Source organism: Kitasatospora sp. NPDC088160 (genome assembly GCF_044741445.1).
GTDB lineage: Bacteria > Actinomycetota > Actinomycetes > Streptomycetales > Streptomycetaceae > Kitasatospora.
On record NZ_JBIUSS010000027.1, the window covers coordinates 56,627 to 111,152 of the forward strand.

A 54,526-nucleotide genomic window follows, 5' to 3' on the forward strand; every position below is an offset into this window, starting at 1 on the left:
TCGCCGACGCGGACGGGGACGAGCTGGCGCCGGGTGCCGGCGGGGTCGGAGTTGACCACGGACTCCCACAGCGCCCGGGCCTGCGGGGAGCGCTGGTAGGCGGGCGAGAGCACGGCGACGGTCCGGTAGGCGGCGTCGATGCCGCGTTCGGTCTCCTCGCGCGTGTCGGTGCCGGCGCTGAGGTCGCGGGGCAGCACCCGGAAGCCGGCCCGGGTGAGCACGGACTCGATCCAGTCCGCCCACATCCGGTCCTCGGGGACGTAGGAGAGGTAGAGGTCGGCGGGGACGGACGGGCGGCGGCGGGTGAACGCGTCCACGTAGCGCAGCCGTAGTTCCTCGTCCATGACCGGCAGGGAGGTGACCTTGCGCCGGGTGATCATCGCGGTGAGCCGCTCGCAGGCGGCGAGCATCGAGGTGGGGGTGCCGGTCTGGTCGCCGAAGGTGGCGAGGATCTCCTCGTAGGCGTAGAACGGCCGGTACGGGATCTCCACCGAGCCCCAGTAGGAGGCGAGTTCCTCGCCGTTGAGGCCGGCCGGCAGCCCGTCGAAGCGGACCCGGGCGAGGGAGCGGCCGGCGTCGGCCTTCTCCTTCTCGCCCTCGTCGATGCGCATCGGGACGGGCAGGATGCGGATGCCGCGCTCGCGGTAGCGGTCGTGGATGTGCTGGGCGATCCGGGAGGCACCGTCGATGGACTGGTCGCTCAGGGTGAAGCAGACCACCAGGTCGTCGGGCATCTGGACGGTGCAGATCTCGGCGATGTCGGACAGTCCGGTGCGCGAGTCGATGAGCACGTAGTCGTACCGCTTGCTCATGTCGGCCTTGAGGGCGTCGAAGAACTGCCCGCCGTCGAAGCGGTCGTAGAAGATGTCCCAGTCCAGGTGGGTGACGGCCTCGGAGTAGTCCCGGTTGAACTGGCCGGCGGACAGGAAGTCCAGGCTGCCCCCGGTCGGGAACAGCGGCCAGGACAGCGACAGCGCGTGCGGGTGCACCCTGGCGAAGTCCAGGTGCCAGCCCTCGGCGTGCTCGACCGGGCGCAGGGCCTCCTCGCGGTACTCGGCGATCAGGTCCATCATCCCGGTCGTGCCGGCCAGCGAGGCCGGGTCGAGGAAGGGGTGGAAGAACTTGGCCAGGCCCGGCGCCTCCAGGTCCCAGTCCACGGTGAGCACCCGGTAGCCGTTGGCGGCCAGGATCCAGGCCGTGTTGGCGAGCGCCATGGTGCGCCCGGTGCCGCCCTTGTAGGAGTAGAAGGTGATGATCCGGCCGTTGCGGTCCTGCTCCACGGACCGTCGCTCGGCCTCCCGCTGGGCGGCCAGTTCGGCCACGGTGAGGCCCCCGACGCGGAAGTTCCTGGTGGGGTTCTCGCTCATCTGGGTCGTCCTCCCAAGGGCGCCATCCCGTCATCGGGGTCATCGCCGTCGTCACGGTCTGGGTGGTCGTCGGGTCCGGAGCCGTCCTGCCCGAAGGGGGCGTCGCGGCCGAACGGGGCCGCGCCCGGGCCGCGCCGGAAGGCGTCCCGCAGGTTCGGGCGGGGCGGCGGCGGATCCTCCGGCTCGGCCCTGGTGCGGCCCTCGAAGGCGTACTTGGCCTTCATGGCGGCCCGGGGCAGCGCGTCGTCGAAGTCCTCCAGGGTGTTCAGCCCGGTCGGGCCGGTCACGCCGAGGAAGCTGGGGCGGCTCGCCCGCCGGGTGATGCGCAGCGCCTGGTCGCTCAACTCTCCGAGGTCGCCGCCGCGTTCCTCGCACTCGGGGTCCTCGGTGTTCCACGGCTCCAGGACGCTCACCCAGGTGGCGTCCGAGCGGTCGAAGCGGCGGACGAGCTCCCGGCGGTCCGGGTCGCGCAGCGCCCACCGGTCGAGCAGGAGCAGGCCGGGGGCTGCCGCCTCCCCCTCGATGATGGACTCGACCTCGTCGTCGAACTCGTGCACGGTCGGCTGGAACCCCAACTGCCGGGCCAGCCGCACCGCGTGCTGGGCGATCGGCGAGCCGGCCGGGCGATAGGGGTGCCAGTCGGTGCGCCGGGTGCCGTAGAAGTCGGGATTGCGGTCGGGCGGCAACTCGCCCTGATGGTAGGAGAGTACGGAGATCCGCAGCTGCTTGGTCGGCGCGCTCACGTCGAAGGCACTGGGCAGGCCGTTGAAGTCCAGCCGCCGCCCGACCGGGATCACCGTCTCCTCCGCCACCTGCACGATCCGCGCCGCCAGCCGGTGCACGGCCAGCTCGTAGGCGGAGCGGAAGTAGGTGAGCTTCATCAGCGCGTACAGGCCCTCGGTGGCGTAGTCCGGCCCGAAACTGGCGTGGTTGAACTGGAGTTCACTGGCCACCTTGGGCAGCCGGTAGCGACTCATCGGCGCCCACAGCACCGGCACGATGCCACTGGTGCGCTCCGCGTCGATCGTCGCCGGGTACACCGGGCGGCGGGTGAAGGCGTGCCACTCCTGCCCGCACGGGACGCTGTTGAAGTACCGGGGCGAGTACAGCGGTACGAACACCCGGCAGGTCGCCAGCTCCTCCGACAGCCGCTCCGCCCACAACTCCCCCTGGTGCATGGACTCGTCCATGAAGCCGACCGGCACCCCGGCCGGGACCGTGGTCAGTTGCAGCACCGCCTCGCACAGGTCCCGGTACAGCTGGCGGACCCAGTGGTTCGGATCACCGGCGCCGCGCGTGCCGGCCTTCGGGGTGTGCGCGTAGGAGAGGAAGAAGTACGGCCGGGCATCGTCCTCGTCCCAGCCACGGTCGTTCACACGCGCCTCCCCCGGGCCCGTCGGCAACCTGGTTCCCGCAGCCCCCGTGCGGCGGGGTCTCAGTGTAGGAACGACTGAGGACCCAAGGGAATAGCACAACGAGTCGTACGAATTGACATGACCGAAACGACGCGGCTGTGCGCCCGCTTATCGTGGCTCCAGCACGTCCGCCACGGAGTACAAGGAAGGTAGCCATGGAGCACCTCAACTGGCAGCAGCCGAGCTTCAGCGGGGAGGAAGCCAACTGCATCGAGATCGCTTCCGACGGCGACTTCGTCTACCTCCGCGAGTCCGACAACCCCACCCACATCGTCACCACCACCCGCACCAAGCTCAACGCCTGGCTCCTCGGCGCCAAGGCCGGCGAGTTCGACCACTTCATCGCCTGACCTCCACGGACCGGCGGCCCCCGCGAACCTCACGGGAGCCGCCGACTGTTGCAGAATGTCCGGTTCTGCGCCTACTGCTTCGGCGTGTACCAGCTGAATTCGAGAACGGTGTCGTTGTAGTCGGAGTCGTCGCCGTTCTCCGCGACGATCACCATCAGGTTGTAGGCGCCGATCTCGTACGGGCCACCACTGTTGAGGTTGCTCGGCTTGAGGACACCCTCGCTCTCGCCGTACTCGAAGGTGGCAACGAGCTGGCTCACGCCGGTGAGGGCGGTCTGCCCAATGGTGTTGCGCTCCCCCGTGCCGGTGAAGAGCTGATCCACCTGGCCGTCCTTGCTGGTGAGCTTCACGCTCTGGAGGAGCTTCGAGTTGGTCTTCACCTTGACGGCGACCTGCGCGCCGGCGGGGAGCGCGATCTCGGCCTGGTTGCCCTTGATAAAGGTGTATGCGCTGGTCACTGACGGCTCCTTCGTTCGGAGGACACGGAGACGGGGTCCATGACTCCGAGTCCCTGGTTGATATCGCAAAGTGATGCGGCATCAGCGTAGGCAAGCCGGCCACTGGAAGATCAAAGTCGCGGGAACACGGGACAGGGGCGGTGCGCCGGTGCTAGGCCACAGGGCCGCCGCAACGCCCGACATGGCGCGGGCCCACCTCGGCGAGGCGGGCCCGCGTGCCATGCATGGCACCTATGTCCGATCCCGTCGATCCCGCAGCCGCTCGGACCGGGCCTGACACACACCGCCGACGGCGGCGGCCATCAGGATCAGGACCAGCATGCCCGTCACGCCCGGCCCCGCCGGCGCTTGAACTCGCGCAGCAGAGCCAGCAGGTTGATCAAGGTGCTGGCCGGGATGTTGCCGATGGAGACCAGGGCGCGGCCGTTCAGATCGGCCTCGCCGGACTGGGCGGACGGCCAGAGGAGGCCGAACTCCCGCCCCTCTGTACGGAGATCGACGATCAGTTCGGTGATCTGCCGCCCGGTGAGCTGCCGCAGGGCCGGGTCGGCGGGGTGGATCGGGTGGTGGGCGATCACGCGGCGCCGTCCAGCTCGAACCAGACGCGCTTGCCGAGCTTCTGCGGCTCCGCACCCCAGCGGTGCATGAGCCCCTCCACCAGCATCAACCCCCGCCCGGACTGGGCGAATGGGTCGGGCTTCCGCTGCTCGGGCAGCACGGGACTGCGGTCCGCGACGGTGACGCGGAGCGTCCCGTGGACGACGGCGACCAGGACGACGGGCGCGGCGGTCAACCCGTGCCGCCAGGCGTTCACCACCAGCTCCACGAGCGCGAGTTCGGCATCCCCGATGGAGGAGTTGGGGTACCCGGCGCGCGCCATGGTGTCGCGCAACGCCTCGCGAGAGACGGTGAGGGAGGGGGAGTTGAGGTTGGGGTCACACATGGGGAATCTCCCAGCGGTGCAGAGGGGCTACGCACAGACGCAACTGACGACCCGCCTGGCGAGCAGTGCGCAAAGACTGTAACCACCACAAGACCAGTTTTGCAACACACCCTGCGCACGCGCCTACACTGTGCGTAGCAGTCGCACCGTCCATCCGAGAAGGGACTGCCATGGGACTCAGGGTCTACATCACCGAACGCCAGCGCCGGTTCGGTGAGGAACTTCGCCGTCTACGCGAGGGTGCCGGAATGTCCGGCCCTGAGATTGGCGAGTTGCTCGGCATGAAGGGCCCCGCCGTGAGCCACACCGAGGCTGGAAGGCTGAGCCTCAACCTCGAACGGTTGCACGTTTGGCTCGACGTGTGCGGTTCGGATGACCCCAACTATCGCGCCGGGCTCATCAGTTTGTGCCAGAGCAGCGGCAAGGGTTGGTGGGACGCTTACAAGCCGTACGTCGTGACCCCAGCGCTCGACCTGGCCGAGTTCGAGGCCGCCGCCACCGCCCTGGACACGTACGAAACCCTCCTGATCCCCGGGCTCCTCCAGACCAAGGGATACATGGAGATCATCCTCGAATACGCCGAGAAGAAGGTCGAGTTCCGCCGCAAGCGCCAACAGATCCTGAGCATCGATAACGGGGTGCCATTCCATGCCGTGATCCACGAAGCGGCACTACGCACGATGTACGGCGGGCCTACCGTCATGCGCGACCAGCTGAACCACCTGATGGAGGTAGGCACGCTGCCTCACGTGACGATCCAGATCCTCCCGTTCGACTGCCCCGTCTTCGCTTCGACCGATACGTCGTTCATGACGCTCCATGGCCCTCACGCCAAGCTGAACACGGTCCTGCTGGAGACGCCACAAGGCGCGTCCTTCCTGGGAGAACCCGAAGCAGTAGCTTCATTCCGGCGCAAGTTCGACCGACTCAAGGGCCTTGCACTCCCTCCTCTGGAGGCCAAATCTGTCGGACCTTCACCCGCCTATCGTGACTCCTGGGGCCTGCTCCAGCACGTCCGCTACGGAGTACAAGGAAGGTAGCCATGCAAGAACTCACGTGGCAGAAGTCGAGCTTCAGCGGGGAGGAAGCCAACTGCGTCGAGATCGCCTCCGACAGCAACCTCGTCTACATCCGCGAGTCCGACGACCCCGCCCACATCGTCACCACCACCCGCACCAAGCTCAACGCCTGGCTCCTCGGCGCCAAGGCCGGCGAGTTCGACCACTTCACCGCCTGACCCACACAGCGCAGAAGGGCGGCTCCCGCGAACTCGCGGGAGCCGCCGCCTACCGATCGGCGCTGAGCGCGGTATCGAGATACTCCTGCACCGGCTCGAACAGCCCGTACGGCACGTACTCGGGGATCTCGGCGAGAGCCACCCACGCGAGCTGGTCCAGCTCCTCCGTGTCGACCACCTCGGCGGTGCCGCTGACGACGTCACAGGCCGTGTACGACATCAGTCGGCCGGTCTTCGGGTGCACGCGCTCACCCAGGAGCTTGATCGCGGCCACACCGAGCCCGGTCTCCTCCGCCGTCTCTCGGACAGCCGCCAGCTCGGGCGACTCGCCGGACTCGATCTCACCAGCCGGGAACTGCCACGAGAGCTGGCCCTCGCTGACCCACCGCCGGACCATCAGGACGCGGCCTTCGTGGGCCACGATCGCGGCGGCGATTCCCGGGCGTTCCTCGGCAGTCTGCTGTGTCACGTCTGCTCCTCCAGCGCGGCCAGGACGGGTGGAAAGATCGTATCGGCGCGATGAAGCGGGTCACCTTCTCTCGCCGACACCAGTGCCGAGACGATCTTCTCCAAGCGCTTTCTGGAGCACATCAGCTCCAGGGCTCGGCCGGGCCTCTGATGATGACGGACTTCAGCCGGACCAGCGGTTGCCCCTCGCAAGGAGCCGCCGGTCAACAGCTCCCCGGAGCGTCAGAGCGGGAGACCCCCGGCAAGATTCTTATTCCAGATCAGGAATATGCCCGATACGGCTTGGACAGGCGCCGCAGCCGGCCTTAGCGTCGTTGATGGGTTGGGAGGCACTCGACCTGGAAGGGGTCAGCATGGCTGAGTACCCGCAACTGCTGCGTCTTACCGGCAAGTTCAACGGCCCGAACTGCGACGATGACGACTGCCCGAACGTGTACGCCACCGACCGAGGGACGTTCGTGGTCCAGGGCGACCACTTCACGGCCCTGAAGGTGCCCACCGGGGAGTCCGCCGTCGAGATTCCCCGACACGTCCTGGAGGAGGCCATCCGTGTTCTTGGATGGTGACCAGTGGCGCGCCCACTTCGACAGCTACCAGCACGAAGCGTTCCGGTTCGAGGCGCAGCCCGCCTACACCATGCCCAGGGAAGCAGAGAGCCTGGCCCGCTTTCTGCGCGGCGAGCCGAAGCCGGTCGATCACAACGCGGCGTGGCACCGGAGGGTGCACGGCTTCGTCTCCTCGGGGCGGACGATCGGCCGCGTCCGGGTGGTGCGCCGCCCCCTCACGGACTACCAGCGGTACCAGTTCGCCTGGGGCATCCCCGGCAACATCGCCGCCGGGGAAGACATTCGAATCCTGGACGCCACTGAAGGGAACTTCGGTATCCCCGACCAGGACTGGTGGCTGTTCGATGACACCTCGGCGGTCCACCTGAACTTCCGACCTGACGGCACCCAGATCAACCGGGAGCTGGTCAGCGGCGACATGCGCCGCCACCGCGAGTGGAAAAGAATCGCCCTGGCTCACTCCGTGCCGTTTTCCGAATATCTGAAAGAGCTCGGGTGACGCTCGATCCAGATCAGCTCGGCCGGTCGAAGTCCGATCTGGCCGAAACGCTCAGAAGGCTCCGCCTGGAAGCCGGTCTCACAGGAGACCGGCTTTCGGTGCGTTGTGGCATCTCCCAGAGCAAGATCAGTAAGATCGAGACCGGAAAACTGACCCCGACCCTCGTCGATGTGGAGCGCATCCTCAGGGCTCTTGGGGCTCCGGCCGCCCTCGTCCGGGAAGTATCCTCGCTGGCTCGTACGGCCAATACCGAGTGGCAGGACAAGCGAACCTCATGGCGCCGGGGCATCGAAAAGCGACAGGCGGAGCTGGCGTCGCTGGAGTCGGACGCGACAGAGCTGCGATATTTCCTGCCGGCAATGATCACAGGCCTCCTGGCCACGCCCGAGTACATTCGGGCCAGCTTGAGCCACTCCCCCGGCGACAGGGCGATCATCGTGGGCCGCAAGCTGGAACGCCAGGTGGCTCTCTACGACGAATCAAAGTCATTCACGTTCCTGCTCACGGAGCAGGCGGTGAATTGGGCACTGCTTCCTCCTCAGGCAATGGCCGTCCAGATTGACCGCCTTGCATCGCTCACCCATCTGCCGTCCGTTTCGAATCGGCGTGATTCCATATGGGACACTTATTACTCGCGGACCAATGAACACGTTCACGGTGTACGACGACCGCCTCGCCACTGTGGAGTCGTTCACCGGCCGTCTCGCATTTCGCGATCACCGGGACATCCAGCGCTATCGTGAAATTTTCTCGATATTCGAAGAATCCGCCCTCTTCGGCGACGAGGCCAGGGGGCGGCTCAGCGAATGGTCGATGATTTACCGTGGGTGATATTTATTCACTGACGGGAATATCGTTGTCCGGCCTGCTCGAACCCTCCTAGTCTGGACGCCTGCGCTACGGCGACTCGGTACGGCAGAAGGACGGGCCGATGAACACCTGGGAGTTCGTGAAGGACCGGACCGCCACCCGGGGTGCGGTCTGGAGATCGGCTGACGGCTCGCTCTACAAGCGGACCGGCGGAGAGGACTTGCGGGCGGAAGTCGAGTTCCAGCAGCTGGCCGCCGGACTTGGATACCCCGTACCTGCGATTGTCGACAGCGGATTCGAAGGCGGAAGTTACTTCGCCATCGAACGCACCATCGGCAACAGCTCACTGCACGAGGACGCCCTGGCCGACACTCAGCGGGCCGGACAGGTCGGCGACCACGTGATCAGCACCGCGGCCGCCGTCGCCTCGAAGCTCCTACAGGCCCAGGCGAGGCACCCTCTGCCCTCGACCCCGTGGTTCGAGAAGGCGGCCTTCGCAGCGGCCGTCTTCGAGGAGAACCCGGACTTCGACACGCCGCGGGTCCACCAGGCCGTCGAGCACGCCCTCGACCGGCTGTCCCGACTCCCCATCGTGCACGGGCACTTGGACTACGGTCTGCCCAACATCCTCACGGCCGGGATCATCGACTGGCAGCACCACGGACCGATCCCGTTCGGCTACGACGTGTACCCGGCGCTCGACATCGTGGCCTTCAAAGGTGGAGGCAAGGGCTACACCATCACCTCGGAGCAGCGCGCCACGTACACCGTCGCACTCGACCGGACCAGCACGTCCCTGATCGGCCGGCGGGTGAGCGATCACCTGGGCGACTTCCTGCTCGTCAAGTGCTTCTTCTTCCTCGCCCTCATGCGGCCCACTCACCCCGCAGGGCATGACAAGCACATCAAGTGGCAGTACCGCCGCGCCCTCTTCTCGATGGGACTTGAGCAGTATGAGTCGTCCACCACGATCGACACCGGAGCCTTCCCCGCTCTGGAGCAGTTCGCCGCTGAACACCGGTAGGCCGGTCCCCATCGTCCGCGACCGTGACTACCTGATGGATCACCACGGCGTCGTCTTCAAGGTCATCGGGGACAGCCACCCCGGCAGCCACTACCTGGGCTACGTCAAGTACCACCCGGACGAGAAGGGGGACCGGCGGGTGTTCGGCCGGACCTACCGGCAGAACAGTGTCGTGTCGAAATCCTTCGGCATCCTTGCCGACCGACCGGAGTGCTACGTCTACTCCGACGCCCTCGGCTGCGTCATCACGGGCATTCCGCGCGAGGACGTCGCCGTCCACTACTCGTGCCGCCAGGCCCTCTCTGCCATCCATGAGGAACCCGGATCGGTCGCCGACAATCCGGCAGGCAAGGACCTCCTGGCGATCACCGAGTGGGTCGCCACGAACGGCGCCCGGGATCTCCTGGGTGTCACCGGGTCCTTTCTCGTCGGCTGTTTCAACGAACGCTCGGACATCGACCTCGTCTGCTACGGGCCGGAGGGCTACGAGGCCGCCCAGGACCTGTTCCAGCAGACCGCTCTGATCAAGCCCTACGACGGAGACGACCTGACCCGGCTGTACATCCGCCGGGCCAAGTACATGGAGGGCAGCTCCTTCGAGGCCCTCATCAAGCAGGAACGCCGAAAGCTCCAGGGGCTCACCTCCAGCTCCGGCGCGCACATCAACTGCGAACCCATCCGCTCCGACCGCGACAGACCCTTCTCCCGCATCTCCTCCAAGGAGATCGGAGAGATCTCCCTCCTCGCGAGAATCACCGACCACGCCGAAGGCCTCACCACCCCGGCGCTCTATGGGATCAAGGTCAGGACCATCCTGAGCTCGACCATCGACGAGCCCGACTCCTTCGCCCGCCGGATCACCCACATGCGTTCCTACCTCGGCGCCTACACCGGCGCGTTCCGATCCGGAGACACCGTGCACCTGTCCGGCAAACTCGTCCACTCCCAGGACGGCGACCGCAGCAGCTTCGGCATCGAGCTCACCCCCTGGACCGTCAGCGGCTCCTACGTCGCCAACCTCGCCGCGTAGGCGCCGCGCGGTGGCCCTGCTCGTCATCCGGCACGCCGAGTCCGTCGAGAACGCCGACAAGTACCACGGCTTCTACCAGGACCCGCGCCCCTGCACCGGAGCCGTCGCCCACACCATCTCCCGCACGATCGTCGGCCTCACCCCGCACGGTTTCCGGCAGGCCCAGTGGCTCGCCGGCATCCTGCCGAAGCTCGCCGGCCCCACGCCACGCGTCTACACGTCGACCTACCGCAGGACGATCGACACCGCCGCGATCGCCCTGCCCGACATCCCCGACGGCTGGCCCCAGCAGACCACGCTCCTCGACGAGCAGCACTACGGCGACGCCACCTACATGACCAAGCGTGAGCTGAACGACAGCTACCCCGAACTCGCCGAGGACCGCCGCCTGCGCAAGCACCTCTGGACCGCACCGGGTGGCGGCGAGTCGCTCGCCGAAGGCGTACTCAACCGGGCCACCGAGTTCGCCGCCCTCGCCCAGGCCGAACTCCAGGAATCGAGCACCATCGTCGCCTTCACCCACCAGACCGCCGCAGTGGCACTCCGCTCCCTACTCGAAGCCTGCACCCTGCCCGAGATCCTCGCCGAGGAGCGGAAGGGCAAGATGCCCAACGCCGCGATCCTCCACTACGAACTGCGAGACGGCCGGTTCACCCGGACGCGAACCACGACCCCGCCGATCTAGGAGGAGTCCGTGCGACACCTGTTCCTCAACGGCCCTGTCCAGAACGGGACCTTCATCTTCGGCACCCGCCCCGGCAAGGCCGTCGGCATCCGCCTCGCCGCCGCCCTCAACGCCATCCTCGGCTCACCGCCCGCACCCCACCTGTGGAACACCGCCACCCTCGCCGGAGACCTCCGCCACCGCGAGGCTGAGGGGCCGAAGATCCCCCGTCAGCGCTTTGAGGCCGACCTCATCGCGAGCAAGTACGCGCCGGGGCAGTCTCCGGCAGGCGGCATCATGACCGACACCGACACTGAGGTCGCAAGCCTCGCCCTGGAGATGATCGAGAACAACCTCCGCGCCGGCACCCTGACCATCAGCCGTGAGACCGTTCCCACCTGCCGGGCCTGCGGCCACATGACCGGTACCGGTGGCCGCCCCTGCAACGCCTGCGGCAGCACCGACACCCGGGACCGCACAAGCCTTCACCTTGTCGCCGAACTCGCCAAGGACCGCCCCATCCTCGACCGCTCGGACATCCACGCCAGTCACCGACAGCAGCCCAGACACCTTCAGGGCACCGTCGGCAAGGTTCCAGGGCGCCTGATCCTCTCCCGTACCCGCGACCACGGCATCGACCTGTCGCCAGTCGGTCTCGACCGCCTCGTGCTCGACCCGCGCGCCGGCATCCATGCCACCGTCCTCGCCGCAGCCCGAAGGCACCGGGCGGAGGTGGCCGTCATGGCCACCACCCAGAATGCCGCCAACCACATCGCCGCCCACGGCCTGCACTTCCGCGAACACGACGGCATCCGCCTCCGCTATGCCCTCCACGGACACCTGCCCTACAACCACACGGCAGATCTTCAACCGCTCCACGACGCATACCGAGCCACCCCGGCGATCAAGGAGAGCTTCGAAGCCTGGTTCCTCCCCCTCTTCTCCCTGCAGGCCAAGGCCGCAACCCGGCCCGAGCAGTTGCCGGCAATCTTCAGGCACTACATGCGGGCGCACCTGGCCAGACCGGCTGCAGCCGACGAAGAGATGATCGAGGCCCTACGGTGCTCAGTCGAAGCCGGCAATACGGAATGGATCACTCGGAAACGCGTGCTGGCCGCCGCGATGACAGCTTGTGAGGCCACTGTGTAGAAGCATCCGGCCCTGCATAGGAAGTCGGGCCCACCGACTTCCTATGCACAGGGAGGCTCGACAGGAACGTCGCCGCCTTCGACGGAAGGGCGGCTCCCGCGAACTCGCGGGAGCCGCCCTTCCCCCAGGTGCCGCCGTCACTCTGCGGTGGGCCTCGGGACGATCCAGAGCTCGGCCGGGCCGCTGATGATGACGGACTCCAGGCGGGCCGGCGTCGGGCTGGCCGGGTCCAGGACACTGCCGGGGTAGGCGCCGAAGAGGCCGCCCAGGGCCACTTCGGCCTCCAGCCGGGCCAGGGGTGCGCCGAGGCAGAAGTGCGGGCCGTAGCCGAAGGACAGGTGCTCCTTGTCGGGGCGGGTCGGGTCGAAGTCGTCCGGCCGGTCCGGGTGGACCTCCGGGTCCCGGCCGGCCGCGCCGAATCCGAGCAGGATCGGCTCGCCCTGCCGGATGACCACGCCCTCGCCGAGGTCGATGTCCTCCAGCGGGTAGCGGAGCGGGATGTGCATCACCGGGCTCTCGTGGCGCAGGGTCTCCTCGATGACGTCCTCCCACGCGAGGGTGCCCTCGCGGACCTGGGCCAGGTAGTGGGGGTGGGTGAGGAGCGCCTGGACGGCGCTGGTGATGAGGTTGACGGCGGTCTCGTACCCGGCGCCGAGCATCAGGAAGAGCTCGTCGCGGGACTCCTCCTCGGCGCGGCCCGTGTCGCCGCCGGTGCTGACGGCGGCCACGTCGCTGGCGAGGTCGGGCCCGGGGTCGCGCCGTTTGAGCTCCAGCAGTTCGACCAGCACCACGTTGATCTCCGCCCGCGCGAGCGTCATCTGCTCGGTCGTCGCCGTCGTCGTCAGCAGGGTGTCCATCGACCGGCCGATCTGCGGCCGCATGTCGGCGGGTACGCCGAAGAGGTCGCAGATCACCGTCATGGTGAGCGGGAGCGAGAGGGCCCGGCGGATGTCCACGGCCTCGCCGGGGGCGAGGTCACGGAACGCGCCGACCAGGGCGGTGGTCGTCGCCTCGATCCCGGGCCGCAGCGCGGACACCCGGCGGGGCGAGAACGAGGGCGCCATCCGTCGTCGTGCCGAGCGGTGTTCGTCGCCGTAGCGGTTGAAGAAGTTCTGCTGGAACGCGATCGGGCCCATCGGCCACCCCTCGGGCACCGCGGCCAGGCCGGGCCAGTGCTTGCGCGGGTCGCGGGAGACCCGCGGATCGCCGGTCAGAGCGCGGATCACCGAGCTGCGGGTCACGGACCAGGCGATGATGCCGCCGGGGAGTTCGACCCGCACGGCGGGCCCGGCGGCGCGGAGCTCCGCGTTCTGCTGGTGCAGGGCCCGGGCGGTCATGTCCAGCACCGGGCAGCCGTTGTCGTCTGGAGCCATGGCATTGCTCCTCAGGATCTCTCGGGGGTGCCCCGGCAGTCCGTGCCGCGACACGTCCTGCCGTGTCCGGGGCCTGTGCTCCGTTCTAGAGCGGCGCGGAGCGGTCGTCAACGGGCCGGGACGGTGTTACCAGGATCATCCAGTCAGACGGACTGTGCACCGTCTACACCGACGGTCACGCCGAACCGGCCCAGGTCCGGCCTCCCCTCCTCCCCCACCACCAGGCCGGCTCGCTTGCGCAGCTCTCGCAGCTTCTTCCCCAGCTCGGACTTGGACTGTCCGAGCCGTTCCGGATCCAGAGACACTCAGCCGCTTGCTCTCACGTACTCCGAGAAAGGAACCGACTCGGATACGGCCAAGCGCTTCCACTCGACGAATCGGATCGGGTCGCCGTCGAACACCTCGCGACTGATCTGCGTCCCGTCCGGGCGGTAGTTCATCGGGACCACCCTGGACTCGTCGAACATCCAGAAATCCTGATCCGGTAAGCCCGGATTCTCGCGGCCGGTCAGGTCGAGAATCCGGATGTCCTCGCCGGCCGCGACGTTGTGGACATAGTGCGCGAACTCGAAACGGAGGTAGTCCGTCAGGGGCCGGGTGATCACGTGATCGCGCCGAACAGCTCCGTCGCCACCGAACCTGCTGCGAGGGTCGCACAAGAAGTCGGCCCCACCGACTTCTTGCGCAACACCGCATCCGTCGGCCCGCGTCCCAGGTGTCCTGGGACGCGGGCCGACGTCATGACCGGGCCGGGCCTGTGCGGAGAGCGCAGCCCAGCCCCCTCCACAGGTAGGCGCGTCCTTGTGCGTAGGAAGTCGGTGAGGCCGACTTCCTACGCACAAGAGACCTGGACAGGACCGTCGCCGCTTCGGCGGGGCCGAAGCGGCGACGGGAGCAACCGAACTGGAGGAGGGGTGGGGGACGCGCGGGGGCTCAGGGGCGGAGGAGGTGTTCGGCGAGGTCGACGGCTTCGCGGACGGGGACGAGGCGGCAGTCGGTGGTGCCGAGGTGGATGGTGGTGATGCCGGTGGCGGCGGCGAGGACCTGGGTGCCGAGGTCGGCGAAGTGGAGGTCGTCGAGCTCGGGGGCCCGGAAGGTGAGCCAGCCGTCGGGGCCGACGCAGCGGTACTCACGCAGGGGGACGTCGGGCATGCGCTGGTCGGCGAGGTGGAAGGCGGTGAAGCGGGCCATCGGGACGCCGAGCATCAGCACCCTGGCGTCGAGGTCGTAGAGGCGTCCGAGCGGGGACTCGGGGCCGAGGTGGGAGGTGAGGGGGTGGTGGGCGGTGATCTCGCGGGCGTGCCGGCCGAGGGCCGTCCAGGAGGTCTGGGGGTGGCGGCTGCGCAGGGCGCCGGGGCGGGTGCGGATCTCCTCGGAGAGGGCGCCCATGGTCGGCGAGCAGGGGGTGTTCGCCGGGTCGAACCGCGGCATCCGGGCCCGGTAGGCGGCGGTCTCGGCCGGGGTGAGGCCGGCGGTGGCGGTCTGGTGGATGCGCGAGGTGGCGGAGTTCTCGGGGGTGGCGGTGTAGGCGACCAGGGTGCCGCCGGGGCCGAGGACGTGGAGCAGCGCGTCGGCGACGGTGGCGGCGCCGCCGTCCACCGGGCCGAGGGCGCGCAGGGAGGCCTCGACGTGCACCACCATGCCTGGGCGGACGCCGAGTTGGGCGAACCCGGCGGCCAAACCCCCAGCGGTGAGGGCGGTATCGGTGAGGGCGGTGCCGGTGAGAGCAGTGACGGTGCGCATGGCCGCTCCTCTGGGTCAGACCTCGGCGGGGCGGGCGTGGCCGCGCTCGTGGCGGGCCCGTTCGGCGGCCCGTTCGGCGGCGGCGGGCAACGGCACGGCGAGCCACGGAGCGACGCTCTCACGCATGCCGTCGGCGAAGCGCAAGCCGAGCGCCGTGAGGGCGCCGGATCCGGCCAGCCGGTCGACGGCTTCGGCGGTGTACCGGCGCCAGAGCGCGAACTGGGTGCGCGCCCGGTCGGCGGCCTCGCCCGGCAGCCCGTCGTAGGCGAACGCACGGGTGCCCCAGTACTCGGTGACGGCGAGGTGCGCGTAGGTGCCCTGGAGCAGGCCTTCGAGCGGGCGCGGGTCGGGCCGCCAGGGCGCGAGGTACAGCTGGTCGTCGGCCGGGTCGTGGAGGTCGAACAGGTCGAGTACGGCGCCGAGTTTGACGTGCTGGAACTCGTGCGCGAGCAGCAGTGCGAGCGTCGGCGCGGTCGCGGGCCGGGCGATGCCGACCGCGCCGTGGGCCTGCCGGGCGGCCGAGCTGACGTCCCGCCCGGCGGGGCCCGGCCGTAGCGGGGTGATGGTGGTGAGGCCGGCCCGGAGGCCTTCCGCGTACGCGGGCAGGTCGTGCCCGAGCAGTTCCCAGGCTTCGCGCAACGCGCCCGTCCAGTCGAGCAGTTCGCCGTCGGAGAGCCGGCCGGCCACGGCGTGGTCGTGGCTGTCGCGCAGCGGGTCGACGTCCTCCAGGGTGACCGTCCACCCTCCGGCCAGCCGGACCCGCCGCAGCGGCTCGTCCAGGGCGGCGGACACCGATCCGTCGGACGCCCGCACGCTGAACCCGTCGGCCAGGCCGGTGACGACCGCCTCCCCGTCCGGGGCGGCGGTCCGCCCGAGGGTCGGCAGGTGCAGCCACCCGCCGCGCACCGGCACCGCGACCGCGTCCCCCCGCCCGGCGCGGACGGCGGCGGCGGCGGCCAGGGCGGCCAGCGGGCCGAGCCCGACGGTGAGGTCCCCGGCGAGCCGGCGGGCGGCCCAGGCGCGGGCGTACGGGTGGGCGAGGACGGTGTCGACGGCGGCGGGTGCGCTCGCGTCGAGTTCGGACAGCAACGCCCACGCGGCCGATCCGGGCTGCCCGGAGGCGTCCCAGGCGGCGGCCAGCATGGCCCGGGTGAGGGCGAGTTGGGCGCGGGACAGGGCCCGTACGGTGTCCTGGTCCCCGTACCCGCGGGCGAGCTGGTCGAGCTGCCGCTCGGTGAGGGTGGCCGGCACCACCGGCTCCCCGGCCTGGGCGGGGACAGAAGGACCCGCCGCGACAGCGGAAGCGGCGGCGGAACCGGCAGCGGAACCAGAGGCGGAACCGGCGGCGTCGCCGGCGAGTTCGTTGATGAGCTTCATGAGGTCACCGCAGTAGACGGAGGGATTGTCGAAGCCCGTGTCGGCCCGGTACCGGTGGGCGTACAGGCCGCCGCCGCAGCTGCGGACGACCGGGCAGGCCCGGCAGGCGGCGCTCAGCCCGGCCAGCCCCGACTGGCGGGCGGTCATGCCGGGGTGCAGCGCGACCTGGTCGAGGCTGTGCGTGAAGACGTCGTACCCCGTCTCCGGCGCGCCGTCGTAGGCGGTCTTGAGGCTGTCGGCCTGTTCGAAGCTGCCGTCCGTCTCCAGGACGACGAGGTCGGACGGTTCCAGGCCGAGCGATTCGGTGAGGCTGGAGAGCCCGCGCAACGTCCGGTGGACGGATTCGAAGGTGCGGACGGCGAACGGGCGGCCGTCGGCGTCCCATCTCCGGTACACGGCCAACAGCCAGTCCGCGTACGGCGTTCGCGCACCGTCGACGGCCGGTTTCGGCCGGTCCTCCCAGGTGGCGTGCGGCAGCAGGAAGTCGACGGCGGGGGGGTCGAGTTCGGCCAGGGCGCGGTAGACGGCGTCCGGGTCGTTCTCGATGTCGACGGTGCAGAGCAGCCCGGCGTAGAGGTGCCGGTAGGCGGGCCGGCGCAGCCGCTCGACCGCCCGCAGGACGTGCGGGTGGCTGCTGCGGCCGTCGGCGAAGCGGCGGTGGCGGTCGTTGGCGGCGCGGTCGCCGTCGAGCGAGACGCCGACCCTCATGCCGACTTCGGCGAAGAGTTCGCAGTAGGCGTCGTCGAGTTGGACGCCGTTGGTGTGGATGCGCAGGTCGAGTGCGCAGCCGGGCGGCAGGGCCGCCCGGAGCGCCTTGGCCGCGTGGCGTAACCGGTCCGGGCCGGCGAGCAGGGGCTCTCCCCCGTGCAGGACGACCCGGACGGCGGGCAGCCGGTGTGCGGCCGCGTGGTCGCCGATCCGCTCGGCGATCCTGTTCAGGACTTCGTCACCGATGACCTTGGGGCGTCGACGCCAACTGGTGTCGGCGTGCTCGTACACGTAGCAGTGATCGCAGGCGAGATCACACCGGCTGTGCACTTTCACGACGAACTGGGTGAAAGGCAGCGGAGTTGGCGTCATGGTCGATCGGATTCAGCCGGAGCCGATGGTCAGTCGGCCGATCAGATGGAGGAGTTGAAGGCCGCGACCGGCACCGCACCCGCACCGGTGTCGGGCAGGGCTCGTCGGATCCTGGTGGAGAGCTCCTCGGCGCCGAGCTGGGCGAGGTCGGCCAGTGAAGGCCGGGTTTCGCCCTGAGGCTCCGTCAGTTCAGTGCGGGGCATGGTGTCCAGTGCGGGTGTCATGTTCGATTCTCTTCCACGATGGGGGTTAGAGAGAAGCAGGGCCGGGTATATAGGTCGGCCTAGTCGACCAGGGTACTGCCAGCACGTGGGCTGCGCCGTGCTCTTGCGCGCCCCTAACAGCCCACTACCCCCTTCACGCAGCGAAGTCTCGCCAAAAGTTCACCCACTCGGCGGTCGCGTGAAGGCACCTGACCGGCGCACAGGGGACCGGCGTCGCGCCGCCGAACCCACCCTGGCGGCGCCCCTCCGCCGACGTACGGCCGCCGCCCCGGCCCGACCCGCTCCCCCGGCGCGGCCGGAGCCCGCTCCCCCGGCGCTCGCGCCCCATCCGAACCACCGGTCGGCGAAGGCCGGTTGGCGCGATTCGACAGCGCCCCGCACCCCCGCCACCGCACGACAGCCAGCCCGACGAGCCCGATGGCGGACCCGACGAGCCCGACGAGCCCGACGAGCCCGACGAGCCCGATGGCGGACCCGACGAGCCCGACGAGCCCGACGGCGAACCCACCGACGGACGCGCCGGTATTCGAACGCCTCGCAGACCCGCCCGCTACGGGCAGAGCCGCTCCACCCGCCACCCGCCCGCTCCGGCCGGATCGGCGAAGTAGCGCAGCCGGTCGTGCAGCCGGTTCTCCCGCCCCTGCCAGAACTCCACGCTCTCCGGGATCACCCGGTACCCGCCCCAGAACGGCGGCACGGGCACGCCCTCGCCCTCCGGGTAGCGGCGCTCCAGTTCGGCGTAGCGCTGTTCGAGGACGTCGCGCCCGCCGACCGGACTGGACTGCTCGCTGGCCCAGGCGCCGAGCTGCGAACCGTGCGGCCGGGTGCGGAAGTAGGCGGCGGTCTCGTCCCGGCCGACCTTCTCCACCCGCCCCTGGACGATCACCTGGCGGGCCAGCGCGATCCACGGGAACAGCAGCGCGGCGTACGGGTTGGCGGCGAGCTCGGAGCCCTTGCGGGAGCCGTAGTTGGTGAAGAAGACGAAGCCGCGCGCGTCGTAGCCCTTGAGCAGGACGGTGCGCGAGCTGGGCCGCCCCTGGGCGTCGGCGGTGGAGAGCACCATCGCGTTGGGCTCGACCACCCCGGCGTCGTCCGCCTCGTGGAACCAGCGGGTGAACTGGGCGATCGGCTCGGGCGCGAGCTGTTCCTCGACCAGGCCCTCGTGGGTGTAGTGCTTGCGCATCACGGTGAGGTCCGGTCCGGGCCGGGCATCGTCGGCCAGGATCCGGGTGGCGGGGCTCAGGGGCGTCGACTGGGCGCGTTCCGGGGTCTGCACGTCAACATCATCCCGTACGACAAGCAACCGGCACCGCTACCTCCGGACAAACCCCGGTGGGAGATAAGGTGTCCCGCCACCGCTCGACCGCCCCCCGTACGGTGAATTGTCCCGAACCAGGCGTTTGGTTCCGGAGATTCCCGGGCACGACCGACCCTCGGCGGAAAAGTCAAGCGGGCCCAAGCGCAACATCACCATGGTGGTGTATGGCGCAATGCACCCGGTGCCTGTCACTCTGGCACCGAGTGCCAACCACCATTCGGTCACTGGCGCGCCGCCCCACCACGGCGCAGCGCCGATCGCAGAACTGAAGGAGCCGTCGTATGTCCGACTTCGTACCCGGGCTTGAGGGAGTCGTCGCGTTCGAGAGCGAGATCGCCGAACCCGACCGTGAAGGCGGCGCGCTGCGGTACCGCGGTGTCGACATCGACGACCTGGTGGGCCACGTCTCCTTCGGCCACGTCTGGGGCCTGCTGGTGGACGGCAAGTTCAACCCCGGCCTGCCGGCCGCCGAGCCGTTCCCGATCCCGGTGCACTCCGGTGACATCCGGGTCGACGTGCAGTCCGCGCTCGCCATGCTCGCCCCGGTCTGGGGCCTCAAGCCGCTGCTCGACATCTCCGCCGAGCAGGCCCGCGACGACCTCGCCCGCGCCGCCGTGATGGCGCTGTCCTACGTGGCCCAGTCGGCCCGCGGCCAGGGCCTGCCGATGGTCCCGCAGAGCGAGATCGACAAGGCCGAGACGGTCGTCGAGCGGTTCATGATCCGCTGGCGCGGCGAGCCGGACCCGAAGCACGTCAAGGCCATCGACGCCTACTGGACCTCCGCCGCCGAGCACGGCATGAACGCCTCCACCTTCACCGCCCGCGTCATCGCCTCCACCGGCGCCGACGTGGCGGCCGCGCTCTCCGGCGCGGTCGGCGCGATGTCCGGCCCGCTGCACGGCGGTGCGCCGTCCCGCGTGCTCGGCATGATCGAGGAGATCGAGCGCACCGGCGACGCCACCACCTGGGTCAAGAACGCGCTGGACCGCGGCGAGCGCCTGATGGGCTTCGGCCACCGCGTCTACCGCGCCGAGGACCCGCGCGCCCGCGTGCTGCGCCGCACCGCCAAGGAGCTCGGCGCCCCGCGCTTCGAGGTCGCCGAGGCGCTGGAGAAGGCCGCGCTGGAGGAGCTGCACAACCGCCGCCCCGACCGCGTGCTGGCCACCAACGTCGAGTTCTGGGCCGCGATCATGCTGGACTTCGCCGAGGTGCCGGCGCACATGTTCACCTCGATGTTCACCTGTGCGCGCACCGCGGGCTGGTCGGCGCACATCCTGGAGCAGAAGCGCACCGGCCGGCTCGTGCGCCCCGCCGCGCGCTACATCGGCCCCGGCCCGCGCCGCCCCGAGGAGATCGAGGGCTGGGACGCCATCGGCCACTGAGCCCGCCGAGCGCCCCCGAGCGCCCGCCGAACGCCCCCCGAGCGCCCCGGGCGCCCCGCGTCCGCACCACCCCTGAGCAGCGGGTCCGACCTCCGTCGGGCCCGCTGTTTCCGCAGCTGGGAGCCGTGAAGATCACAGTCTCAGCGGGCGGACGACCGTACCCCGGGCGGCTCCCCGGCCGGTAGGCTGCGCGCGTGGCTCAGATCCAGATCCCCGCTGACATCAAGCCCGCAGACGGCCGTTTCGGCTGCGGACCGTCCAAGGTGCGCCCCGAGGCCCTGAGTGCCCTCGCCGCCACCCAGACCTCCCTGCTCGGCACCTCACACCGCCAGGCCCCGGTCAAGAACCTGGTCAAGCGCGTACGCGAGGGCGTGAGCAGCCTCTTCTCGCTCCCCGAGGGCTACCAGGTCGTCCTCGGCAACGGCGGCTCCACCGCCTTCTGGGACATCGCCGCGTTCGGCCTGGTGCGGGAGAAGTCCCAGCACCTGGACTTCGGCGAGTTCTCCTCCAAGTTCGCCTCCTCGGTCAAGGCCGCGCCGTGGCTCGCCGAGCCGAGCGTCATCAAGACCGCCCCGGGCACCCACCCGCTGCCGGTCGCCGAGGCCGGCGTCGACGTCTACGGGCTCACCCACAACGAGACCTCGACCGGCGTCGCGATGCCGATCAAGCGCCCGGTGGGCGCGGACGAGGGCTCGCTGGTCCTGGTGGACGCCACCTCGGGCGCCGGCGGCCTGCCGGTGGACATCACCGAGACCGACGTCTACTACTTCGCCCCGCAGAAGTCCTTCGCCTCCGAGGGCGGCCTGTGGCTGGCCGCGTTCTCCCCGGCCGCCCTGGAGCGCGCCGCCGAGATCGCCGGCTCCGGCCGGTACGTCCCGCCGTTCTTCGACCTGCCGACGGCCATCGACAACTCGTCGAAGGACCAGACGTACAACACCCCGGCGATCTCCACCCTGTTCCTGCTGGCCGACCAGCTGGAATGGCTGAACGGCAACGGCGGGCTCGACTGGGCCGTCGCCCGTACGGCTGATTCCTCGTCCCGGCTGTACGCGTGGGCCGAGAAGTCCTCCTACGCCAGCCCGTTCGTGGCGAACCCGGCCGAGCGCTCCCAGGTGGTCGGCACCATCGACTTCGACGAGTCGGTGGACGCCGCCGCCGTCGCCAAGGCACTGCGTGCCAACGGCATCGTGGACACCGAGCCGTACCGCAAGCTGGGCCGCAACCAGCTGCGCGTCGCGATGTTCCCGGCGATCGACCCGGCGGACGTCGAGGCGCTCACCCACTGCATCGACTACGTGGTCGAGCAGCTCTGAGCGATCCCGTGCACGGCTGAGGGCCACCGCCTCCGGGCGGTGGCCCTCAGCCGTTGCGGCGGGGTCGACCCACCGGGCCGGGTAGGCGTGCCCGCCGGCCCGGCTACCCGCCGACCATCGAGCTGATCAGCACGACGACCAGCAGCAGCACCAGGGTGCCGGTCACGATACGCATACGAGTCTTGGGATCCACGGTCAACGAGCGTACCTCCGGACCATCCGCCGACGGATCGGAGCCCCGGGCCCAACGGCCACCCCGGGCCCAACGGCCATCCCGGACCCCCCCGCCCCGGACCCGGGCGCGCCCCGGCTCAGCTCCAGTCGGCGAGCGGCCAGGCGCGCAGCGAGGAGTAGTGGGCGAAGCCGCCGTCCAGGTCGCTCTGCATCAGGTGCAGCTCGGCGGCCTCCCACTCGGGCCCCCGGTAGCCGGCCAGCGCGGCCGCCAGGGTGTCCAGCTCGGCCGCCGCGAGCCGCTGGACGGCCCGCCGGTGGCCGCGCGAGGAGCCGGCCCGGGCGAGGGTGAGGTGCGGGTGGAAGGTGAAGGCGTCGACCTCCCCGGTCACCCCGGCGGCGGCCTCGGACACGGCCTCGGCGAGCCTGCGCAGCGCCCAGGTCTGCCCCTCCACCCCGGCCCAGAGCACCCGGTCGCCGAACCGCCCGGCGCCGGACAGCCGCAGCCGGTGCACCGGATGCACCTCGGCGACGGCGGCCAGGCCCGCCTCCAGCTCCGGCAGTTCCTCGGCCGGCACCTCGCCGAGGAAGGCCAGGGTCAGGTGCCAGCCCTCGACGGTGGTCCAGCGCAGCCGGTCCGCCCCGGGCAGCCCGCGCACCGGCGCCACCGCGTCCGACAGCCCCTGGAGCGCGTTGACCGGCGGCAGGACCGCCACGAAGAGCCTCATGGGGACATCTTCCCGCGCGAGGCCGTTTGGGCTAGAACCTTTCGTATGAAGATCCGCACCGGGGGACCGGACGACATTCCCGACATCCTCGCCCTGCTCGACGGCGCCGTGGGCTGGCTGGCCGGCCAGGGCCGCACCGGCCAGTGGGGGGACCAGCCCTTCAGCACCATCCCGGCCCGGGTCGAGCAGGTCGCCGGGTACGCCGCCGAACCGTTCCTGATCCGCCTCGCCGAGGACGCCGAGGGCCGCGCCATCGGCTGCTGCGTGCTGTCCGAGCAGCGGGGGAAGTACATCCCCCCGGTGGACGAGCCCGAGCTGTTCGTCCGCATCCTGGTCACCGACCGCAGCCGCAAGGGCTCGGGGATCGGCGCCGCGCTGATCGCCGACGCGGTCGAGGAGACCCGCCGGCGCGGCCTCGGCCTGCTGCGGGTGGACTGCTACGCGGGCGCCGACCGCAGGCTGGTCGGCCAGTACCGGGCACTCGGGTTCACCGAGACCGAGTCCTTCGAGGTCGAGCAGCCGGACGGCGTCTGGCCCGGTCAGGTCCTCGCGATCCGGCTCTGACCCTCGACCCTGCACCGAAGCCCCGGGGCGGACCACCGCCCCGGGGCATGACGCCTCGTCAGCAGGCGGGCGCCAGCTCCGACTTGTTGGCGGTGACGGTCCGCGGCACGAAGGCCACCACCCGGCCGCCACGGCCGGGGTGCAGGTCGAACCGCACCCGCAGGTCCGCGCTGCGGGCCAGCACCAGGCCCACCACGCCGGCCGCCAGCGCGGACACCAGTCCGCAGGCCAGCAGGCCGAGCCGGGGCCCGTACGAGGCGGTCACCCAGCCGACGATCGGGGCGCCGATCGGCGTGCCGCCGGTGAAGACCAGCACCAGCAGGCCCATCACGCGACCGCGCATCGCGGGGTCAGTGGCCAGCTGCAGCGTGGAGTTGACTGAGGTGTTGAAGCTGAGTCCGAACACCCCGATCAGCGTCAGCAGCACCGCGAAGGTCCAGTAGTCGGGCGCGAACGCGGCCACCACCTCCAGCGAGCCGAAGGCCAGCGCCGCCGCCACCAGCCGGCGCAGCCTGGGCACGCCCCGGCGGGCGGCGAGCAGCGCGCCGGCCAGCGAGCCGACCGCCATCGCGGTGTTCAGCAGGCCGTACTGGCCGGCGCCGACCTTGAAGGTGTCGTAGGCGAAGCCGGAGAGCAGCGTCGGGAAGTTGAAGCCGAAGGTGCCGATGAACCCGGCCAGGACCATCGGCCAGAGCAGTTCGGGCCGCTCCTTGACGTAGCGCAGGCCCTCCCGCAGCTGGCCCTTCTCGCGGGCGATCGGCTCGGTCGGGCGCAGTTCGCTCTCCCGCATGGCGAGCAGCCCGCCGATCACGGCGGCGAAGGACAGCGCGTTGACGGCGAACGCCCAGCCACTGCCGACCACGGCGATCAGCAGGCCCGCGACGGCGGGGCCGACCAGCCGGGCGGTCTGGAAGTTGGCGGCGTTCAGGCTGACCGCGTTGGCGAGGTCCTTGGGCCCGACCATCTCGGACACGAAGGCCTGCCGGGTCGGGTTGTCGACCACGGTGACCAGGCCGAGCAGCAGCGCGAAGGCGTACACGTAGTACGGCGTCACGACGCCGCCGATGGTCAGGACGGCCAGGCCGGCGGCCAGCAGGCCCATGGCGCCCTGGGTGTAGATCAGCAGCCGGCGCTTGGGCATCCGGTCGGCGAGCACGCCGCCGAACAGGCCGAGCAGCAGCATCGGCAGGAACTGCATGGCGGTGGTGATGCCGACCGCGAGGGGACTGCCGGTGAGGCTGAGGACCAGCCAGTCCTGGGCGATCCGCTGCATCCAGGTACCGGTGTTGGACACCACCTGGCCGGCGAAGTAGTAGCGGTAGTTGCGAACGCGAAGGGAGGAGAACATCCCCCCGGGCCTCGTGAAGCGGGCACCTGCGGGAGACGTGGACGCGTGGGTGCGTCCGGGAGCGGCGGGGTCGTCCGCCGCGGTGCGTTCGTCGGGGTCGTCGTCGCCGCTGCCGGGCAGCCCCGTGGGGGCGGGCGCCTGGAGGTCGGCGGCCGCGGCGCCTGCCGCGGCGGGGTCGGTGGTCTGGTCGTCGGTGCGGATGGCGGCGGCGCTGGCTGCGGCCGGCGGTGTCACGGTGGTCTCCCCTCGCGGCGCGGCGGCCCGAACTGCGGCCGTCGTGCTCCTGGTTTCGGTGGTCGGTCCTGCGGTGATGCGGTGCTCCTTCTTCTCCCGGCCGGCGGGCCGGGGTCGGCGTGCCTAGAGGTGTGCGAGCTTGTAGAGCACGGGCGCGGCCTCCCGGAGGACGGCCCACTCCTCCTCGTCGAGCCCCTCGGCGAGCTCGGCGAGCCAGACGTTGCGGCGACGGCGGCTCTCGGCGAGGATCGCCTCGGCCTGCTCGGTGCTGCTGACGACGACCTGGCGGCGGTCCTCGGGGTGCGGCTCGCGCCGCACCAGCCCCTTCTCCTCCAGCATCGCGACGATCCTGGTCATGGAGGGCGGCTGCACGTGCTCCTTCCGGGCGAGCTCACCCGGTGTCGCCTTTCCGCATCTGGCGAGGGTGCCGAGCACCCCCATCTCGGTGGGGCTCAGCGACTCCTCGACCCGCTGGTGTTTGAGTCGACGGGAGAGGCGCATCGTGGACGATCGCAGCTGATTGATCGCTGCGAGGTCCTGCTCGGACATCTCGGGCATGTTCTTTAGCTTACGTCATTACTCTCGCTAAGGAAAATGCGTTCCCAGTCCACCCCGCCGGCCCCGTCCGTTCACCGCGCGCCGGAAGATCGGCCCGGTGCGATGCTGGTGCTGGGTCTCGAATGATCTCGACTGGAAGGGCCGACCAGACATGTCCGACCTCGCCGCCGACCCCGCCTCCGGCCTCGCCGCCGAGCCGGACGACACCGGCTTCGCCCGCCTCGCCATGGTCACCATCGACTGCGCCGACCCGATCGCGCTGGCCGGGTTCTACGGCGAGCTGCTGGGCTGGGAGAGCCGCCACCTGGACGAGCAGTTCGCGATCCTGGACAACCCGGAGGGCGGCAGCCCGCTGGGCTTCGGCCGGGTCTCGGGCTACCGGCCGGAGCCGTGGACGGAGCCGGACGGCGGCAAGCACTTCCACCTGGACTTCTACGTGGACGACCTGGACGAGGCGATCGCGAAGGCGCTCGCGCTCGGCGCGACCGAGCCGACGTACCAGCACGGCCGGACGCTCAAGGTGCTGATCGACCCGGCCGGCCACCCGTTCGGGCTAGCCCCGCTGGAGTGACCAACCCGGAGTGACGAACCCGGAGTAACGGACGAACCGCCCGGCGGCCGTGCGCAGGCGGTGTCAGGAGTTGGTGCCAAGATCATGCAGACCGCGTAAAGGTCCATCCTGACCAGGGACTTCACGAAAAGCGCGAACCTTGTGCGACCGTCCGGTAGTGGTTACTGTCCCCCGTTGTCAGGGGCACCACACGCCAGGTCTCCCTTCGGCGGCGCCGTTCCCGCGCCCGTTGCCGCGTTCCCTCCCGACCACCCGTGTCCGCCCGAGGCCTGGCGCCCTTCCTCCCCCGCATCCGTCCTGGGAGCTCTCTTGGGTGAGATCCATCATGCCGACCACGGCTGGGTGACACCGGCGGTCTCGTACTTCGTCGCCTGCCTCGGCGCCTTCGTCGCCCTGCGCAGCGCCCGCTGGGCACTCGTCTCGCAGGGCCGCACCCGGGTGCTCTGGCTGCTCTTCGCCTCGACCTCGCTCGGCGCCGGGATCTGGTCCATGCACTTCATCGCGATGCTCGGCTTCTCCGTCACCGGGGTCGACATCAGCTACCGGCCCGGACTGACCGTGCTCAGCCTGCTGGTCGCCATCGCCGTCGTCGGCATCGGCCTGTTCACCGTCGGGTACAGCCGCCGGCCTGTCCTGTCCCTGCTGGCCGGCGGGCTGACCACCGGCCTCGGGGTCGCGGCGATGCACTACCTCGGAATGGCCGCGATGGTCCTGCCCGGCCACCTCGGCTACGACCGGCTCACGGTCGGACTGTCCGTCGCCATCGCCGTGTTCGCGGCCACGGCCGCGCTGTGGGCCACCCTGAACATCCGCGGCACGCTCGCCGTCCTGGCGGCCGCGCCGGTCATGGGCGTGGCAGTGTGCGCGATGCACTACACCGGCATGGCGGCGCTCTCGGTGCGGCTCGACTTCTCGCACTCCACCCAGGGCGGAGTGATGGCGCTGCAGTTCATCTTCCCGCTCGGGGTCGGGCTCGGCTGCTACGTCTTCTTCGGCTCGCTGGCCTTCGCGGTCTCGCCGAGCCGCGGCACCACGCAGCCGCTCCTGCTCGGCCCGGCGGCCCCGTTGGTCCCGCGCCAGCCGCGGCGGCGGGACGAGGCCGGCGTCAGGCGCTGAGCCGGGCGGGCCCCACCCCCCAAGCCCCGAGGGCGTCCGACCGGGTCCCCCACCCCGGCCGGGCGCCCTCGGCTCACTTTCGGCGACCGCCCCCGCCTCGCTCCCGCGACCACCCCTGCCTCACTCCGGCCGCCCCAGCAGCCCGGTCAGGTGCGCGGGCGTGGCCACCGGGCAGACCTTGTGCACGAAGTCCCGCCGCAGCGCGTGGTAGGGCTCGCCCGCCCGGTAGAAGTTGGCGTGCATCCGCCGCAGTTCCTCCGCCCGGTACTCGGCCAGCGGCTTCGCCTCCTCGTCGGCGGACCGGCGGCGCTTCTTGTCGACCAGCCGCCCGGTGAGTTCGGGCGAGGCTCCGAGCGCGGCGGCCTCCCGGACCACCCAGCGCCGGAAGGCCGCCGCGTCCCCGCCGCAGGTGCGGTCCACCAGGCCGATCCGGCGGGCGTGTTCGGCGCCGACCGGCAGCGCCTCGGTGGTCAGCCGCGCGGCCTGCTCGTCGCCGACCCGGCGCGGCAGGGTGTACGTCCAGTACTCGGAGCCGTAGAGGCCCATCAGCCGGTAGTGCGGGTTGAGCACCGCCGACTCCCGGCACCACACCTCGTCGGCGGCGAGGGCCGCCATCAGGCCGCCGGCCGCCGCGTTCCCGGCCAGGGCGGCGACGGTGAGCTTGTCGGTCGTGGTGAGGACCGCGTGGACCAGGTCGTCCATCGCGTTGATGTTCTCCCAGGACTCCAGTGCCGGGAACGCCGCACCCTCGATGACGTTGAGGTGGATCCCGTTGGAGTAGAAGTCCCGGGGCGCCCCGAGCACCAGCACCGAGGTGGGCCGGCCGGCGGCCTCGCGGTAGGCGGCGAGCAGCCGGCGGCACTGCCCGGTGCTCATCGCCCCGCCCGCGTAGGCGAATTCGAGGTAGCCGACGTCGCCCTCCTCGCGGTAGCGCAGCTCCGACCAGGTGTCCCGGTGGGCCGCCGAGGTCGGCGTCACCGGGACTTCGCGGACCCGGTGCAGGCGGCCGGCGAGCACCGTCGCGGCCGGCTGCTTGAAGGTGGCGGGCCCGCCCGGGGTGCGGCGCGGGCGCAGCTGGGGGATCCAGACCGCGCCGTCCACGGTGGCACGGCAGATCGCGCCGTCGCGGGTGGCGAGCACGGCGCCGGGCACCGGGCCGCGCAGCTCGTCCTCGGGGTGGCCGCCGTGCAGGAAGTACTCGCGTCCGAACAGCTCGTCGAGCACGCCGGGTTGGGAGTCGGCGGCGCGGAGCTTGCGCAGCACGGTGGCGGTGTCGTCGGCGGCCCAGTCGATCCGGCGCGCGTCCTGCCGCAGCAGGGGCCGCAGCCTGCCGTGGACGTCCGGCCGGTCGTAGTCGAGCGGTTCGGGGGTGAACAGCCCGCCCTCGAAGCGCTGGACGGCGAGCAGGACGGCCTCGACGGCGGCGTCGGCGACCTCGCCCCGGTACAGCTCGCTCTTGCCGCAGTCGGTGACGGGGAACTCGACGGACGCCCAGATGTCACCGGCGTCCATCTCCTCGACGGCCTGGAGGACGGTCACGCCCCAGCGGTCCGCCCCCTCGGTGATCGCCCAGTCGAGCGAGGAGGGGCCGCGGTCGCCCTGGGGCCCGGGGTGCACGATCAGGACGGTCCGGGTGGACCAGATGTCCTGCGGGACGGCCTTGGTGAGCATCGGACAGATGATCAGCTCGGGGTCGGTACGGTCCACCGCCGTCCTCATCGCCTCGTCGCCGAGGGCGAGTTGGACGGCGACCTGGTGGCCGCGCCCGCGCAGCTCGGTGTGGACGCGCTGGGTCAGGCTGTTGAACGCGCTGGCGATCAGGAGAATGCGCAAGAGGGCCTCCGGACAGGGACTGGGGTCGCGCGCAGGCGATGAAACCAGGGCATGGACACGTAATGATTACGTTCTACGCCTTCCCGCCCGACCCTCACGCACTCCGCACACCTGTGCCCTCGGCGTGGCGTCCGCTTCGCCGGATCTCCCCAGCCCCTCCCCTGAGTTGACGGCAGCGACAGACCCGGCCGATCCCCGGCGTCGACGGCCCCGGCCGTTACCTCGGAAACGCCCGGCGGGCCCGCCAGGTGGTGTGCTCGCGGGACACCGCGTCCTCCGCCTCGGCGGCCATCCGGGCCCAGCGCGCCTCGGCGTCCGGCGTCTTGAGGTCGAGGTCGGAGAGCTGGTTGCCGACGTTCTCCAGTTCGCGCGCGGCCAGCTGGTAGGCGGCGGCCAGCGGGCGCAGCTGCTTGAGCTGGGTCCAGGCGATGACGGCGGCGGCCGCGGCCGAGCTGGCGCCGAAGACGTGCACCTGGAGGGCGCCGGTGGCCTGGGCGACGGCCGCCGCCGCGCCGATGATGATCAGCGCCGCGATGCCGAGCCCCCAGGACACCGCCTGCGTCTCGCAGGCCTCGGCCCGGGCGCGGTACCAGGTGCGCTGGCCCTCGACCCGGGTGCGCAGGTAGAGCATGCGGCGGGCGGTCAGGCTGTCGGCCCGCATCCGCCGCATCTCCGGGGTGATCTCGGGGACGGTGCCGGGCGGCACGATCTCCGGGTCCTCGAAGGCCCGCAGCACGTCCTCGACCTGGAGCAGGTAGCCGCGGTCCACGTCCGCGGACTCCGCCTCACCGTCGAACGGCCGGGCCCGGACGGTGTACTTCCAGGCCAGCGTCTTGACCGACTCGGCCGCCGCCCGGGCCTCGTACCAGCGGCCCTGCGGGTTGCTGCGGCGCAGCCGGGACCAGAAGTAGCCGGCGATCAGGAAGGCGCCCACCGAGTACAGCGGCACACTGTCGAAGGAGCCGCGGTCCTTCGGCCCGGGGAACGAGCCGATCACGGCGGCGATCACCAGCATGGCGATCAGTCCGCGGTACCAGCGCAGCGTCTCGCGCTGGCCGTCCAGCGAGGCCTTGTCCGCCGTCCAGAACAGCTCCGGCAGCAGCTTCGCCTCGTCTCCCCCGGGCGGATCCTGTTGCACCATCGGTCGAGCCCCCTCCCCGTGTCCGTCCAGGCAGTATTCCCTCCGTCAACTTCGCTACACAGGCCCCTTTTTGACATTCTTCCCGGCGGCGATCGCTCCGCCCCCTCGAAACCGGTACGACCGGTTGCAGCTCTGCGTCCACCGACGGCCGACCCCAGGGCCACCGGCCCCGGGATCGAAGGCGCCCCCGGGAACGGCAGCGGCCCCGCCCTTCCCCCAGGGGGAGAGGACGGGGCCGCCGGTGGAGCGGTACGGCGTCAGAGCAGGCCGAGGGCCGGCATCAGGTAGTAGAAGGCGAACACCGCCGCCACCGCGTACAGCGGGACGGGCACGCTGCGTCCGCGCCCGGCGGCCAGGCGCAGGACGCAGAAGGCGATGAAGCCGAAGCCGATGCCGTTGGTGATGCTGTAGGTGAACGGCATCATCACGATCGTCAGGAAGGCCGGGATCGCGATGGTGTGGTCCGACCAGTCGATCTCCTTGATCGAGCCCGCCAGGATCAGGAAGCCGACGGTGACCAGGGCCGGGGTCGCGGCCTGGGCCGGGACCATGGTGGCGAGCGGCGTGAGGAAGAGCGCGACCACGAAGAGCAGGCCGGTGACGATCGAGGCGAAGCCGGTCCGGGCGCCCTCGCCGACACCGGCGGTGGACTCCACGAAGCAGGTGTTCGCGGAGGCGGAGGTGGCGCCGCCGGCCGCGGTGGCGATGCCGTCGACCATCAGGATCTTGTTGATGCCCGGCAGGTCGCCGTTCTCATCGAGCAGGTGGGCCTCGTCGGCGACGCCGAGGATGGTGCCCATCGCGTCGAAGAAGCAGGACATCAGCACGGTGAAGACGAACAGCACGCCGGTCAGCACGCCGACCTTCTCGAAGCCTCCGAACAGGCTGACCTTGCCGACCAGGCCGAAGTCGGGGGCGGCGACCGGGTTGCCCGGCCAGGCCGGGACGGTCAGGCCCCACTTGAGCGCCGGGACGTCGACGAGCTTGTCGATCACCACGGCGAGCGCGGTGCTGACCACGATGCTGATCAGGATGGCGCCGGGCACCTTGCGGATCAGCAGGACGAGGGTGAGCAGCAGGCCGAACACGAAGATCAGCACCGGCCAGCCGAGCAGGTGCCCGCTGCCGCCGAGTTGCAGCGGGACGGTGGTGTGCGCGGCGTCCGGCATGCGGCTGACGAAGCCGGAGTCGACCAGGCCGACGAGGCTGATGAACAGGCCGATACCGATCGCGATGGCCTTGCGCAGCCCGAGCGGCACGGCGTTCATGACCCGCTCGCGCAGGCCGGTGGCGACCAGCAGCATGATCGCGAAGCCGGCCAGCACGACCATGCCCATGGCGTCCGGCCAGGTCATCTTGGGGGCGAGCTGGAGCGCCACGATGGTGTTGACGCCGAGGCCGGCGGCCAGGCCGATCGGGACGTTGCCGATCACGCCCATCAGCAGGGTGGTGAGACCCGCGGTGAGGGCGGTGGCGGTGACCAGTTGGGCGCTGTCCAGGTGGGCCCCGGTCATGTCCGTGGCGCTGGCCAGGATGATCGGGTTGAGCACCAGGATGTACGCCATGGTGAAGAAGGTGGCGACGCCGCCGCGGATCTCGCGCGGCAGGGTGGAGCCGCGCTCGCTGATCCGGAAGTAGCGGTCCAGGGCGCCGGCGGGGGGCTTGGGGGCGCTGGAGGCGGGTTCGGGCGACTCGGTGGTCGGCTGGACCACAGGCATGCGTGCGTCCTCTGTGGGGGAGCTGAGGAGGGGGGACGCCCGGGGCGACGGTGGCCGGGCGGGGAGTTTTCAGTATGGTTTCCCGATCGCACACGCGCTATCTTCGCGCGTAGAAGCCCGAGGGCCCCTGAGGGCCGGCCGCCGCACCGTACGCTAGGCCCCATGCCCAAGAAGCCGCTGCACCCCTCGCCCCCTCCGCTGGAGGCCAACGACGTCGCCATCGTCGGCGGCGGCACGGTGCTGTGGTTCGTCGCCTTCCTGGCGCTGCTCCCCTTCCAGGGCACCCTCTCCGACCACGGCCACGGCACCTGGCCGTGGATCTGCCTCTCCGGCGGCCTGCTCGGCCTGATCGGCCTCTGGTACTGCCGCGCCCGACGGGACGCCATCGCCCGCGACCGCGCCGCCGAGGCCGCGAACCGGGCGGCCGGAAACGACGGCCAGGACCCGGCCACCCGGTCGGACTGAATAGTCCTTTAGTAGCACGCACCGGACATAAGGCACCCGTAGAGTCGGTGCCATGACGCAGCCTGCCCACCCCGCGGAAGAGCAGCCCGGCGACGCCGACCGCCCCGACGGTGCGCACCCCCTCGGGCTGCTGCCCGGCCGGCGCGGCGGACTGACCTCCGCCGAGGTGGCCGAACGCGTCGCGCGCGGACAGGTCAACGACGTCCCCGTACGGTCCAGCCGCTCCGCCAAGGAGATCGTCCGGGCCAACGTCTTCACCCGCTTCAACGCGATCATCGGCGTGATGTTCGGGATCATCCTGATCGTCGGTCCGATCCAGGACGGCCTGTTCGGCCTGGTCATCGTCGCCAACACGGCGATCGGCATCATCCAGGAGCTGCGCGCCAAGAAGACCCTGGACAGCCTGGCCCTGATCGGCGAGGCCCGCCCCGAGGTCCGCCGGGACGGCACCGTCGAACAGATCGCCGTCGCCGAGATCGTGCTCGACGACACGGTGCTGCTCGGCATCGGCGACAAGGTGATCGTCGACGGCGAGGTCACCGAGGCGGACGGCCTGGAGATCGACGAGTCGCTGCTCACCGGCGAGCCCGACCCCGTCCTCAAGCAGCCCGGCGACCAGGTCATGTCCGGCAGCTTCGTGGTGGCCGGCGCGGGCGCGTTCACCGCCACCAGGGTCGGCCGCGAGGCGTACGCGGCGCAGCTCGCCGAGGAGGCCAGCCGGTTCACCCTGGTGAAGTCGGAGCTGCGCAGCGGCATCAACAGCATCCTTCGCTTCATCACCTACCTGCTGATCCCCACGGCCATCGGCCTGATCATCAGCCAGCTGGCCGTCGAGGGCCGCGACTGGCGCGAGGCCGTGCGCCGGATGGTGGCCGGGATCGTACCGATGGTCCCCGAGGGGCTGGTCCTGCTGACCTCGGTCGCCTTCGCGATCGGTGTGATCCGGCTGGGCCGAAAGCAGTGCCTGGTCCAGGAGCTCCCGGCCATCGAGGGCCTGGCCCGGGTCGACACCGTCTGCCTGGACAAGACCGGCACCCTCACCGAGGGCGGCATGGACGTCGTCGACCTGCGGGTCCTCTCCGACGGCGAGCCCGGCGCCCTCGACCCGGACACCATCAAGCACGCGCTCGGCGTGATGGCCGGCGCCGACGCCCGCCCCAACCCCTCCATGCAGGCGGTCATCGACGCCTACGGGCGCGGCGACGGCGGCGCCCCGGGGGCCGGCGGCGCCCCGGCCGCCGACGGCTGGCGGGTGATCGAGGCGATGCCGTTCTCCTCCGCCCGCAAGTGGAGCGGCGTGCAGTTGCTGGAGCCGCAGGGCGGCGAGGCCAGCTGGCTGCTCGGCGCCCCCGACGTGCTGCTACCCGCCGGGCACCCGGCGCTCACCGAGGTCGACGAGCTGGGCGCCAAGGGCCTGCGGGTGCTGCTGCTCGGCCGCACCCCCACCCCGCTGGACTCCCCCGACCCGGCCGCCGGGCTCGCCCCGCTCGCCCTGGTGGTGCTCCAGCAGCGGCTGCGCCACGACGCCGCCGAGACCCTGCGCTACTTCGAGGGCCAGCAGGTGCAGGCCAAGGTCATCTCCGGCGACGCCGCGGTCTCGGTCGGCGCGGTCGCCGGCCACCTCGGCCTGCCCGGCGCCGACCACCCGCTGGACGCCCGGACGCTGCCCGCCGAACCGGACGCCCTCGCCGACACGGCCGAACGGACCACGGTCTTCGGCCGGGTCACCCCGCAGCAGAAGCGCCAGCTGGTCGCCGCACTGCAGTCCCGCGGACACACCGTGGCGATGACCGGCGACGGCGTCAACGACGTGCTCGCGCTCAAGGACGCCGACATCGGCGTGGCGATGGGCACCGGCAGCGACGCCACCAAGGCGGTCGCCCAGATCGTGCTGCTCAACGACTCGTTCGCCACCCTGCCCTCGGTGGTCGCCGAGGGCCGCCGGGTGATCGGCAACATCGAGCGGGTCGCGGGCCTGTTCCTGGTGAAGACGGTCTACTCGGTCCTGCTGGCTCTGCTGGTGATCTTCACCCACTCGCCGTACCCGTTCCTGCCCCGGCACTCCACCGTGCTCTCCACCCTCACCATCGGCGTGCCGGCCTTCTTCCTCGCCCTCGCCCCCAACAACGAGCGGGCCCGCACCGGCTTCGTGAAGCGCGTCCTGCGGCTCGCCGTGCCGGGCGGCGTCATCGCCGGCACCGGCACCTTCGTCGCCTACGCGCTGGCCCGCGCCGACCACGCGACCGACCTCAAGGCCGACACCAGCGTGGCCACCCTGACGCTCTTCCTGATCGCCATCTGGGTGCTCGCCATCGTCGCCCGCCCCTACAGCTGGTGGCGCCTGCTGCTGATCGGCACCATGGGCGGCGCCTTCGCTCTGGTCCTGCTGGTGCCCTGGCTGGCGGAGTTCTTCCAGCTCTCGCTGGTCGGCACCCGCGACCCCCTGGTCGGCGTCGGCATCGCGGTGGTCTGCGGCCTGGCCCTGGAGATCGCCTGGCGCTTCATGAAGCGCCGCGGGATGGAGTGAGGCCCTGGCACCCCCAGCCCGCAGCCTGGATGATGGATCACGGAAGGGGGTGCCGACATGGCCCGCACAGGTGGGGAAACCGAGCGCGAGACCGGGCAGGTGGAGGCGTTCGCCGCCTTCCTGGCCGGCCTGCTGGCCGCCGGACTGACGGTCCTGGCCCTGATGGGCGGCCGCTGGCTGACGAACGCCGGCGAGGTGACCGCCCCGGCGCTGCCGTGGGTGCCGACAGCCGTGAAGGCCCTGGTGGCGGCCGTCTGGCTGGCCACCACCACCGCCGTCTACCTGCGGTTCAAGCGCCGCGGGCGGGCCCGCTGAACTCTCAGCCCTCGAAGTCCCGCGCCGCGGACAGCTCGTACGCCCGGTCCGGATCGGTGAGCGCGGCCAGCACCTCGAACCGCCGGTGCCACTGCCCGACCGACCAGGCGAGCCCGGCCGCCAAGCCCTCCGGGGTGGCCGCGTGCAGCAGCCCGGGCACCGGCGGGAGCTCGAACTCGTCGTCCTCGTCGGCGGCCTCGGCCGCGTCCGGGTCGTAGGGCGCCTCAGGGGCGTCCGCCTCGACGTCCCAACGCCAGTCCACGGCGGCGTCGTTGCCGTCCGGGCCGACCACCAGCAGCTCCTCGTGCTCCTCGTAGGCGACCGGGCAGCCGGGCAGCAGCTCCCGCACCACGGCGGGGACCCGGTGCAGCACGCCCTCGGAGAGCACCCGCCCGCCCGCCACCTCGCTGGCGAGCGAGACGTGCAGCCGCTCGGCGAGGTCGGCGGCGAGCGCCGGGGCGACCGGCACCAGCGGGTACGGGTGCAGGAGCTGGACGAGGTCGGGCGCGTCGGCGACGACCGCCCTGGAGGCGTCGACGATCACCGTGTGGGCCGGCCGGCGGCCGGTGTCCGGGTCGAGCGGCGGCAGCGCCCGCACCACGTCGACCGGTTCGATCCGCTCGATCTCGACCCGCGCCAACGCGCTGTGCAGGCCGTGCAGTTGGCGGTGGCCGACATCGGAGGCCTGATCGGTGAGCCGGTCCAGCACCTCGTCCGGGCCGTGCGGTTCGGCGAGCAGCGCGGCCAGCGTGGTGCGTACCCCGAGCGCGTGCAGGAACTGCTCGTCCAGGGTCGTCCGGGCCTCGTCGTAGAGGCCGCGCAGCAGCGGGTCGGCACCGGCCGCGCGCAGCCCGGCGGGCTCCCGGCCGTCCAGCACCGGGTGGTCGCGCAGCCACCAGGCGGTGTACGGCGGCAGGTCGGTGTAGGAGCCGTCCGGCAGCAGGGTGCGGACGGGGTTGACCACGGCGTCCCGGTACGGCGGGCGGGAGAGCGCGGCGAGCGCCTCGGGCCAGGCGTCGTCGTCGACCAGGTCGAGGTCACGGACGGCCAGCAGTTCGGCGGCCACCGGCGGGACGCCCACGACGTCGTCGGCCTGCAAGGCTTCGAGGGCGTCCTCGGCCCAGTCGGCGAGGCCGTCGGGCGCCTCGTCGAGCAGCCCGGTGGGGTGGCCGCCGGCCGCGCGGTCGGCGGGCGCGGTGGGGTCGAGCCGTTCCAGGTCGTCCGGGTCGAGCACCACGTCCTCGGCGCGGACGAGGACGAAGTCGGCGAGCACGCCGACGGCGGTGAGCACCTCCGGGCCCCAGCGCTCCAGCAGCTCGTCGTCCACCCAGCCGGCGTCCTCCTCGCGGGCGAGGGCCGCGAACGGGCTGCCGGGCAGGACGAGTTCACCGGCGCGGGCGGGCTCGCCCTCGTCGTCGAGCAGGGCCAGCCGGGCCAGCCAGGGGTGCTCGCCGGCGGTCGGGCCGGCGACCTTGACCAGCGCCAGGACGGCGTCGGCCAGTTCGAGCGCGGCCTCGACGTCGTCCTCGGCCACCTGGTAGGAGCGGGCGACGGCGGCCCGCACCTCGGGGGTGTCGAGCACCCCGGCCGGGGTGGCGGTGCCGGCGCCGAGCTTGGCGAGCAGCGGGTGGGCGGCCTCGGGGTGGGCGAGCCGCAGGTCGAGGGCGGCGAGCGCGTCGGCCAGCGACTCGGGGTAGCCGGGGAAGGCCGCCCAGTCTGCGTCCTCGGAGGGCAGCAGGACGCGCCGGGGCCCGGTGATGGTCCGGCCGTCGGCGAGTGGGACGGGCAGCGCGCCGAGCGCCTCCGGGTCGGCGGCGCCGAGCGCCGCGTACAGGTTGCGCCACCAGGCGGGCTCGCGGTCCAGACCGCCGAGCTGGTCGACCACGTCGGCCAGCGGCACCCGGCGCACGTTCAGCACCCGCAGCTCGGTGCGGCGCTCCAGCCCGGCCGGCAGCAGCCCGGGGAAGATCGGCGCCAACGCCTCGACCACCGAGCCGTCCGCACCCTCCAGCAGGGTGGCGTCCCGGGGGCGCAGCGCGGGCGTGCCCGCCTCGACCGGCGCCGGGTGCGGCAGGAACGGCGTGCCGGGCAGCCGGGAGAGGACGGCCCCGCGGAGCGCGTTGTCGAGCGCGCCCTGGCCGAGCGGCCCGGGGACGAGACCGAGCGAGCCGAGGTCGGCGCCGCGGGCGCGCAGCAGGTCGGCGTAGCTGTCGGCGGCGCGCTCGGTGAGGAAGTCGGCGAGCGCGCCGGGGGCGACGTGCCGGCGGGTGGAGTCCAGCGGGTAGGAGGCGATGAGCAGCGCGGGCAGGCCGATCGGCTCGTCGCTGGGGGTGGGCGCGTGCAGCACCGGCGCGATGCCGGGCGCCTGCGGGGTCCCGTCGGCGGCGACCGGAACGGCCCAGGTGACCGTCCAGTACGGGCGGGCGCGCTCCTCGGTGGGACGGTCGGCGAGCAGCTCGGCGGCCAGGGTGCCGGTGGCGCCGGCGGTCTGCCAGCGGGTCCGCCGCGGCCGGCCGTCCGCGTCGTCGGTCACGGTGACCTCGGTGACGCCGTCCGGGCGGGGCTCGGCGGCGGCGCGGGTGAGCGTCCGGGTGCCCTCCGGGGTCTCCACCACGACCTCGGCGAGGCCGGGCAGGGTGAGCAGCAGCGCGTCGTCGATGCCGGCGAGCAGACGGCGGGTCAGGTCCTCGGCGGCGGCGTCCCGCAGCGGCAGCACGACCACCGTGTCGTAGCCCTCGGGGGCCGGGCCCTCGGCGGCGAACGGCAACCGCAGCAGCGGCACGTGGCCGTCCCGGCGGCGCAGTTCCTCGGCCAGCGCGGGCTGCGCCTGGGCCAGCGAGCGGGCCTCGCCGAGCGACCAGCGCACCCCACCGGCGGCGCCGAGCACGGCGGGCTCGTCAGTGACGGCGAGCACGGCGGCGAAACCGACGCCGAACCGGCCGACGGCGGGCGTCTCACCGCGCTTGGAGGAGGCGCGCAGGGTGGACAGCGACTCGACGGCGGCCGCGTCCAGCGGGGCCCCGGTGTTGGCTGCGGCGAGCACGCCGTCGGCGAGGGTGAGCCGCAGCCGGCCGGGCCCGTGCCCGGCCCGGACCGCCGCGTCGGCCGCGTTCTGCGCCAACTCGACGACCAGGCGGTCGCGGTAGCCGCCGAGCGCGAGTTCCTCCTCGGCGTTGGCGTCCTCCCGGAACCGGGCCGGCGAGGCGGCCCAGGCGTCCAGCACCCGCCGGCGCAGCGCGGCGCTCCCGAAGGGGTCCGCGAGGTGCTCGTCCGTGCCGCTGCCGATGATCCGAGGTTCCACTGGACCTGCCGCCTTCCGCCGCCCTGTACTTCGTACGGGGGGCATTCTCCCCCGCCCCGGCCGCTGCTCCGGACCGCGCCCCCGCCGCCGGGCGCCCGCAGGGCCCCCACCCGCACGAACGCCGCGGCCCGCCCCACCGGTTCGGTGGAGCGGGCCGGAGCACACATCGTCAGGAGTGCCCGAGCTCCTCCGCCGGGGCGTCCGGCTCGACCGAGCCGGAGGTGCGGTCCGGGTGCAGCTGCATCGGCTCGACCACCAGCTCGTCCAGGATCAGCTCGGACGGCGCCGGCGGGGCCGGGATGACGGCCGCCTCGGAGTGCCCGCCGCAGCCGTACGCGAAGGAGACGATCTGCCCGTCCGCCGGCCCGAACTCGTTGCCGCACACGCCGAAGGCCTGTCCGAGCGAGCCGCCGATCGGGATCAGGAAGCCGCAGCTGCCGCACGCGGCGGGCGCGGCCTGCGCCATCGGCGTCTGCGCGCCGTGCGCCTTCTCCCAGCGGTCGGCGGCCAGGTGCAGGCCGAGCCGGGAGAGCACCCGGCTGCGGCCCATGCCGAGCTCCTCGGCGACGGCGTTGATCCGGGCCCGGGCCGGGGCGGGCTGGATGCCCGGGTCGGTGACGACCACGTCCTCCTCGGCCGCGAGGGCGACCGCGGAGTTCGGGGCGGGCTCGTCCTCGCCGCTCCAGCCGGGTTCCAGGCGCGCGTCGTCGGCGCCGGTGGGCAGCAAATCACCCGGGCCCATGTCGCCGGGGCGCAGCCGCTCGCTCCACGGCACCCACTGGGGGGCGAGGACGGCGTCGGCACCGGGCAGCAGGACGACCTCGTCGAGGGTGACGTTCTTGGCGCGCGGGGCACGGGCGACGGTGACCGCCCAGTGCCAGCCACGGTAGGCGGCGTCCAGGCACTCGAAGGTGTGGGTGACGACGCGGTCGGCGTCCGCCTGGGCGCCGAGATGTGGTCCGACGGTCTCCGGGCCGACGGCCTCCTCGGCCGCCTTCCGGGCGAGTTCGACGGCCTCGGCACAGAGCCGATCGGGGGTACGGCTTCGCATCGCAGCACTCACGGCGTCGATTCTCTCCCAGTTCTTCTGTCGCCCACGGCGTGTTGCCTGTTCCGTCGCGGCTCGATAGTCCCTTGTCCATTCTGCGCGACCAGGGGCCGCCGCGGATACCGGCCGCGCCGCTCGTCCGGGCCTGCCGGCGCCCCGGCGCTCGGCGCGCGGCCCTTGGGCAGGCTACCCGCCGGTCGGCGCCCCGGCACAGTCCGGGGCGGTGGCGGCCGTTCCGGGGCCGCGCCGAGGGGGGTGGATTCCCGCGTCACTGCGGCGATTCTGGGGCAGGATGGGCATGTGGCGGACGAGGACCCGTCGCAGCACGCACTGCACGCCTCGCAGGCCGGCAGCCCCGACCAGGCGGACGCCGTGCCGCGACAGCAGTCTCCGGCCCCCGCTGCGGGCGAACCGCAGCCGGGGGGCGATTTCGAGTCGCCCGCCGCCCCCGTGAGCCTCGTCAAGACCGGCGCCGCGATCGCCACCCTGACCGACACCGGCCCAGACCCGGCCGTCCACGCCCGGCGGCTCGCCGCCCTGGACGGGGACCCTGGCGAAGAGGATCCCGAGCCTAGCCGCAACCTCCTGGTCCGGACCGCCTCCGCCGCCGGCGCCCGCACCGGCCGGGTGGTGCACGGCACCGGCCGCCGGATCCGCAAGGCCACCTCCGCGGAGGGCGCGGGCGAATCCGGCCTGGCGAAGCTGATCGAACTGCACGCGCTGAACTCCTTCGGCGACATGCTGATCACCGTCGCGCTGGCCTCGACCATCTTCTTCTCCGTGCCCACCGGCGAGGCCCGCGGCCGGGTGTCGCTGTACCTGCTGATCACGATGGCCCCGTTCGCCCTGCTGGCCCCGGTGATCGGCCCGCTGCTGGACCGGCTGCCGCACGGCCGCCGGGCGGCGATGGCGATGTCGATGCTGGCCCGGGCGGTGCTGGCCTGGACGATGGCCGGGGTGATCACCGGCGGCGGCCTGGCGCTGTACCCGGAGGCGCTGGGCGTGCTGGTGGCGTCCAAGGCGTACGGGGTGGTGCGCAGCGTGGTGGTGCCGCGGCTGCTGCCGAGTCGGCTGTCGCTGGTGAAGGCGAACTCCCGGGTCACCCTGGCCGGGCTGCTGGCCACCGGGGTGGCGGCCGGGGTGGGCGGCCTGCTGCACCTGATCGGGCCGGGCTGGCCGCTGCGCGGCGCGTTCCTGGTCTTCGTGATCGGCACTCTGATGGCCTTCCACCTGCCGCACGCGGTGGACTCCGCCAAGGGCGAGCAGCGCGCCCTCCTGCACTCCGAGATGCACGCCGAGGTGCACGGCGAGGTGCACGCCGAGGTGCACGGCGGTGTGCACGGCGCGCGGGCGCTGGAGGACGCCCGGGCCCCGAAGGCCTCGCTGCGCACCGTCGGCCCGTCGGTGATCCTGGCGCTGCGGGCGATGTCGGCGCTGCGCTGGCTGGTCGGCTTCCTGGTGATGTTCCTGGCGTTCCTGCTCCGCGACGAGCCGATCGGGGGCCTGCGGCCGACGCTGGCGCTGGGCCTGGTGGCGCTGGCGGCGGGGACGGGCAACGCGCTGGGTTCGGTGCTGGGCTCCTGGCTGCGCACCCGGGGCTCGGAGGCGACGGTCACCGCGATGCTGCTGCTGGCGACCGGCGCGACGGCGGCGGCCGCGCTCTGGTACGGCGTGGTGACGGTGGTCCTGGTCGCCGGCGTGGCCGGGGTGGCGGCCTCGCTGGGCAAGCTGGCGCTGGACGCGCTGATCCAGCGGGACGTCCCGGAGGCGGTGCGGACCTCGGCGTTCGCGCGGTCGGAGACGCTGCTCCAGCTGTCCTGGGTGGCCGGCGGCGCGGTCGGCATCCTGCTGCCGCTGAACGGCGTGCTGGGTCTGTCGGTGGCCGCCGGGGTGGTGGGTCTGATGCTGCTGTGGACGGTCCGCACGCTGTTCCGGGTGGGCCTGCGGCGGCGCCCGACGGCGCCCAGGGTGGCCTGAACCGGCCACGGGCAACACGCGGTGGCCGACCCCCGCGTAGCGTGATCGGCGAAGCCCGGTAGATTCTGACGCATGAGCCTCAATACCCGTGCCATCGCCGCCCTCGGCGCCGTCGTCGTGGTCGGTGCTGCCACGGTCGGCACGTCCGTCGCCATCGCGAGCGGCCAGACCGAGCACAGCTCCCACCGCGCGACCCTCACGGTCGGCAACTCCTCGATCGTCGCGGACCCGCTGTGCTTCAACGGCGGCAGCCCGATCACGGAGGACCTGCAGCAGGAGTGCCAGCAGAAGGCCACCCAGGCCCTCGCGGAGGGCACCCTCCCGACCTCCGACGTCGTGGTGAGCGACCGGGTCGGCGTCGGCGTCTCCCCGAACGTGGCCGACAAGGGCTGGTGGGCCTTCAGCAACGGCGGCTCGCAGGGCCAGGGCGGGCGCTACAGCCTGTTCTCCTACGCCAAGGGCCCGACCTTCTCCGGCTCCCAGCCGGCGAGCCAGGTGCTGAACGCCTCCGGCAAGACCCTGGTCACCGTGGTCGAGGGCGACAAGAACTCGGACAACCCGGTCGCCGTCTGGTACTTCCAGCTGAACACCCAGGACAGCTGACGCTCCCGCGATGACCGCACACGCCGTCACGGACGAGCGCGACGAGCAGCCGGGCCCCGACCGGGCCCGGCTGCTCGTCGTCGTCGCGGTGCCCGCCGAGGCCGAGGCCGTCCTGCGCGGCCTGCCCGGCCCGGCCGCCGTGCTGCCGTTGCCCGGCGGTGCGCTGCACCGGGCCGCGGGCGCCCCGGTGGACGTCCTGGCGGGCGGGGTCGGCCCGGCCGCCGCCGCGGCCGCCGCCGCCGCCGCACTGGGGGCGCGGGCGGCCTCGGGGGGCCGCTACGGCCTGGTCGTCTCGGCCGGGATCGCCGGCGGGTTCGCCCCGCACGCCCCGGTCGGCACCACCGTGCTGGCCGACGCGATCGTCACCGCCGACCTCGGCGCCGAGACCCCCGAGGGCTTCGCCGACGTCACCGAACTGGGCTTCGGCACCGTCCGGCACACCCCTCCCCCGGCCGCCGTCGCACTGGCCGCCCGGGCCCTGGGCGCCGCCACCGGCCCGGTGCTGACCGTCTCCACCGTCACCGGCAGCGCCGAGCGGGCCGCCGCGCTGGCCGCCCGCCACCCGGGCGCCCTGGCCGAGGCGATGGAGGGCTTCGGCGTGGCCGAGGCCGCCGCCCGGTACGGCGTGCCGGTGCTCGAACTGCGGACCGTCTCCAACCCGGTCGGCCCGCGCGACCGGGCCGCCTGGCGGATCGGCGAGGCGCTGGCCGCCCTGGAGCGGGCCTTCGCCGCACTGCCCGTCCACGAACTGATCGAGGAGGCCGGCCGTGGCTGAACGGCTGAGCATCGCGTACTCGCCCTGCCCGAACGACACCTTCGTCTTCCACGCCTGGGCGCACGGCCTGGTGCCCGGGGCGGACGCCCCCGAGGTGACCTTCGCGGACATCGACGTCACCAACGGCCTGGCCGAGCGCGGCGAACTGGACGTCCTGAAGATCAGCTACGGCGCGCTGCCCTGGGTCCTGGACGAGTACACCCTGCTGCCCTGCGGCGGCGCGCTCGGGCGCGGCTGCGGCCCGCTGGTGCTCACCCGGCCGGGCACGGACGCCCCCGCGGACCTCACCGGGAAGACGGTGGCGGTGCCGTCCGAACGCTCCACCGCCTACCTGCTGTTCCGGCTCTGGGCCGCGAAGGCGGTGCCGGGCGGCTTCGGCGAGATCGTCGTCCTGCCGTTCCACGAGATCATGCCCGCCGTCCGGGACGGCCGGGTGGACGCCGGCCTGGTGATCCACGAGGCCCGGTTCACGTACCGGCAGTACGGCCTGCACAGCCTGGCCGACATGGGCGAGGCCTGGGAGCAGGAGACCGGCCTGCCGATCCCGCTCGGCGCGATCGTCGCCCGGCGCTCGCTCGGTGCCGAACGGCTGCGCGCGCTCGCCGACGCCGTCCGCGCCTCCGTCCGGCAGGCCTGGGCAGACCCGAGCGCCAGCCGGGAGTACGTGCTGGCGCACGCCCAGGAGATGGACCCGGCCGTCGCCGACCAGCACATCGCCCTGTACGTGAACGAGTTCACCGCGGACCTCGGCGAGGAGGGCTACGCGGCCGTCCGCGCGCTGCTCACCCGGGCCGCCGCGGAGGGGCTGGTGCCGCCGCTCGACCCGGGTGCGCTGGCGTTCTGATCCCCCCGGTCAGACGTCGAACTGGTCGGCCACCGCGCGCAGCAGGCCGGCCAGCTTCTGGCCGGTCGCCTTGGCCGGGTAGCGGCCGTGCTGGAGGCCCGGCAGCACCGCGTCCAGCGTGGTAATCAGGTCCTGGACGATCGGCGCCATGTCGTCGGCGCTCTTGCGCTGGGCGGCGGCCACCGACGGCAGTGCGTCCAGCAGCTGCACGGCCATCGCCTGGTCGCCGCGGTGGCCGGCGACCACGCCGAACTCGACCCGCTGGCCCGGCTTCAGCACGGTGACACCGGCGGGCAGCGCCTTGGTGTGGACGAAGACGTCGCCGCCGTCGTCGCGCGACAGGAAGCCGAAGCCCTTCGTCTCGTTGAACCACTTGACCTGGCCGGTGGGCATCTCGACAGTCCTCGAATGGGTGTGAGGGATCCCGGCCCTGGCCGGGGATCACTGGGTGGTGGGGAAGGCAGCCGACCTCGGCTCGGCGCCCGCGGGCGCTCATGGTCAGCACGCTGTCAGGAGCAGACTAACGGTCCGTCACTGCCTCATCCGCGTTCCGCGAAAGATCCGCGTTCCAAGGCCCGTTGGGGGCGGTACGGGCGCGGCGGTCTCGCGATCACGGGCGACCCGGTACTGGCACGGCCGGGGCGCGGCTCAGCACGGTCCATCGGCTCACACCCCCGGGTCTGAGGAAACGGGGCGCACCTGTCGCACCCCTCGGCACCCCCTGCATACCCCCGCCCAGCAGGGATCAAAACGTTCAGCTTCCGAGAAACTGCGCAACGTGACCGGGCCGCTCCGGTGGCGGGGGCCGGCGGCCGCTCTGCCAGACTGGACCGACCGCCCGACCAGCCCCGAGGAGCGAGCAGACGTGAGCAGCCAGAGCGCCGACCCCGGCGACGTGTACGTCAAGGCCGGAACGATCGTCTTCGGTCTGGGCGCGCTCGCCACCCTGGTCACCTTCGTCCCGCTGTTCCTGCACCTGACGCCGCTGCCGACGGCCGCGTACTGGCTGAGCATGCTGATGCCGGCGGGCTTCCTGGCCGCGCTGACCGGGCTGCTCCTGAACGCGCGGGCCCAGCGGCGCCGGGTGGAGTCCGCGGGCGCGTCCTAGGCCCCGGTCCCGGGACGTGGCTCCGGGCGTGCCCCGGGGCCGGGGCTCAGTCGGCCAGGTGGGCGTCGAGCCAGGCCGGGAAGCCGGTGAGGTCCGCCAGCACCACGTCCGCCCCGGCCGCGCGCAGTTCGTCCGCGCTGTACGGGCCGGTGGCCACGCACACCGCGACGGCGTCCGCGTGCCGGGCGCCCCGGATGTCGCCGAGGTGGTCGCCGACGTAGACGCTCGCGCCGTGCTCGCGCAGCGCCTCGCCCTTGGTCTCCGCCCAGAGGTCGCCGACCAGCGCGTCCGCGTGCAGCCCGGCGTGCTCCAGGTGGAGGCGGGCGTTCGGCTCGTATTTGCCGGTGATCACCGCGACCCGGCCGCCGTGGTCGCGGACCGCCTCGACGGCGGCGTGCGCGCCGGGGAGGGCGACGGTCGGGGCGAAGGCGAGGTCGCGGTAGAGCTCGCGGTAGCGGGTGACGGCGTGCTCCACCTCGTCCTCCGGGAACCAGTTGCGGATCTCGTCCAGCAGCGGCGGGCCGAGCCGGGTGACCACCAGGTCGGCGTCGATGCGGGCGCCGGTCTCGGCCGCGAGCGCCAGGTAGGTGGCGTGGATCCCCGGCCGGGTGTCCAGCAGCGTCATGTCGAGGTCGAAGCCGACGGTGAGCGGGGCGGTGCGGGTCTCGGGCATGCCGCCAGGCTATCCAACGGGCGGTTCGGGGGGACGAGGCAATTTGCCCCGGCTTCCGACGGGAACTTAGGTTTACCTGAGTTGTCTGCGGAGAGGGCCCATGACCGACACCACCGCGCCACCCGGCGCGCGACGGACAGCGCGCCGCCGAATACTGTGGCTCGCCGCCGCGCTGGCCGTCCTGGCCGCCGCGGTGCTGCTGAGCCTGGCGGTCGGCAGCCGCACCATCCCCTTCGGCGACACCCTCGACGCCCTGCTGCACGGCGGCGACACGGCCAACGCCGTCGTCGTCCGCGAGCTGCGGGTGCCGCGCACCGTCGTCGGACTGGCCGTCGGCGCGGCGCTCGGCCTCGCCGGGGCCGTCATGCAGGGCCTCACCCGCAACCCGATCGCCGACCCCGGCATCCTCGGCGTCTCCCAGGGCGCGGCGGCCGGCGTGGTCCTCGCCATCTCCGGCTTCGGCGTCTCCACCCTCACCGGCTACGTCTGGTTCGGCTTCGCGGGCGCCGTGATCGCCACCGTGCTCGTGTACGGCCTGGCCGGGCGCGGCCGGGGCGGGGCCACGCCGATCAAGCTGGCGCTGGCCGGCTCGGCGATGTCCGCGTTCATCGCCTCGCTCAACACCATGGTGCTGACGACCGACGCGGCCACCATGGACCAGTTCCGCTTCTGGCACGTCGGCTCGCTCTCCGGGCGGACCTCGGACGTGGCCTGGCAGCTGCTGCCGTTCCTCGCCGTCGGCACGGTGCTGGTGGTCGCGGTGGCCCGCGGCCTGGACGCGCTCGCGCTCGGCGAGGACACCGCCAAGGGCCTCGGCGCCAAGACCGGCCTGGTCCGGGCGGTCGGCGCGCTCGGCGCGACGGTGCTGACCGGCTCGGCCGTCGCGGCCGCCGGGCCGATCGCCTTCGTCGGCCTCGCCGTCCCGCACGCGGCGCGGGCCGTCGCCGGCGCGGACCACCGCTGGGTGCTCGCCTTCTCCGCCGTCCTCGGCCCGGCCCTGCTGCTGCTCGCCGACACCCTGGGGCGGGTCCTCTTCCCGCCGTCGGAGGTCCCGGCGGGCGTGATGACGGCGCTCGTCGGCGTCCCGGTCCTGGTCGCGCTGGTGCGCCGCCGGAAGGTGGTCGCGTCATGAGCGCGCAGGGTGTGCGAACCGTCGGGCGCGGCGCCGTCTCCCCGCGCGGGTACGCCGTGCTGCGGGCCGGGCGGGCGTCCGTGCTGCTGCACCGCCGGTCGGCGGTGGTGGCGCTGGGCCTGCTGGTCGCGCTGGCCGGGACGGTCGTCGCCTCGCTCTGCCTGGGCGAGTCGGCCGTGTCCCCGGTCGAGGTGGTGAAGGTGGTGCTCGGGCAGCCGAGCCCGCACGAGCTGGTGGTCGGCGAGTTCCGGCTGCCCCGGGTGGTCGTGGGCCTGCTGGTCGGCACCGCTCTGGGGCTGGCCGGGGCACTGATCCAGACCGTCGCCCGCAATCCGCTGGCCAGCCCCGACGTGGTGGGCGTGACCTGGGGCGCGACCGCCACCGTCGTCGGGCTGATGGCGTACGGCGTGGTCGGCTCGACCGGTCAGGCCCCGTACGCGGCGGTGGCGGGCGGGCTGGTGGCCGGGCTGCTGGTGTACGCGCTGGCGTGGCGGCGCGGCCTGCACGCGCAGCGCTTCGTGCTGATCGGGATCGGGATCAGCGTGGCCCTGTCCTCGCTGACCTCCGTGTTCCTGACCAAGGGCGACGGCTTCCAGGCGCAGGCCGCGAAGGTCTGGATGACGGGCAGCCTGAACGGCGCCGGCTACGACCAGGCCGGCTGGCTGGCCTGGGTGCTGCTCGCCGCCGTGCCCGTCGTCCTGTGGGCGGCGCGGGCGCAGCGCTCGATCTCCTTCGACGACGCGACGGCCGTCGGTCTGGGCCTGCGGCTGGACCGGATCCGCCTCGGCATGGCGCTGCTGGGCATCGTGCTGGCCTCGTGCGCGGCGGGCGCCGCCGGGCCGGTGGACTTCGTGGCGCTGATGGCCCCGCAGATCGCGCTGCGGCTGGTCCGGTCCGCGCAGGTCCCGCTGTTCTGCTCGGCGCTGACGGGCGCGCTGGTGGTCGTGCTGGCCGATCTGATCGCCCGGCGGCTGATGGCGCCGACCGAGCTGCCGGTGGGCGTGGTGACCGGCATGGTCGGCGCGCCGTACTTGATGTGGCTGCTGATTCGTTCCCGTCGTGGAGGTTCCTGATGTCCGCTCACCGTCTGGAGGCCCGGGGCCTCACCTTGGCCTACGAGGCGCGCACGGTCGTCGAGGGCCTGGACGTCGGCATCCCGGACGGGCAGGTGACGGTGATCGTCGGCCCGAACGCCTGCGGCAAGTCGACGCTGCTGCGGGCCCTGGGGCGTCTGCTGAAGCCGGTCCGGGGCGCGGTGCTGCTGGACGGCGAGGAGCTGGCGCGGATCCCGACGAAGCGGATCGCCCAGCGGCTGGGCCTGCTGCCGCAGTCGCCGACGGCGCCGGAGGGCATCTCGGTGGCGGATCTGGTCTCGCGGGGCCGCCAGCCGCACCAGAGCTGGTGGCAGCAGTGGTCGCCGGAGGACGAGGCGGCGGTGACGGAGGCGCTGGAGCGGACGTCCACGGCGGAGCTGGCCGAGCGCAGCATGGACGAGCTGTCCGGCGGCCAGCGGCAGCGGGCGTGGATCGCGATGGCGCTGGCGCAGGGCACGGACATCCTGCTGCTGGACGAGCCGACCACCTACCTGGACATCGCGCACCAGGTGGAGGTGCTGGACCTGGTCCGCCGGCTGAACGTCGAGCGCGGCCGGACGGTGGTGGCGGTGCTGCACGACCTCAACCAGGCGGCCCGGTACGCGGACCACCTGGTGGCGATGCGGGACGGCCGGGTGGTGGCGCAGGGCGCGCCGACCGAGGTGGTGACGGCCGAGCTGGTGCGGGAGGTGTTCGGGCTGGAGTCAGTGGTGGTGCCGGACCCGGTGACGGGCACGCCGTTGGTCGTTCCGGGGGCCCCGTGGGCGGCGGCCGTGGACGCCTGACGGCAATTCCACACCAAACCGGACATAATCGGCGCGCCCCCGAAGCCTCACGCCCGAGGACCGCCGATGCACCGGATCGCCCGCCGTTCGTTCCTCGCCGGTCTCGGCGGGGCCGCGCTCGCGGCCTGCACGACCCGGCGGTCGGCGCCGCCGACCGCCGACGGCCTGGGCGCGTCCGCCTCGCCCACCCCGGTGCCGCCGGTCACGGTGGACGCGGCCACCGGGCCGGTGCTGGTGCCGGGCGAGCCGCTGCGGGTGGTCGTCCTCGACACGGACGTGCTGGACTCCGCGCTGACCCTCGGCATCACCCCGGTGGGCGCCGCGCTGCCGGCCGCCGACATCCGGTTCCCCGCCTACTGGCCGGCCTCCCGGGTCGCCGGGATCCACCGGGTCGGCCTGGCCGGCGCCCCGGACCTGGTCGCGATCCGGGCGCTGCGGCCTGACCTGATCCTCTCCAACCAGGCGCGCGACGGCGACCGCTACGACCAGTTGCGGGAGATCGCGCCGACCGTGCTCACCCAGACCACCGGCGCGCCGTGGAAGGCCGACTTCCAGGTGCACGCCCAGGCGTTGAGCCGGGAGGCCGCGGCGGCGGCCTTCGTCTCCTCGTACCAGCGGCACGCCAACCAGGTGGTGCAGGCCCTGTCGGCGGCGAAGGCGTCCGGCCGGAAGGTGAGCCTGGTGCGGTTCGTGGAGGGCGGCGGGATCCGGCTGTTCGGGAAGCAGAGCTTCCCCGGGATCGTGCTGTCGGACGCCCAGGTGGGGCGGCCGGACGCGCAGAACGTCGACCAGTCCGACGTCGAGATCCCGCTGGACCAGATCGCGAAGGCGGACGGCGACCTGCTGCTGTACGCCACCTCCGGCGATCCGGCCCTGGCCGGCACCGACGCCGCGCTGGAGAGTCCGGGTTGGCAGGCGCTGGGGGCGGTCAAGGCGCACCGGGCGTTCCCGGTGGACGACCAGCTGTGGTTCCAGGGGATCGGGTACACCGGCGCCAACTTCATGCTGGCCGAGCTGCAGCGCTTCCTGGAGGCATGACCCGCCGCGCGGCGTCGGGAGAGTCCGTACCGGACAGGCCAGGGCGTGGCGCGAGGATCCGCCGGACGGTCGGCCCCGCCCCCGTACGCCGGGGTTCCGGCGCCGGTCGGGGCGGCTGCGCCCTGCCATAAGCTGGCACGGTGAGTAGCGAACCGGCCCCGCCCGAGGACACCGCCGTCGAGCTGATGCGCGCGATGACGCGGCTGCGGGCGCGGCTGCGCACCGAGGCCCCGATCGACGACCTGCCGTGGAACTGGTCGCACCTGACCACCCTGCACCGCGTCGTGCAGGAAGGCCCGGCGACCGTGACCGAACTCGCCCAGGCCGAGCACGTGCGCCGCCAGTCCATGGCGGAGACCGTGGCCGCGCTGCGGGCCGGCGGCCTGGTCAGCGCCGCCAAGGACCCGAACGACGGGCGCAAGTCCCTCTTCAGCGCGACCCCGGCCGGAGCCGACCTGTGCGAGCGGATCCCGGCGGCGCGGGAGGCGTGGCTGGCCGAGGTGATCGGATCCACCCTCCGGGCCGGCGAGCGCAAGACGCTCGACCGGGCGGCGGAGATCATGAACCGCCTGGCGGACAGCTAGGGCCCGTCCTTCGCGCCGGCTCGGTTGCTTCTAGCGGACCCGGTAGATCTGGCCGGTCTGCGCGCCCTCGATCGAGCGGACGTACGCCGTCGCCACGCGGGCGGCGGGTACCGCCTCCATGCCGGGGAAGAAGGGCCCGTAGGCGGGCAGGGACTCCTCGACCACGGTCGGGCTCACCGCGTTGATCCGCTGGGGCGGGAGTTCGATCGCGGCGGCTCGTACGAACGCCTCGACGGCACCGTTCGCCGCGGATGCGGCCGCCCCGGCCACGATCGGCTCCTCGGTGAGGATCCCGCTGACCAGAGTGAACGAGCCGGTCCTGGCTACGTGTGAGGCGCCCTGGCGGACCAGCTCCAACTGGCTCAGCGCCTTGCCGCGGAACGTCGCCGCGACATCGCCGGCGGTCAGCTCGCCGAGCGGCTTGAACACGGCGGCGCCCGCCGCGACCGCGACCGCGTCCAGCGGGCCTGCCTGCGCGTACAGCCTGGCCACCGCTTCCGGGTCGGTGACATCGGCCACCAGGTCCCCGCCCGTGCGGCCCGCGCCGATCACCTCGTGGCCGCGCTCCGCGAGCGCCCGGCGCACCGCGCTGCCCAGCGTTCCACTCGCACCGACCAGAAGAATCCTCATGACCCACACCGTCCATCACGTCTCGGGACCGAACCCCGGGAACCGCCCCGGGCACCTGTGACGCTACGGATCACGCCCCGTCCCCGGAAATGCCGTTTGGGCAGGGACTATGCTCCACAGGCATGGATGATGTGGAACTGCGCCATCTCAGGGCCCTGGACGCGCTGGCCGAGGCGGGCACCGTCACCGCCGCCGCGGCCCGGCTACACATGACGCAGCCCGCCCTCTCCCGCACGCTTGCCCAGATGGAGACCCGCGTCGGCGTCCGGCTCGTCGACCGCTCCTCCCGGCACCTGGCCCTCACCCAGGCCGGCACCACCCTCCTCGGACACGCTCGGGCGATCCTCGCCCACCTGGATGCGGCCCTCGCGGACGCCCGGACGATCTCCCGCCCCCTACGGCTGGGCTACACCTGCGCGGTGCTCGGACAGCAGACCGTCCCGCTGCTCCGGTCGTGGCGCCGCACACACCCGCACGCCCCGCTCGAGGTGGTCCGACGGGACAACAGCACCGCGGGCCTCGCCACCGGGGACACCGACGTGGCGGTGCTCCGCACCGTCCCCGCCGATCCGCGTATCCGCACCGAGGCCCTTTACACGGAGGGCCAGGTCGCGGCCCTGTCCGACGACCACCCCCTTGCGGACCGGGACGGGGTGCTGCTGGCCGAACTCACCGTCGGCCAGGACCTCCCGCTGGCCCTGTGGCCGGGTGTCGGTACCGCCTCACCGGACCTGTGGCCCCCGGAGCAGTGCCCGGTCGGGACGGTCGAGGTGGGCAACGTGGACGAGTGGCTGAACCTCATCGCCACCGGCGGTGCGTTCGGCCTCGGCGCGGCAGGTACCGCGGAGAGCCACAGCCATCCGGGCGTCCGCTTCCTCCCGGTCTCGGACGCCCCTGGCGCCACCGTCTACCTCGCCCACCCCGCTCACCCCACCCATCCCCGGACGGCGGACTTCCTCACGGCGGTCCGGGAAGTGGTGAGCGGCTAGCGCCAGACCCCGTCGCACGTCTCCGCCGCGCCTCACCGGCTCCCGGGCACGCTCAGGGCGGCCAGGTCCGCGGTGGCGACGATCCAGGCCTGGCGCGGGAAGACCTTCTCCATGAGCACCCGGTGCACCTCCGGGTCGGGGTCGGCGGTGGCGTCGGCCAGGACGAACAGGCGGTAGTCCTCGTCGGCCGCCTGCCGGAGGGTGGTCAGCACCACCCCGCTGGTGGAGAGCCCGGCGAGGACCAGGGTGTCCACGTCCCGCCCGCGCAGTTCGGCGCGCAGATCGGTGTCACCGGCGAAGACGCCGAAGCGCGTCTTGCGCACGGTCACGTCGTCCTCGCGGATCTCCAGGGACTCGTGCACGGCCGTCGCGGGGTGGCCGTCGGCGAGGTGGCCGGCCTCGGCGACCCGGGCGAAGGCCTTGTTGCGGGCGGGGACGGCGGCGAGGTCCGCCTCGGCGAACGCGACGCGGACGAAGACGACGTGCGTGCCGTGGGCGCGGGCCCAGGCCAGCGCCTCGCCCGCGCGGGCCAGCAGACCCTCCGGGTCGGGAACGGCGCCGAGGGCGGCGGGCTGGAAGTCCATCAACAGCAGCGCGGTGCGCGCGGGGTCGATCGCGGGCGCGGTCTCGGTCACGGTGGTCATGGTGGTCATGTCGTGGATCGGCTCTCTGCGGGTTGAGGTGGGCCCGGGCCGGGTGGGTCCGGGCCGGTTCGCCTGCGGCGGCTAGGACTCGGCGAGTCGGCGGTCGCAGGCGGTCAGGACGAGGAGGAGGGCGGAGATCGCGACCAGCACCCAGGCGATGGAGTGCAGGCCGGCGTCGCCCACCCGGTCGTGGAAGGCGGCGCCGGTGATCGCCGCCGAGGCGATGGAGCCGAGGTAGCCGAAGGTGCGCAGCAGTCCGGAGGCGGTGCCGACCGTCGCGGCGGGGGCCTCCTGGTAGAGGACGGTCTGGTTGGCGACCGTCCCGGCGCCGGAGGTCAGCCCGAACACCGCGCTGACGGCGACGACCGCCGCCATCGGGGTGCCGACGCCCACGAACAGCACGGCCACCGCGCCGAGCAGCAGCAGCACCGCGCAGGCGATCAACGGCAGCCGCACGCCCGTCCGTCGTGCCACCGCCCGGGCGGTCACGGCGCTCAGGACGCCCATCGGCATCAGCGCCAGGCCGGCCTGGTAGGCGGACAGCCCGCGGGCCGCCTCCAGCCACTGGGTGAGCCCGTAGAGGATCACGTACGTGCCCATCAGCGTCAGGCCGTTGCGCACGTAGGTGCGGGTCAGGGCCCCGTTGGAGGCGAGCAGCCGGACGTCGAGGAACGGGTGGGCGGCGCGCAGTTCCCAGCCGACCAGCACGGCGGCGAGGACGAGGGCGGCGGCGAGCGCGGGCCAGTCCGGGCGCGGCAGGGCGGCGAGGAAGACCATCAGGGCGGTGAGCGAGCCGCCGAAGCCCAGCATGCCGGGCAGGTCGAGGCGGGAGGCGAGGGCGCGGGGTGAACCGAGGCACACCGGGTCGGGGTCCGGCGCGATCCCGACCACGGCCAGGACCAGGGCGACGGCGGCGACCGGAATGTTGATCCAGAAGGCGGTCTGCCAGCCGAACCAGCCCACCAGCAGTCCGCCGAGGGCGGGGCCGACGGCGACGGTGGCGGCGCCGGTGATCGCCAGGCCACCGAGCACCCCGCGCGGCGGGGCCTGGTAACCGGCCTGTTCGGCGCGGCGGCGGATCAGCAGCATCGCGGCCGGGTAGCCGGCCGAGGTGCCCGCGCCGATCAGCACCCGGGCCGCGATCAGGGCGGCCATCGAGTGGGCCAGCGTGCCGACGATCCCGGCCGCGAACACCAGCACGATGCCGGCGACGAAGATCCGCCGGGGCCCGAACTCCTCGGCGAGCCGCCCGGCGGCGGGCTGGGCCAGCGCGCTGGTGAGGTACAGGCAGGAGATCAGGACCGCGGTGTCCCCGACGGGGAGGTGCAGGGCGGCCGCGATGGCCACCAGCGCGGTCGCGATGATCGAGCTGTTGACCGGGTTGAGCGAGGCCCCCAGGTACAGCGGGGCCACGAAGCGCGGGCCGAAGGGGTTGCCGGTGGGCGTCGCGGTCGCGGCCGTCTGCTGCGGGGTGTGGGTGTCACCGGGGAGAGGCATGTCGGCCCCCTTCCTCCGGAACCTCTGCGACGGAGCTGGCCTGCTGGGGAGGTCCCGGTAGAGATAGGCAGGCTGCCTGCTTAATATTAGCAGTCTGCCTGCCTACTCTGAACCGGTTGCCGCAGCCGGGGCGGCCACCGCGGGCCCCGGGCCGGCGCTCCTGGCCGGGGCCCGCGGCGTCGCTCCTGGTCAGGGCACCGGCCGTCGCGTTTCTTCAAGACCCGGCGGCCCGACCGGCGCAGGATCGGGGCATGAACGATCACCCGACCCGGGACACCCACCCGCTGCACCCCCTGCTGGCGCGCGCCGCCGCGGCCGCCGCCCGGGTCGCCGACGGCGTCCCGGCGGACCACCCGCTGGACGGCCCGACACCCTGCACGGACTTCGACGCCCGTGCGCTCGTCAACCACTGGGTGCTCTACACCTCGCACGGCCTGGAGCACCGGGCCCGCCGCACCGAACTGCCCGAGGAACTGGTCGACCGCGACTTCACCGCCGACCCCGGCTGGCCCGCCGCCTACGCGGCCCGGCTGGACCGCGCCGTCGCGACCTGGGCCGACCCGGCCGTCTGGGAGGGGCACGTCGACCTCGGCGGATCCTCGGCACCGGCGGAGGGCATCGCCCGGATGCTGATCGCGGAGCTCGTCCTGCACGGCTGGGACGTCGCCCGGACGACCGGCGGTCCGATCGGGATCGACGAGGAGTTCGCGCAGCTGGTGCTGGCG

55 protein-coding genes and 1 pseudogene (2 of these 56 cut by a window edge) are annotated in these 54,526 nt (G+C 72.5%); 30 read left to right on the forward strand and 26 right to left on the reverse strand.

Annotated elements, in window-relative coordinates; genetic code table 11:
- A protein-coding gene (gene fxsT, locus ACIOGZ_RS34045; RefSeq protein ID WP_363585070.1) for an FxSxx-COOH system tetratricopeptide repeat protein crosses the window boundary here: on the reverse strand, positions 1–1,280 show its 5' portion. 2,641 nt of this gene lie to the left of the window's left edge; only the first 1,280 of its 3,921 coding nucleotides appear in the window; the start codon lies at positions 1,278–1,280; its stop codon lies off the left edge, out of view.
- Between the two features lie 83 nt (positions 1,281–1,363).
- Entirely contained in the window at positions 1,364–2,743 is a 1,380-nt protein-coding gene (locus ACIOGZ_RS34050) for a TIR-like protein FxsC (RefSeq protein ID WP_363584998.1), read from the reverse strand.
- 194 nt (positions 2,744–2,937) lie between these two features.
- Here ACIOGZ_RS34050 and ACIOGZ_RS34055 point away from each other — a divergent pair, with 194 nt between their 5' ends.
- Positions 2,938–3,132, forward strand: coding sequence for a DUF397 domain-containing protein (locus ACIOGZ_RS34055; protein ID WP_400988805.1), 195 nt, complete (start codon positions 2,938–2,940; stop codon positions 3,130–3,132).
- Between the two features lie 71 nt (positions 3,133–3,203).
- On the opposite strand, the gene ACIOGZ_RS34060 is transcribed toward ACIOGZ_RS34055, so the two are convergent.
- From ACIOGZ_RS34060 to ACIOGZ_RS34070, 3 genes are all read right to left on the reverse strand, one after another.
- Entirely contained in the window at positions 3,204–3,590 is a 387-nt protein-coding gene (locus tag ACIOGZ_RS34060; protein ID WP_400988806.1) for a fucose-binding lectin II, read from the reverse strand.
- Positions 3,591–3,916: 326 nt separating this feature from the next.
- Positions 3,917–4,168 carry a hypothetical protein gene (locus ACIOGZ_RS34065; RefSeq protein WP_350877566.1) on the reverse strand — a complete coding sequence of 84 codons (252 nt, stop codon included), beginning with the start codon at positions 4,166–4,168 and terminating at the stop codon, positions 3,917–3,919.
- On the reverse strand, positions 4,165–4,533 hold the full coding sequence (locus ACIOGZ_RS34070; protein WP_063348181.1) for an ATP-binding protein: 369 nt from the start codon (positions 4,531–4,533) through the stop codon (positions 4,165–4,167). Before ACIOGZ_RS34070 ends, ACIOGZ_RS34065 begins: the two co-directional genes overlap by 4 nt.
- Before the next feature lie 170 nt (positions 4,534–4,703).
- Here ACIOGZ_RS34070 and ACIOGZ_RS34075 point away from each other — a divergent pair, with 170 nt between their 5' ends.
- On the forward strand, positions 4,704–5,573 hold the full coding sequence (locus ACIOGZ_RS34075; protein ID WP_363619132.1) for a helix-turn-helix transcriptional regulator: 870 nt from the start codon (positions 4,704–4,706) through the stop codon (positions 5,571–5,573).
- A 2-nt stretch (positions 5,574–5,575) separates the two neighbouring features.
- Positions 5,576–5,770: a DUF397 domain-containing protein gene (locus ACIOGZ_RS34080; protein ID WP_400328118.1), complete on the forward strand. Its 195-nt coding sequence runs from the start codon at positions 5,576–5,578 to the stop codon at positions 5,768–5,770.
- A gap of 49 nt (positions 5,771–5,819) precedes the next feature.
- On the opposite strand, the gene ACIOGZ_RS34085 is transcribed toward ACIOGZ_RS34080, so the two are convergent.
- Positions 5,820–6,239, reverse strand: a complete 420-nt coding sequence (locus tag ACIOGZ_RS34085) for an NUDIX hydrolase (protein WP_363584988.1) — start codon at positions 6,237–6,239, stop codon at positions 5,820–5,822.
- A 352-nt stretch (positions 6,240–6,591) separates the two neighbouring features.
- Here ACIOGZ_RS34085 and ACIOGZ_RS34090 point away from each other — a divergent pair, with 352 nt between their 5' ends.
- The 7 genes and pseudogenes from ACIOGZ_RS34090 to ACIOGZ_RS34120 all read left to right on the forward strand — a co-directional run bounded on the left by ACIOGZ_RS34090 (position 6,592) and on the right by ACIOGZ_RS34120 (position 11,980).
- On the forward strand, positions 6,592–6,804 hold the full coding sequence (locus tag ACIOGZ_RS34090) for a hypothetical protein (protein WP_400988808.1): 213 nt from the start codon (positions 6,592–6,594) through the stop codon (positions 6,802–6,804).
- The gene (locus tag ACIOGZ_RS34095; RefSeq protein WP_400988810.1) at positions 6,788–7,303 is read left to right on the forward strand and encodes a DUF6879 family protein; all 516 of its coding nucleotides are present in this window, start codon (positions 6,788–6,790) and stop codon (positions 7,301–7,303) included. Before ACIOGZ_RS34090 ends, ACIOGZ_RS34095 begins: the two co-directional genes overlap by 17 nt.
- Positions 7,300–8,134: pseudogene (locus ACIOGZ_RS34100) on the forward strand (helix-turn-helix domain-containing protein). The gene ACIOGZ_RS34095 and the pseudogene ACIOGZ_RS34100 overlap by 4 nt, the downstream one beginning before the upstream one ends.
- A 100-nt stretch (positions 8,135–8,234) precedes the next feature.
- A complete protein-coding gene (locus ACIOGZ_RS34105) occupies positions 8,235–9,137 on the forward strand; it encodes a phosphotransferase (RefSeq protein ID WP_371517495.1) in 903 nt (300 codons plus the stop codon).
- Positions 9,138–9,171: 34 nt separating this feature from the next.
- Positions 9,172–10,167 (forward strand): nucleotidyltransferase domain-containing protein, encoded by a 996-nt coding sequence (locus tag ACIOGZ_RS34110; RefSeq protein ID WP_363584978.1) that lies wholly within the window; start codon positions 9,172–9,174, stop codon positions 10,165–10,167.
- Between the two features lie 10 nt (positions 10,168–10,177).
- Positions 10,178–10,852, forward strand: coding sequence for a histidine phosphatase family protein (locus ACIOGZ_RS34115; protein ID WP_363632108.1), 675 nt, complete (start codon positions 10,178–10,180; stop codon positions 10,850–10,852).
- Positions 10,853–10,861: 9 nt separating this feature from the next.
- On the forward strand, positions 10,862–11,980 hold the full coding sequence (locus ACIOGZ_RS34120) for a hypothetical protein (protein ID WP_363584975.1): 1,119 nt from the start codon (positions 10,862–10,864) through the stop codon (positions 11,978–11,980).
- A 137-nt stretch (positions 11,981–12,117) separates the two neighbouring features.
- Here the strand turns inward: ACIOGZ_RS34120 and ACIOGZ_RS34125 are convergent, their stop codons facing one another.
- From ACIOGZ_RS34125 to pdxH, 7 genes are all read right to left on the reverse strand, one after another.
- Complete coding sequence (locus ACIOGZ_RS34125) at positions 12,118–13,353, reverse strand: cytochrome P450 (protein WP_400988812.1); 1,236 nt, start codon at positions 13,351–13,353, stop codon at positions 12,118–12,120.
- Positions 13,354–13,496: 143 nt separating this feature from the next.
- Positions 13,497–13,658 carry a hypothetical protein gene (locus ACIOGZ_RS34130; RefSeq protein ID WP_400988813.1) on the reverse strand — a complete coding sequence of 54 codons (162 nt, stop codon included), beginning with the start codon at positions 13,656–13,658 and terminating at the stop codon, positions 13,497–13,499.
- Positions 13,659–14,195, reverse strand: coding sequence for a DUF6879 family protein (locus ACIOGZ_RS34135; RefSeq protein ID WP_400988815.1), 537 nt, complete (start codon positions 14,193–14,195; stop codon positions 13,659–13,661).
- A 91-nt stretch (positions 14,196–14,286) separates the two neighbouring features.
- Positions 14,287–15,096: an AAC(3) family N-acetyltransferase gene (locus tag ACIOGZ_RS34140; protein ID WP_363632238.1), complete on the reverse strand. Its 810-nt coding sequence runs from the start codon at positions 15,094–15,096 to the stop codon at positions 14,287–14,289.
- A 15-nt stretch (positions 15,097–15,111) separates the two neighbouring features.
- A complete protein-coding gene (locus ACIOGZ_RS34145) occupies positions 15,112–17,553 on the reverse strand; it encodes an FxsB family cyclophane-forming radical SAM/SPASM peptide maturase (protein WP_400988817.1) in 2,442 nt (813 codons plus the stop codon).
- Positions 17,554–17,594: 41 nt separating this feature from the next.
- Positions 17,595–17,777, reverse strand: coding sequence for an FxSxx-COOH cyclophane-containing RiPP peptide (gene fxsA, locus ACIOGZ_RS34150; RefSeq protein WP_350877535.1), 183 nt, complete (start codon positions 17,775–17,777; stop codon positions 17,595–17,597).
- A gap of 550 nt (positions 17,778–18,327) precedes the next feature.
- Positions 18,328–18,960, reverse strand: a complete 633-nt coding sequence (gene pdxH / locus ACIOGZ_RS34155; protein ID WP_363585069.1) for a pyridoxamine 5'-phosphate oxidase — start codon at positions 18,958–18,960, stop codon at positions 18,328–18,330.
- A gap of 416 nt (positions 18,961–19,376) precedes the next feature.
- On the opposite strand from pdxH, the gene ACIOGZ_RS34160 reads away from it, so the two are divergent.
- Together ACIOGZ_RS34160 and serC are read left to right on the forward strand one after the other, a co-directional pair.
- The gene (locus ACIOGZ_RS34160; protein WP_350877533.1) at positions 19,377–20,477 is read left to right on the forward strand and encodes a citrate synthase 2; all 1,101 of its coding nucleotides are present in this window, start codon (positions 19,377–19,379) and stop codon (positions 20,475–20,477) included.
- A gap of 194 nt (positions 20,478–20,671) precedes the next feature.
- Positions 20,672–21,790, forward strand: a complete 1,119-nt coding sequence (gene serC / locus ACIOGZ_RS34165) for a phosphoserine transaminase (protein WP_400988818.1) — start codon at positions 20,672–20,674, stop codon at positions 21,788–21,790.
- A 311-nt stretch (positions 21,791–22,101) separates the two neighbouring features.
- On the opposite strand, the gene thpR is transcribed toward serC, so the two are convergent.
- Complete coding sequence (gene thpR / locus ACIOGZ_RS34170) at positions 22,102–22,689, reverse strand: RNA 2',3'-cyclic phosphodiesterase (protein ID WP_400808808.1); 588 nt, start codon at positions 22,687–22,689, stop codon at positions 22,102–22,104.
- A 45-nt stretch (positions 22,690–22,734) separates the two neighbouring features.
- Here thpR and ACIOGZ_RS34175 point away from each other — a divergent pair, with 45 nt between their 5' ends.
- Positions 22,735–23,253, forward strand: coding sequence for a GNAT family N-acetyltransferase (locus ACIOGZ_RS34175; RefSeq protein ID WP_363584960.1), 519 nt, complete (start codon positions 22,735–22,737; stop codon positions 23,251–23,253).
- 58 nt (positions 23,254–23,311) lie between these two features.
- On the opposite strand, the gene ACIOGZ_RS34180 is transcribed toward ACIOGZ_RS34175, so the two are convergent.
- Together ACIOGZ_RS34180 and ACIOGZ_RS34185 are read right to left on the reverse strand one after the other, a co-directional pair.
- On the reverse strand, positions 23,312–24,601 hold the full coding sequence (locus ACIOGZ_RS34180; protein WP_350877760.1) for an MFS transporter: 1,290 nt from the start codon (positions 24,599–24,601) through the stop codon (positions 23,312–23,314).
- Between the two features lie 357 nt (positions 24,602–24,958).
- On the reverse strand, positions 24,959–25,393 hold the full coding sequence (locus ACIOGZ_RS34185; RefSeq protein ID WP_063348195.1) for a MarR family winged helix-turn-helix transcriptional regulator: 435 nt from the start codon (positions 25,391–25,393) through the stop codon (positions 24,959–24,961).
- A gap of 151 nt (positions 25,394–25,544) precedes the next feature.
- Here ACIOGZ_RS34185 and ACIOGZ_RS34190 point away from each other — a divergent pair, with 151 nt between their 5' ends.
- The gene (locus ACIOGZ_RS34190; RefSeq protein ID WP_363584958.1) at positions 25,545–25,964 is read left to right on the forward strand and encodes a VOC family protein; all 420 of its coding nucleotides are present in this window, start codon (positions 25,545–25,547) and stop codon (positions 25,962–25,964) included.
- 309 nt (positions 25,965–26,273) lie between these two features.
- A complete protein-coding gene (locus ACIOGZ_RS34195) occupies positions 26,274–27,080 on the forward strand; it encodes an MHYT domain-containing protein (RefSeq protein ID WP_363584956.1) in 807 nt (268 codons plus the stop codon).
- Between the two features lie 120 nt (positions 27,081–27,200).
- Here the strand turns inward: ACIOGZ_RS34195 and ACIOGZ_RS34200 are convergent, their stop codons facing one another.
- From ACIOGZ_RS34200 to ACIOGZ_RS34210, 3 genes are all read right to left on the reverse strand, one after another.
- Complete coding sequence (locus ACIOGZ_RS34200) at positions 27,201–28,913, reverse strand: hydrogenase maturation protein (protein ID WP_371517505.1); 1,713 nt, start codon at positions 28,911–28,913, stop codon at positions 27,201–27,203.
- Between the two features lie 217 nt (positions 28,914–29,130).
- Entirely contained in the window at positions 29,131–30,054 is a 924-nt protein-coding gene (locus tag ACIOGZ_RS34205; RefSeq protein WP_363584952.1) for a DUF4231 domain-containing protein, read from the reverse strand.
- A 257-nt stretch (positions 30,055–30,311) separates the two neighbouring features.
- Positions 30,312–31,772, reverse strand: coding sequence for an NCS2 family permease (locus ACIOGZ_RS34210; RefSeq protein ID WP_363584950.1), 1,461 nt, complete (start codon positions 31,770–31,772; stop codon positions 30,312–30,314).
- Positions 31,773–31,934: 162 nt separating this feature from the next.
- Here ACIOGZ_RS34210 and ACIOGZ_RS34215 point away from each other — a divergent pair, with 162 nt between their 5' ends.
- From ACIOGZ_RS34215 to ACIOGZ_RS34225, 3 genes are read left to right on the forward strand one after another with little or no spacing between them, the layout of a single operon-like run.
- Entirely contained in the window at positions 31,935–32,237 is a 303-nt protein-coding gene (locus ACIOGZ_RS34215) for a DUF2530 domain-containing protein (RefSeq protein ID WP_363584948.1), read from the forward strand.
- Positions 32,238–32,289: 52 nt separating this feature from the next.
- The gene (locus ACIOGZ_RS34220) at positions 32,290–34,764 is read left to right on the forward strand and encodes an HAD-IC family P-type ATPase (protein WP_363632245.1); all 2,475 of its coding nucleotides are present in this window, start codon (positions 32,290–32,292) and stop codon (positions 34,762–34,764) included.
- 57 nt (positions 34,765–34,821) lie between these two features.
- Positions 34,822–35,079 carry a hypothetical protein gene (locus ACIOGZ_RS34225; RefSeq protein WP_363584944.1) on the forward strand — a complete coding sequence of 86 codons (258 nt, stop codon included), beginning with the start codon at positions 34,822–34,824 and terminating at the stop codon, positions 35,077–35,079.
- A 4-nt stretch (positions 35,080–35,083) separates the two neighbouring features.
- On the opposite strand, the gene ACIOGZ_RS34230 is transcribed toward ACIOGZ_RS34225, so the two are convergent.
- Entirely contained in the window at positions 35,084–38,380 is a 3,297-nt protein-coding gene (locus ACIOGZ_RS34230; protein ID WP_400988821.1) for a sacsin N-terminal ATP-binding-like domain-containing protein, read from the reverse strand.
- Positions 38,381–38,549: 169 nt separating this feature from the next.
- The gene (locus tag ACIOGZ_RS34235) at positions 38,550–39,431 is read right to left on the reverse strand and encodes a DUF3027 domain-containing protein (RefSeq protein ID WP_363585068.1); all 882 of its coding nucleotides are present in this window, start codon (positions 39,429–39,431) and stop codon (positions 38,550–38,552) included.
- A 582-nt stretch (positions 39,432–40,013) separates the two neighbouring features.
- Here ACIOGZ_RS34235 and ACIOGZ_RS34240 point away from each other — a divergent pair.
- From ACIOGZ_RS34240 to ACIOGZ_RS34255, 4 genes are all read left to right on the forward strand, one after another.
- The gene (locus ACIOGZ_RS34240; RefSeq protein ID WP_400988846.1) at positions 40,014–41,405 is read left to right on the forward strand and encodes an MFS transporter; all 1,392 of its coding nucleotides are present in this window, start codon (positions 40,014–40,016) and stop codon (positions 41,403–41,405) included.
- 72 nt (positions 41,406–41,477) lie between these two features.
- Positions 41,478–42,008 carry a hypothetical protein gene (locus tag ACIOGZ_RS34245; protein ID WP_363584940.1) on the forward strand — a complete coding sequence of 177 codons (531 nt, stop codon included), beginning with the start codon at positions 41,478–41,480 and terminating at the stop codon, positions 42,006–42,008.
- A gap of 10 nt (positions 42,009–42,018) precedes the next feature.
- The gene (locus ACIOGZ_RS34250) at positions 42,019–42,783 is read left to right on the forward strand and encodes a futalosine hydrolase (RefSeq protein WP_363584938.1); all 765 of its coding nucleotides are present in this window, start codon (positions 42,019–42,021) and stop codon (positions 42,781–42,783) included.
- The gene (locus ACIOGZ_RS34255; protein WP_363584936.1) at positions 42,776–43,627 is read left to right on the forward strand and encodes a 1,4-dihydroxy-6-naphthoate synthase; all 852 of its coding nucleotides are present in this window, start codon (positions 42,776–42,778) and stop codon (positions 43,625–43,627) included. Before ACIOGZ_RS34250 ends, ACIOGZ_RS34255 begins: the two co-directional genes overlap by 8 nt.
- A gap of 9 nt (positions 43,628–43,636) precedes the next feature.
- On the opposite strand, the gene ACIOGZ_RS34260 is transcribed toward ACIOGZ_RS34255, so the two are convergent.
- Positions 43,637–44,020: a cold-shock protein gene (locus ACIOGZ_RS34260; RefSeq protein ID WP_063348207.1), complete on the reverse strand. Its 384-nt coding sequence runs from the start codon at positions 44,018–44,020 to the stop codon at positions 43,637–43,639.
- A 472-nt stretch (positions 44,021–44,492) separates the two neighbouring features.
- Here ACIOGZ_RS34260 and ACIOGZ_RS34265 point away from each other — a divergent pair, with 472 nt between their 5' ends.
- Complete coding sequence (locus ACIOGZ_RS34265; RefSeq protein ID WP_363584932.1) at positions 44,493–44,735, forward strand: hypothetical protein; 243 nt, start codon at positions 44,493–44,495, stop codon at positions 44,733–44,735.
- A 46-nt stretch (positions 44,736–44,781) separates the two neighbouring features.
- Here ACIOGZ_RS34265 and ACIOGZ_RS34270 read toward each other — a convergent pair whose 3' ends face one another.
- Positions 44,782–45,408 carry an HAD family hydrolase gene (locus ACIOGZ_RS34270; protein WP_400988822.1) on the reverse strand — a complete coding sequence of 209 codons (627 nt, stop codon included), beginning with the start codon at positions 45,406–45,408 and terminating at the stop codon, positions 44,782–44,784.
- A 100-nt stretch (positions 45,409–45,508) separates the two neighbouring features.
- Between ACIOGZ_RS34270 and ACIOGZ_RS34275 the strand changes: the two genes are divergently transcribed.
- The 5 genes from ACIOGZ_RS34275 to ACIOGZ_RS34295 all read left to right on the forward strand — a co-directional run bounded on the left by ACIOGZ_RS34275 (position 45,509) and on the right by ACIOGZ_RS34295 (position 50,041).
- A complete protein-coding gene (locus ACIOGZ_RS34275) occupies positions 45,509–46,540 on the forward strand; it encodes an iron ABC transporter permease (RefSeq protein WP_363377332.1) in 1,032 nt (343 codons plus the stop codon).
- A complete protein-coding gene (locus ACIOGZ_RS34280) occupies positions 46,537–47,613 on the forward strand; it encodes an iron ABC transporter permease (protein WP_363584926.1) in 1,077 nt (358 codons plus the stop codon). Before ACIOGZ_RS34275 ends, ACIOGZ_RS34280 begins: the two co-directional genes overlap by 4 nt.
- Positions 47,613–48,419 (forward strand): ABC transporter ATP-binding protein, encoded by an 807-nt coding sequence (locus tag ACIOGZ_RS34285; protein WP_363584924.1) that lies wholly within the window; start codon positions 47,613–47,615, stop codon positions 48,417–48,419. The genes ACIOGZ_RS34280 and ACIOGZ_RS34285 overlap by 1 nt, the downstream gene beginning before the upstream one ends.
- 66 nt (positions 48,420–48,485) lie before the next feature.
- Positions 48,486–49,457: an iron-siderophore ABC transporter substrate-binding protein gene (locus ACIOGZ_RS34290; protein ID WP_363584922.1), complete on the forward strand. Its 972-nt coding sequence runs from the start codon at positions 48,486–48,488 to the stop codon at positions 49,455–49,457.
- A 140-nt stretch (positions 49,458–49,597) separates the two neighbouring features.
- On the forward strand, positions 49,598–50,041 hold the full coding sequence (locus tag ACIOGZ_RS34295) for a MarR family transcriptional regulator (protein WP_363584920.1): 444 nt from the start codon (positions 49,598–49,600) through the stop codon (positions 50,039–50,041).
- A 30-nt stretch (positions 50,042–50,071) separates the two neighbouring features.
- Here ACIOGZ_RS34295 and ACIOGZ_RS34300 read toward each other — a convergent pair whose 3' ends face one another.
- Positions 50,072–50,671 carry a short chain dehydrogenase gene (locus ACIOGZ_RS34300; RefSeq protein WP_400988825.1) on the reverse strand — a complete coding sequence of 200 codons (600 nt, stop codon included), beginning with the start codon at positions 50,669–50,671 and terminating at the stop codon, positions 50,072–50,074.
- A 122-nt stretch (positions 50,672–50,793) separates the two neighbouring features.
- Between ACIOGZ_RS34300 and ACIOGZ_RS34305 the strand changes: the two genes are divergently transcribed.
- Positions 50,794–51,660 carry a LysR family transcriptional regulator gene (locus ACIOGZ_RS34305; RefSeq protein ID WP_400988827.1) on the forward strand — a complete coding sequence of 289 codons (867 nt, stop codon included), beginning with the start codon at positions 50,794–50,796 and terminating at the stop codon, positions 51,658–51,660.
- Positions 51,661–51,692: 32 nt separating this feature from the next.
- Here the strand turns inward: ACIOGZ_RS34305 and ACIOGZ_RS34310 are convergent, their stop codons facing one another.
- Both ACIOGZ_RS34310 and ACIOGZ_RS34315 read right to left on the reverse strand, forming a co-directional pair.
- Complete coding sequence (locus ACIOGZ_RS34310; RefSeq protein WP_400988828.1) at positions 51,693–52,313, reverse strand: cysteine hydrolase family protein; 621 nt, start codon at positions 52,311–52,313, stop codon at positions 51,693–51,695.
- A gap of 72 nt (positions 52,314–52,385) precedes the next feature.
- Positions 52,386–53,801, reverse strand: coding sequence for an MFS transporter (locus ACIOGZ_RS34315; RefSeq protein ID WP_400988830.1), 1,416 nt, complete (start codon positions 53,799–53,801; stop codon positions 52,386–52,388).
- A 251-nt stretch (positions 53,802–54,052) separates the two neighbouring features.
- Between ACIOGZ_RS34315 and ACIOGZ_RS34320 the strand changes: the two genes are divergently transcribed.
- A protein-coding gene (locus tag ACIOGZ_RS34320; protein WP_400988832.1) for a TIGR03086 family metal-binding protein crosses the window boundary here: on the forward strand, positions 54,053–54,526 show its 5' portion. The gene runs 132 nt beyond the window's last position; the window shows 474 of its 606 coding nt (coding positions 1–474); its start codon is at positions 54,053–54,055; its stop codon lies off the right edge, out of view.

Coding starts and splice junctions, on each gene's coding strand:
- ACIOGZ_RS34315 (WP_400988830.1), bottom strand. CDS start 53,801: ATGCCTCTCCCCGGTGACACCCACACCCCGCAGCAGACGGCCGCGACC.
- ACIOGZ_RS34145 (WP_400988817.1), bottom strand. CDS start 17,553: ATGACGCCAACTCCGCTGCCTTTCACCCAGTTCGTCGTGAAAGTGCAC.
- pdxH (WP_363585069.1), bottom strand. CDS start 18,960: ATGCGCAAGCACTACACCCACGAGGGCCTGGTCGAGGAACAGCTCGCG.
- ACIOGZ_RS34090 (WP_400988808.1), top strand. CDS start 6,592: ATGGCTGAGTACCCGCAACTGCTGCGTCTTACCGGCAAGTTCAACGGC.
- ACIOGZ_RS34220 (WP_363632245.1), top strand. CDS start 32,290: ATGACGCAGCCTGCCCACCCCGCGGAAGAGCAGCCCGGCGACGCCGAC.
- ACIOGZ_RS34250 (WP_363584938.1), top strand. CDS start 42,019: ATGACCGCACACGCCGTCACGGACGAGCGCGACGAGCAGCCGGGCCCC.
- ACIOGZ_RS34210 (WP_363584950.1), bottom strand. CDS start 31,772: ATGCCTGTGGTCCAGCCGACCACCGAGTCGCCCGAACCCGCCTCCAGC.
- ACIOGZ_RS34070 (WP_063348181.1), bottom strand. CDS start 4,533: ATGTGTGACCCCAACCTCAACTCCCCCTCCCTCACCGTCTCTCGCGAG.
- ACIOGZ_RS34205 (WP_363584952.1), bottom strand. CDS start 30,054: ATGGTGCAACAGGATCCGCCCGGGGGAGACGAGGCGAAGCTGCTGCCG.
- ACIOGZ_RS34080 (WP_400328118.1), top strand. CDS start 5,576: ATGCAAGAACTCACGTGGCAGAAGTCGAGCTTCAGCGGGGAGGAAGCC.
- ACIOGZ_RS34280 (WP_363584926.1), top strand. CDS start 46,537: ATGAGCGCGCAGGGTGTGCGAACCGTCGGGCGCGGCGCCGTCTCCCCG.
- ACIOGZ_RS34110 (WP_363584978.1), top strand. CDS start 9,172: ATGGATCACCACGGCGTCGTCTTCAAGGTCATCGGGGACAGCCACCCC.
- ACIOGZ_RS34300 (WP_400988825.1), bottom strand. CDS start 50,671: ATGAGGATTCTTCTGGTCGGTGCGAGTGGAACGCTGGGCAGCGCGGTG.
- ACIOGZ_RS34270 (WP_400988822.1), bottom strand. CDS start 45,408: ATGCCCGAGACCCGCACCGCCCCGCTCACCGTCGGCTTCGACCTCGAC.
- ACIOGZ_RS34190 (WP_363584958.1), top strand. CDS start 25,545: ATGTCCGACCTCGCCGCCGACCCCGCCTCCGGCCTCGCCGCCGAGCCG.
- ACIOGZ_RS34105 (WP_371517495.1), top strand. CDS start 8,235: ATGAACACCTGGGAGTTCGTGAAGGACCGGACCGCCACCCGGGGTGCG.
- ACIOGZ_RS34180 (WP_350877760.1), bottom strand. CDS start 24,601: ATGTTCTCCTCCCTTCGCGTTCGCAACTACCGCTACTACTTCGCCGGC.
- ACIOGZ_RS34175 (WP_363584960.1), top strand. CDS start 22,735: ATGAAGATCCGCACCGGGGGACCGGACGACATTCCCGACATCCTCGCC.
- ACIOGZ_RS34055 (WP_400988805.1), top strand. CDS start 2,938: ATGGAGCACCTCAACTGGCAGCAGCCGAGCTTCAGCGGGGAGGAAGCC.
- ACIOGZ_RS34215 (WP_363584948.1), top strand. CDS start 31,935: ATGCCCAAGAAGCCGCTGCACCCCTCGCCCCCTCCGCTGGAGGCCAAC.
- ACIOGZ_RS34125 (WP_400988812.1), bottom strand. CDS start 13,353: ATGGCTCCAGACGACAACGGCTGCCCGGTGCTGGACATGACCGCCCGG.
- ACIOGZ_RS34275 (WP_363377332.1), top strand. CDS start 45,509: ATGACCGACACCACCGCGCCACCCGGCGCGCGACGGACAGCGCGCCGC.
- thpR (WP_400808808.1), bottom strand. CDS start 22,689: ATGAGGCTCTTCGTGGCGGTCCTGCCGCCGGTCAACGCGCTCCAGGGG.
- ACIOGZ_RS34290 (WP_363584922.1), top strand. CDS start 48,486: ATGCACCGGATCGCCCGCCGTTCGTTCCTCGCCGGTCTCGGCGGGGCC.
- ACIOGZ_RS34140 (WP_363632238.1), bottom strand. CDS start 15,096: ATGCGCACCGTCACTGCTCTCACCGGCACCGCCCTCACCGATACCGCC.
- ACIOGZ_RS34245 (WP_363584940.1), top strand. CDS start 41,478: ATGAGCCTCAATACCCGTGCCATCGCCGCCCTCGGCGCCGTCGTCGTG.
- ACIOGZ_RS34075 (WP_363619132.1), top strand. CDS start 4,704: ATGGGACTCAGGGTCTACATCACCGAACGCCAGCGCCGGTTCGGTGAG.
- fxsA (WP_350877535.1), bottom strand. CDS start 17,777: ATGACACCCGCACTGGACACCATGCCCCGCACTGAACTGACGGAGCCT.
- ACIOGZ_RS34225 (WP_363584944.1), top strand. CDS start 34,822: ATGGCCCGCACAGGTGGGGAAACCGAGCGCGAGACCGGGCAGGTGGAG.
- ACIOGZ_RS34260 (WP_063348207.1), bottom strand. CDS start 44,020: ATGCCCACCGGCCAGGTCAAGTGGTTCAACGAGACGAAGGGCTTCGGC.
- ACIOGZ_RS34310 (WP_400988828.1), bottom strand. CDS start 52,313: ATGACCACCATGACCACCGTGACCGAGACCGCGCCCGCGATCGACCCC.
- ACIOGZ_RS34235 (WP_363585068.1), bottom strand. CDS start 39,431: ATGCGAAGCCGTACCCCCGATCGGCTCTGTGCCGAGGCCGTCGAACTC.
- ACIOGZ_RS34185 (WP_063348195.1), bottom strand. CDS start 25,393: ATGCCCGAGATGTCCGAGCAGGACCTCGCAGCGATCAATCAGCTGCGA.
- ACIOGZ_RS34285 (WP_363584924.1), top strand. CDS start 47,613: ATGTCCGCTCACCGTCTGGAGGCCCGGGGCCTCACCTTGGCCTACGAG.
- ACIOGZ_RS34160 (WP_350877533.1), top strand. CDS start 19,377: ATGTCCGACTTCGTACCCGGGCTTGAGGGAGTCGTCGCGTTCGAGAGC.
- ACIOGZ_RS34305 (WP_400988827.1), top strand. CDS start 50,794: ATGGATGATGTGGAACTGCGCCATCTCAGGGCCCTGGACGCGCTGGCC.